The following is a 57671-nucleotide window of genomic DNA, read 5'->3' on the forward strand; positions in this document are numbered from 1 at the left end:
AGATGTCGCCATAGGCGCCGTCGGTCAGATAGTGAAAGGTCGAGGCCACGGCGGTGGCGGCATCCTGCGCACCAATGATGAAGGTTACGCCGCGCTTGCCGCTGACTTTAAATTTATCATTCAGCACGTTCACCAGCAGCATGGTCTCATCATCGATACCCACGCCTACTTGCGTCTGCGTAGTGGCTGCCAGGCGCATCAGACGGGCGTGACGGCCCTTGTCAGCAAACTCGGCGTCCAGGGTGGCGTACGGGAACAGGCCCAGGCCGCCCAGTGGATGATAGGTCAGGCTGTCGGGGTTTAAGTCGCGCGGGCAGCTGTCGTCCAGGTTACAGGCTGCGGTCGGTGGCTGCGCTGAACGTGCGCCCTCTTTCATGGCCATGCGGCTGGTGCCGTTGGTGATCAGCGGCCGGCCGGTCATGGCGATAGCAGCAGCATTTTCGCCGCCCACCACCAACTGGTTATCCAGCATGCGCCGGTAGATGGCGGTGAGCAGATCAGTCGGCTGGCTCAGCGGGTTCAAGAGCGCGTTGCGCAGGCGGTGCTGGTCACCGTCAGCGAAGAAAATCGCATCGGCTTCGGCGACCATTTTCACGCCGGCGTCAGGGCTTTTGCAGAACTCGAGTTGTTGCTGGTGGCGGTCGCTATGCACCCGGGCGCGGTTCCAGACACTATGGTGCTCGATGCGCAGCTCATCAAGCTTGTCGCAGCGCTTGCCGCGCTGCGCCGCATTCACGGCGGCGTCGATAGGTAACCAGGTGGTGTCAGCCCCCCCCTCTTTGAGTAAGCTTTCGTAGTAGTCGGCGGCGTTGAGCGCGTCACGGGCGGCGGCGGTTACTACCAGCACTCTGGGCTTGCCGTCGGCGACGTTGCGCACCTGGGCCATAAATTCATTCATCAGCTGGGGTGCTGATTTGTTTAGGCTCTCGTCCAGCTTTACGCCGATGCGGCGGTTTGGTTGTACTGGCATTTCCAGGTGGTCGATGATCATGTCCCATTCGCGGTTCGACAGGTTGTCGTATAGATCTTTGGTCACGCGCCGGGTGAATTCATCCTGAAATACCCGCTCAGGCAGCACGTCTTCTTTTACGCGGTTCTTAATGGTGTCCAGGGCGGCCGCCAGCTGATCGCGGGTTTCGCGGCGGTGCGTCGGCCACAGGTCGTCATGCAGTAGCGGGTTGATGTAGCGGTCGGTCAGATTCAGAAACCGGTCGGTGCGCATGGTGCTGGTATCGATCCAGCCGGTCTCATCGCACCGGTTCGAGGCCATGCTCGTGCAGGCTCGCAGCTCGCCGCCAATCAGCACCAGCTGATAGTTCTCAGCGGCTTCGGTTGTTGGTTGATCGTTTTGGGCGGCTGCCGGCCCGCTGACTGCCAGGCTCATTGCCGCTGCTAATATAGAGAAGAAAGGTGTCCGCATATCGTTACTCCTGATTTGAACGCGCCCCAACCTAATGCCAAAGCCGGTGGCAGTCAATGTTAGAGTGCGCTAATGCCATAAAGTTTAGCTGGTTTTTTTCACCCCGCGAGCTGTTATACTTAGCGCTCGTGAGGCATAGGTATCGCGCTTTGAAACAACTGCATTCGCTTACAGGCATAGTCACACTGGGTTTGTTACTGACGCTGTCAGTGACCTTCGCGCCAGTGCGCCCCGCTTTGGCCCAGCCGCCGCTGGATACCCCCGAGCAACTGGTGTTTCGGGCCCCCGAGCCCAGCCCTCTGGTCAATTACGTGACCGCCGTGCTGGAAGAAGCCTACGCCGAGTTGGGCATTCCGCTGAAGTATGTCGAGATGCCACGCCAGCGCAGCCTGGTAGAAGCTAACCATGGCCGCATCGCCGGCGAGCTCGGCCGCCTGCCGGGCCTGGAGCAAACCTTTAGCAACCTGCGCCGGGTGGATTTCCCGCTGTTTGCCTTCCAGCTCGTCCTGATCGCCGACCGTCGTGAGTGCGGGGTCTGCTCGCTGGATGATATCGAAAATCTGGCTTACATCCGCGGTATGCAGGGTATTGAGCGTTTGCTCGAACAGCAGGATTATCAGCGCCCGGTCGTGCAGGCGGTGGATCTTGAGCAGCTGTTTTTGCTATTCGACAACAAGCGTGTCAAAGCCATTATCCTGAATAACTTCGAGGCTCAGGAATTAGGTCTGAGAGAAAACCGCCATCTGATCGAGGTGCCTTTTCAGAGCGACATCGCCTACCACTATTTGCATAAAAACTACGCCGATCTGATCCCAAAGCTCGAAGTTATACTGCACCGTATGCATGATGAAGGGCGGGTGGTCGAGCTGATGCGCGAGCACCATGCGGCTTCTTTTATCCGTCGTACGTTCAGCCAGCCACCACAATTTGGGCAGGTTTCTGCTACCGCCGGCTACTGGCGCCGCTATACCAATCTTAACGGTACCGGTGCCTACTGGGAAATCGTCAAGCGTATCTTTGGTCCGGTGTCCGACTCCCTGGAGCTCAATGCCAATACCTATCAGCGTGCCATCCTCGGATTAACTGAACAGCGCTTTGATATTCTGGTTGGCTCCTACGCCGGCCATCAACCGTCCAACGCTATCGTCTCTGAAGTGCATTTTGACTATGACCGGCCGCTGTACGCCTTTACTCTTGATGATGAAGCCATGGCGCACGTCAAAGCCGGTACCCTGGCCCGTCCGGTGTGCCACGTTGCGGGTTATGGCTATCATGAGTTTCTGCCCAAAGGCTTGTCCTACTACCATGCCAATAACAGCCTCGACTGCTTTGCCATGCTCGATAAAGGTACCCGCATCGGCGCGGTAGTGAACTATCGCGAAAACATGCCCGACTGGATGGATTATCCCTATAAGCAGTGGCTGCTGCACGGCAGCCTGCCCATTCATATGGCCTTTCAGGATACCCCCCGCGGCCGGCGTCTCAAAGAGTGGTTTGATGTGCGTATGCGCGAGCTGGTGGCATCCGGCGAAATCGCTGAAATCTACAATACAACCGAACTTGAGCGTTCAAAGTTTTTGTTGAGCATCCCTCCCGAAGTTCGCGATGCACTGCAGCCTAACCCCTGATTTCCTTTACAATCGGTTAATTTACGATCATTAAATAAACAAAATTATATCGCATATGATATTTGCGCATAGGCTGCTATTTACATTATACAGGTAGCAACGGTAACTCAGGGATCGAGTACCCCCTACGTGATCATCGCGGCCGAGCTGTAATTCGTTCCGTTTTACGACCGCTTATTCATGCAGGTACACAAGCCCGTTACGGCCACAAAAACAAATAGCAACTGCTTAAAGGTACCAAGATGTTACATTCAATCAAATATCTGACCGCTGCACTCGCGATGGGAGCAACCCTCTCCGTAGCGCAAGCGAGCACAGTTTATACCAGCGACTCGTCGGTTACCGCTTATGACCCGATTTTACCTGCGTCAGCGCCGTCCGACTGGCCTTCTTCAGTCTGTACAGTTAACCCCGGTGTTACTCTTAATGATAACTGGGTTAATCCCCACCCCAGTTATGCGTTTGGCACAAACGCTCATCCCTGGCAATCAGGCGCTGGCCTGAATGCGCAATGGATTAATGCCTGGTCTAACCTGTATTCACAAGGTATCAATGGCCATAACTGGACCCGATACACCAAAGAGATTTCCGGTCAGGGCTCGTTCGTATTGAACCTGCTCGCCGATAACTGTTCGTGGATTTATATTGACGGCAACCTGGTGGGCTTCCAGCCTCCAGTCAGCTACCCGACCACTTATCCGGTGCAACTGAACGGCAATCACACCCTGGACTTCCTGATTTTTGACGGCGGTGGTTTAGCCGGTGGTATGTTCCGTCTGGAAACGAACGCGGGTACCGTTTTCGCCGATACTGACGACGATGGCCTGACCGATGCCGAGGAAGTGCTGACCCAAACGGATCCGCTTAATCCGGATTCAGACGGTGATGGCTTCCTTGATGGTGAAGAAGTCGCTGCCGGAAGTGATCCAAATGATCCGAACGATACCCCGGTACGCGATTCCGACGGTGACGGCATCTTTGACGATGTCGATCAGTGCACAGATACTGCCGACGGTGCTGTTGTTGACCAGTTCGGTTGCTCGGGCGAACAGAACGTGGCCAATGCTTGTCCATGTGCTGGCCCTGCCGAAAACACCGAATGGAAGAACCATGGCCAGTATGTCAGCTGTGTTGCCCATGCGAAAAACGATCAGGTGAACGCTGGACTGCTTACTGAAGCTGAAGGTGATGCCCTGACTTCCGCAGCCGGCCAAAGCCAGTGCGGTAAAAAAGCAAAAGGCGGCAACGGACGGGGTAACCGTTAAGCGTGATGCTTATGCAATAACCTAAAGATCTGTAACTAAAAATCGGGCTTCGGCCCGATTTTTTTATGCCTGTTCAGGCGCCGCCGGCAAAGCCTTGCTGATCCCAGGCATGGTAGGTCACTATCGCCACCGCGTTGGACAGATTCAACGAGCGGTTATTTGGCTGCATCGGAATGCGTAGCCGGTGTCGCGGTGCGATTTGCTCCATAACCTCAGGATCCAGACCGCCGGTTTCAGAACCAAACAACAGCACGTCGTCAGCCTGAAAGCTTATCTCTGTATACCGTGCCGTGCCTTTGGTAGTAATGGCATAGATGGCCCGCTTGCCCATTGCCTCTTTAAAGGTGCTAAAATCCGGATACCGCACCAGTTTGCTTAAATCATGGTAATCAAGCCCGGCCCGGCGCAGCTTTTTCTCTTCAAAGTCAAAGCCCAAGGGTTCAATCAGATGCAACTGGCAGCCATTATTGGCACAAAGGCGTATAATATTGCCGGTATTGGCGGGCATGACCGGATTAAACAGCGCAACATGGAACATTTGGACAGGTTTCCTTATCAAATAGAAGGCCTATTGTAGCGGTTCACATTTATCAGGAAAGAATTAATTCATGCGAAAAGTACTGGCAAAACTTAACAGCGAAAATTTCCAGAACCGCGACTACAGCTTCTGGGTCAAGCTGGCCACCCGCGCTTCGGTGTCGGTTGCCCTGACCCTGATCCTGGTGAAACTGGCCGCCTGGTTTATGACTGACTCAGCCAGTATGCTGGCGTCTCTGACCGATTCCATACTCGACAGTTTTGCCTCTTTCTTTACGTTCTTTGCGGTGCGTTACGCCGTGGTGCCTGCCGATAAAGAACATCGTTTCGGTCACGGTAAGGCCGAGTGTATGGCGGCACTGATGCAGTCGGCTCTTATCATCGGCTCAGCCACCTTGCTGCTGGTTCACAGCGTTGAACAGTGGGTGGAGGGCGACCCCGTGCAGCAGCCGGCGATCGGTGTGTACGTATCGCTCTTTGCCATCGTGCTGACCTTCGGCCTGGTGCTGGTGCAGCGAGCGGCTATTCGTAATACCCAGTCTTCGGCAATTTCAGCCGATGCCCTGCATTTTAAATCTGACCTGCTGCTGAATGCGTCGGTGATCGCGGCGTTGTTGCTGAGTGCTTATGGCTGGTACTGGGTGGACAGTTTATTTGCGGTGCTGATTGCACTCTATCTGGCCTTCGGAGCCATCCGCATTGGCTGGGATGCATTTCAGTCGCTGATGGATCGTGAGCTGCCCGATGACGAGAAGAAGCGTATTATAAAAACCATCAAAGACACCCCGGGCATTCTTGGCCTGCACAACCTGCGAACTCGTGGTGCCGGCCCCACCCGGTTTATTCAGTGCCATGTGGAGCTCGATGATGATCTGTCGCTGCGGGCTGCCCATGATATTGCCGATCATGCCGAGCGCCGGGTGCGCGATCTGTTCGAAGACACCGATGTGATTATCCACATGGACCCGGCCTCGGTGGTCACTAGCCCTTCTGAAACCACTCCAGCAGAGCCTGCAGCGCAGGCTGACGATAGCGGTCGGTCTCGATAAACAGTTCGTGTCTGGCCCCTTCAATGCGCAGCAACCGGCTTTCGGGATGCGGCAGCCGTTTCATGATGGTGTGTTGCGCCGCCTGACTCACAACGGTGTCAGCCCCCCCCTGGAGTAATAGCACCGGGATGGTGATTTTGGGGGCTTCGCGGAGGGCGCGGCGGGTGGCGTTCAGCGCCTGATTGACCCAGTTGTAGGTGGGGCCGCCGAGTTGTAGCTCGGGGTACTTGGCATACTGATCACGAAACAGCTGGTAGCGCGACGGGCTTTGGGTCAGTTGGTTTTCAGCGAAAGGCACTTCGCGGTAATCCGACATGCTCCAGAAATACCAGGGCCGGCTGGGCTGCAGCAGCCGGTTGAGCATGGTGCCGGTGCGGGCGATCAGGCTGACCAGCCAGTGCGGCCGGCCGGGGGTGTAGATGCCGAACATGGGCGCACTGAGCACGGCGCGCTGAATATTGTGAGGGTAACGTGCTAGGTAGAGTGCGCCGATAGCGCCGCCCATGGAATGGGCCAGCAGGTATTGCGGCAGCCCGGGACAGGCCTCGGCGGCGGCCTTCGCGAACTGCGCGAAGTCTTTCACGAAATCATCAAAATGATGCACATGGCCATGGTGACTATGCGTACTGAGACGATCAGACCGGCCCTGGCCGCGATGGTCGATGATCGCCACCGCATACCCCTGCTGAGCAAGCTGCCATAGCAGCTCCTGATATTTCAGGGCGGCTTCGAGCCGGCCGGGGCTGATCAGGATCAATCCGCGCGCCTTTGCCGGGGTATACAGGTACCACTGCACGCAGATATCGTCTTCGCATTGCATCTGCCTGGATTCGACTTGTTCGTGCCAGAATGGCGCTACTGTGGTCTCGTGAAACTGACGCCACTGGGCATCATCATCGCCGGGATACACCTTCAGCTCTCTCCTTCAGTCAATCGCTGTTTGGGCGGGAAGTTTAACACAGACTTCAAGGCCGCCATCAGGGTGATTGCGGGCTTCGACGCTGCCACCCAGCACTTTGGCGGCGCGCAGGCTGAGTGCCAGGCCCAGACCGACGCCGGCTTTATGGTGGCGCGACGGATCGGCGCGAAAAAAGGGCGTGAAGAGTTTATCCAGTTGCTCCTGCTTCACACCGTCACCATGGTCGCGGATGCTAATAATATACTCCTGTTCATCCCGGTGGCAGCTAATCTCGACCGGTCCACTGCTATATTGCAGGGCGTTGCGCACCAGGTTTTCGAGTACCAGCCGCAACAGCTCAGGATCCGATTCAATCACCGGCCAGTCGCCGTGCTCCGGCGCTTCCGGTAACACCTTCACCCGGCTGCCGTGGGTGGGGTCTACATAAGTCAGGTCCGCGACCAGCTGTTCGGCTACTTCGCGGGTATCGAGTTCAATTGTACTTAGTTCGACCAGGCCATTTTCCAATCGTGACAGCGACAAAATCCGTTCGATGATAGCACCCAGCCGATCCAGATCGCGGTTCAGCTGAGCCACATGGGGGTTATTGACCTGCTCGTCATCATCATGGCTGAGCATCAGCGCCACTTGCATACGCGCCAGCGGCGAGCGCAATTCATGGGACACATCACTCAGTAAACGCCGCTGGGCATCGCGGGATACCGCCAAATCATGAGCGGTGGTGCGCACCGCCCGTGCCAGTTCACCTAATTCGTCGCTACGCTGGGGCAGGCGCTTTAAATTGGGTGCGTCACTGCCGTGGGCGATATCACGCATGGCATTGGTCAGGCGCCGCAGCGGCCGCACCAGCCACACACCCAACAGAATCGCGATAAAGCCACTACCGAGCAGCAGTGCCAGGGTTTGGGCTTGCTGTGCCTGACGTTCCGACAGCACCTGTTCCAGTCGTTCGGCTTCATTGAGTGGGCGCGTCAGTAAAATGCTGGTTTCGCCCACCCGGAACGGACCCAGCAACATAAAGTTCGCGACCGGCAGCTGTTGGGCGCTTTCGGCTTCCAGCTGACTGATGAGTTTGCGCTGATGGCGAGAGGCCAGGCTCGCATCCATTTGCAGCCGCTCCGGCCCGCTCGGTGACACCATCGCTGCCACCCGATAGCTGCCGGCCAGCAGGCGGCCGGGGCTTAGCGAGCGAAAGGTGCTGACATCGGACAGCAAGGGCGTCAGGCTGTTGTAGACGTCTTCGGATACCGGCGTGGGTTCGGCGGGTTTACTGAACCACAAACCCAGCACGTAACTGGAACTGGCCACTGCAAAAAAGAGCGCCCAGAACAGCAATAATAAACGCAGGGAGAGTGACTGGTACCAGCGCGTGCCCATTATCGGTTTAAGCCAACTTCAGCAAACGGTAGCCCCGCCCGCGGACGGTCTGGATACGCTCAGGGTCGACCGGGATTTTTTTCCGGATATTGCTGATATGCACATCCAGGCTGCGATCAAATGGCGCCAGCTGACGGCCCAGCGCCGCGACCGATAACTGATTCTTACTGACGACATGGCCAGCTGCCTGCACCAGCGTGCGCAAAATATCGAATTCAGTTGGGGTTAAATCCAGCGGCGTTTCATCTACCCGTACTTCGTTATCAACCGGATTGATAAAAAAACCGGCATAATCGATGGATTCAGGCGTTACCGAGGTATTTGGCGTGCGCCGCAACAGCGCCTTGATCCGGGCCAGCAACTCTTTGGGGTTAAATGGCTTCGGCAGGTAGTCATCGGCACCGAGTTCGAGCCCGGCGACGCGATCATCGTCGTCACCACGCGCGGTCAGCATCAGCACCGGGGTGCTGCGCGACTGCTGCCGCAGGTGCTGGAGCAGTTGAAAACCATCAATTCCGGGTAACATCACATCCAGCAAAATTAAATCATAGGCACCACTGAGCGCCCGCCGCAGGCCAATTTCGCCGTCGGCAGCCAGGGTCAGCTGATAGCCTTCTTTGGTGAGTATCTGCTCTAACATCGAGCTCAGCTCAGCATCATCATCAACAAGTAATAGTTTGCTCATCCTGAAAATCCTGGTTTCTCTGCCTCTTACAGATTAAGCATTATGTAAAGGCTGTAGCGAATAGATAGCGGATTTACTTAACCTTTACGTACTCTTTGAGTTTCCTGGTCAGGGTATTGCGCCCCCAGCCGAGTAGTTGCGCGGCCTGTTGTTTGTGGCCGCCGGTGGCCTCCAGTGCCAGGTCCAGCGCCAGCCGCTCCACTTCAGGTACCAGCTCATGCAAAATGTCCTGCTCGCCGCTGGCCAGTTGCCGGCTCAGTTGCTGTTTCAGTGCCTGCTGCCAGTCAGGCAGCGCCCCGGTAGCGGCCGGCGAAGTGCCGAGCTCGTCGGGCAGGTCGCTGCTGTCCACCACTTCGCCCGGGGCCATCACGGTCAGCCAGCGACACATGTTTTCCAGCTGCCGTACGTTGCCGGGCCAGGGCGCAGCGCTGAGCTGCTGCTCGGCAGCGGGGCTCAGACGTTTGGGCGAACCACCCAGCTCATCGGCGGCGCGTTTGAGAAAATGTCGCGCCAGCTGCGGGATGTCACTACGCCGTTCCGCCAGGGTTGGCAACTGCAAGCGAATGACGTTCAGCCGGTGCAGCAGGTCTTCCCGGAACAGGCCCTGGGCCACGCGTTCGCTGAGATTCTGGTGGGTGGCAGCGATGATGCGCACATCCACTCTGACCGGCTCGTAACTGCCCACGGGGTAGAACTGCCCTTCTGCCAGCACCCGCAGCAGGCGGGTTTGCACTGCCAGCGGCATATCACCGATTTCATCAAGGAACAGCGTGCCACCATGGGCCTGTTCAAAGCGACCATGGCGCCGCTGGGTAGCTCCGGTAAAGGCGCCTTTTTCGTGACCGAAGAGTTCGGATTCAACCAGATCTGAGGGGATAGCCGCCATATTCAGGGCGATAAAAGGCTTGCGTGAACGCGGGCTGTGGTCGTGCAGGGCCCGTGCAACCAGCTCTTTACCCGTGCCCGATGCGCCATTGATAAGCACGGTTACACTGGAATGGGACAACCGTCCGATGGCGCGGAACACGTCCTGCATGGCCGGCGCGTTGCCGATAATACCACTGACCTGATCCACCGCGGCCGCTGTTTCGGTCGCCGGCTGCTGCTGGCGTTCGAGGGCGCGGCTGAGGGTGTGGATCACGTCGTCTAAATCGAAGGGCTTGGCCAGATACTCAAAGGCGCCGCCCTGAAAGGCGTTCACAGCTGAGTCGAGGTCTGAATGCGCGGTCATCACAATCACCGTCAGCTGCGGGTATTCGCGCTTCACAAACTCCAGCACTTTGAGGCCGTCATCGCCGGGCATGCGAATGTCGGTCAGCAGGACTTTAGGCTGGGCGGTTTTGAGCGCCTCATACAGTTCGGCGGCGCTGGCGAAGCTGCGGTTGCGCAGGCCGGCCCGTTGCAGCGCGCGCTCGAGTACCCAGCGGATGGAGCTGTCGTCATCGAGGATCCAGATGCTGGCGTCGGTGGTCGCATTAGTCGCCATTCGGCCCTCCTGAGCTTAAGGTTTCCGCGTACGGCAGATACAGCAAAAACTGGGTATGGCCGGGCTCAGACTGCACTTCGATTTTACCTGCATGCTGATGAATGATGTTCTGGGCGATTGACAAGCCCAGCCCGGTACCGCCGGCACGGCCGCTGACCATGGGGTAAAACAGGGTGTCGCGGATGGGCTCGGGGATGCCGCAGCCGGTATCTTCCACCACCACCAGTGCGCATTGCCGGTAGCGGTTACCATAGATTGTCTGCTGGTGAATAATGCGGGTACGGATGGTCAGGATGCCGGGCTTATCGGTGCGTTCTGCCATCGCTTCACAGGCATTCATCACAATATTCAGAAAGGCCTGTTCCAGGCCTTCACCGGCGGCGGTAAGATCCGGCAGGCTGGGGTCATAGTCGCGCTGCCAGCTAATGGTTTTACTGGTACTCAACTGAGCCACCTGCACCACCCGTTCCAGTATCGCATGCACGTTATGGGGCTTGCGCTCAGGTAACTGATGCGAGCCTAACATGCGGTCCACCAGGTTACGCAGCCGGTCGGCCTGACTGATAATAAGATCGGTATACTCATGCAGCCCGTCGTCGTGAAGCTCGCCGGCCAGCAGTTGTGCGGCGCCGCGTAAGCCGCCCAGCGGGTTTTTGATTTCATGGGCCAGGCCGCGGATCATGCTGTGGGCAGCGTGCAGTTGATGTTGCTGGGAGTTTTCCTGATTAATGCGCCGGATCTGATCCACCTGCCGCAGCTCCAGCAGAATGGCGATTTCGCCGTCGGGCTGGCGCAATGGCTGGGCCACAAACTCGATGGTGATGCGATGGCCGTGGTGGAAGATCAGGCTGACATCACTGTCTGACACGCTTTGCTCATCCTGCAGGGCGTGACGCAGAATATCCGGGTCCAGGCTGGTAAAACTGAATAGGCTAAAAAACGGTACGCCATTGAGGCGCCGCAGGCTACCGTCGAGAATACTTTCCGCGCTGGCGTTCATGTAGCTGATATGAAGTTGCTGGTCCAGCATCACGATGCCAGTCATCAGCTGATCCAGGCCGGGTTGGTCGCTGGTTAATTGCACCTTTTTGGTGCAATCTGTTGTGCGCGTCATCAGTTGGTACCACCAGAGCCCTGGTTGTTGCCGTTGTTTAAGGCCGGCGACAGAATCGAGGCGCGCAGCACATAGACTTCGATGGTATCGGTCTGCGCCAGCTCTTTACCAGTTGGCGCCAGCACCCGCACCTGCAGGCGCCGCTCGCCGCGGGCAACATCGCGCAGTATGACTTCCGTAGACGGGCCTTCGTACACGGGCTTGGCATCCAGCCGCAGCTGATAAACAGGATACCCGTCAAGATTACGCACGTCGGCTTCCCAGCTCACCCGGATTTCGCCGTCGTTGGCGCGGATGGCTGCCTGTGGATCAGGCGTTAGAATACGCACATTCACTTCAACGTCCTCATAGGAGGGCGCTTCTGCTTCGGCGTTCGCCGGTGGGGTCTGTAATAGCTGCGGAGGGGTATCGAATTCGGTCACCATGGGATCCACGGTGACCGCTTCGGCGCCTTCCGTCGGTTTGTCCGTGTAGACCACGGTGCCGTCGGCTTTGCGCTTTTTATAGACTTGCTGACTGTCGGCGGGTGCCGGCAACAGAACTGAGACTCCGGTCAGCAGCAGAGCTGACCAGAGCAAGACAGAATACCTAGCTGGCTTACTCATGGTCACTCCTTCATTCTGGTCTGTCGGTTATACCGGATTAGACACTGTAATAGAGATCAAATTCGATCGGATGGGTGGTCATCTTCAGTTTCATGACTTCCTTCATCTTCAGATTGATGTAGGCATCGATCATCTCATCACTCATTACGCCGCCGCGGGTCAGGAATTCACGGTCTTTATCCAGTGCTTCCAGCGCCATTTCCAGTGAATGACATACCGTTGGGATCTCTTTGGCTTCTTCCGCCGGCAGATCGTATAGGTCTTTGTCCATGGCATCGCCAGGGTGGATCTTGTTCTTGATACCGTCCAGGCCAGCCATCAGCAGCGCGGTAAAGCACAGGTACGGGTTAGCAGCCGGGTCCGGGAAGCGCACTTCAATACGACGACCTTTGGCACTGGCAACAATCGGGATACGGATTGACGCAGAGCGGTTACGCGCTGAGTAGGCCAGCATCACCGGGGCTTCAAAGCCGGGTACCAGACGCTTGTACGAGTTGGTGGCCGGGTTCGCAAAGGCGTTGATAGCACGGGCGTGCTTGATAATACCGCCAATATAGAACAGGGCCATTTCGCTCAGGCCACCATACTGGTCGCCGGCGAACAGGTTTTTGCCGTCTTTGATCAGTGACATATGTACGTGCATGCCTGAGCCGTTATCGCCAACCAGTGGCTTCGGCATAAAGGTTGCGGTCATACCGTATGAATGGGCAACGTTGTGCACCACATACTTGTACACCTGAATTTCGTCCGCTTTTTTCACCAGGGTGTTAAAGCGGGTCGCGACTTCGTTCTGACCGGCTGTTGCCACTTCGTGGTGATGGGCTTCAACCACCAGGCCCATGTCTTCCATTACAGTAGACATAGTGCTGCGGATGTCGTGCGCTGAATCAACCGGTGGTACCGGGAAGTAACCACCTTTCACGCTGGGGCGGTGGCCTAAGTTACCTTCGGCGTATTCTTTGCCGGAGCTCCACTTGGCTTCATCGGCTTCGATTTTGTAGAACGAGCCGCTCATGTCGGTGTGGAAGCGCACGTCGTTGAACATGAAGAATTCTGGCTCCGGGCCAAAGAAGGCTGCATCAGCGATATTCGCACTTTGCAGGTATTCTTCTGCACGGCGGGCAATCGAGCGCGGGTCGCGGTCATAACCTTGCATGGTGTCTGGCTCAAGGATATCGCAGCGCACGTTCAGGGTCATCTCGTCGGTGAACGGATCCAGTACGATTGAATCGCAGTCCGGCATCAGTACCATGTCGGATTCGTTGATGCCTTTCCAGCCGCTGATAGACGAGCCGTCAAACATTTTGCCTTCTTCGAAAAACTCTTCGTTTATCTGCGACAGTGGGATCGTCACGTGCTGCTCTTTACCCATGGTGTCGGTAAAGCGCAAATCAACGAATTTAACTTCATGTTCTTTAATGAATTCCATGACTTCTTGTGGTGTTGACATGTGATCCTCCGCGATCGGGCTGTCAGTAAATTTTAACTAAATATAGTTGCTGCACCGACTTAAAGCAAAGGCTGTGCCAGATCGCTAATACGCTTATTTTTTAAAGGCTTAGTTATTTTACCCCACCTGAAAGTGGTGTCAGCCCCCTATTCTTGCACCATTATAGCGCAAATTTCGCACCAATCTAGTGCGGACTGGTGATTGGCGGGTCCGAATGGATAGTTCTTTCTTATCTGCGCAATAACAAGTATAATGCGCCGCTATTTTGACCAATCTTGGTTCCCTCTCGCGTTTTACAGGCTTTTTAATTAATGACTATCCCAGCTACTGAACTTTCCAAGCTTCGCAACATTGCGATCATTGCTCACGTTGACCACGGTAAGACCACCCTGGTTGATAAACTTCTGCAACAATCCGGCACGCTGGAAAGTCGTGGTGCTGCGGAAGAACGCATCATGGATTCGAACGATATCGAAAAAGAACGTGGTATCACGATTCTGGCCAAGAACACCGCGCTGAATTACAAAGACTACCGCATCAACATCCTGGACACTCCGGGCCACGCCGATTTCGGTGGTGAAGTTGAGCGGGTTCTGTCGATGGCCGATTCGGTACTGCTGCTGGTTGACGCGGTTGACGGCCCGATGCCGCAAACGCGCTTCGTCACCCAGAAAGCGTTCTCGCACGGCCTGAAGCCGATTGTGGTTATCAACAAGATTGACCGTCCGGGCGCACGTCCTGACTGGGTTGTCGATCAGGTATTTGACCTGTTCGTTAACCTGAACGCCACCGATGAGCAGCTGGACTTCCCAATTGTGTTCGCTTCAGCGCTGAATGGTTTCGCGACTCTGGAACATGAAAACCAGGGCGGCGATATGACCCCGCTGTTCGACACTATTATCGAGAAAGTTGCTTCACCTGACGCTGACCGTGATGGTCCGTTGCAGATGCAGATCTCTCAGCTGGACTACTCCAGCTATGTAGGCATCATCGGTATCGGCCGCATCAAGCGTGGCTCGATTAAAGTTGGCCAGCAGGTCACTATCGTTGGTGCTGACGGCAGCAAGCGTAACGGTAAAGTGGCGCAGGTATTTGGTTACCTGGGTCTGGATCGGATTGAAACCGACAAAGCCAGCGCCGGCGACATCATCGCAGTTACCGGCTTAGGTGAACTGAAAATCTCTGACACCGTGTGTGCCACCACCGCGCCTGAAGCGCTGCCGCCACTGACTGTTGATGAGCCGACGGTAACTATGACCTTCCAGGTTAATACCTCGCCGTTCTCAGGTAAAGAAGGCAAGTTCGTGACTTCACGGCAGATCCTTGAGCGTCTGCAGAACGAACTGAAGCACAACGTGGCCCTGCGGGTTGAAGAAACGGACAACCCGGATCGCTTCCGGGTATCGGGCCGTGGTGAATTGCACTTAGGTATCCTGATTGAAAACATGCGTCGCGAAGGCTTCGAGTTAGCGGTATCACGCCCGGAAGTTATTCTGCGCGAAGAGGACGGCGTAACCTTAGAGCCGTTTGAAAACCTGACTGTGGACATTGAAGAGCAGCATCAGGGCGCGGTAATGGAGAAGCTTGGTCTGCGCAAAGCAGAAATGACCAACATGACTCCGGACGGCAAAGGCCGCGTGCGCGTTGACTTTACCGTACCAAGCCGTGGTTTGATTGGCTTCCAGACTGAGTTCATGACCCTGACTTCAGGTTCTGGCCTGATGTACAAAACCTTTGATCATTATGGCCCGCACAAAGGCGGCCGTATTGGCCAGCGCATGAACGGCGTATTGATTTCAAACGCGACCGGTAAGGCCCTGACCTACGCCCTGTTTAACCTGCAGGAGCGCGGCAAGCTGATGGCATCACATGGTGATGAAGTGTATGAAGGCCAGGTTATCGGTGTTCATAACCGCGGTAACGACCTGACCGTAAACTGTCTGAAAGGTAAGCAGCTGACCAACGTCCGTGCCTCTGGTACTGATGATGCGCTGACCCTGTCACCGCCGATTCGTCTGACGCTGGAACAGGCACTGGAATTTATCGATGACGACGAACTGGTAGAAGTAACGCCGAAGTCGATTCGTATCCGTAAGCGCCTGCTGACTGAAAACGACCGTAAGCGGGCCAGCCGCAGCTAAGCTGCAACTGGCTTTCGCCAAAGAAGATATTAGGCCGTAATCACCCGATTACGGCCTTTTTGTTTGGCTTCGTATAAGGCTGCGTCTGCCCGGGCGAAGGCTTTATCGATACGCTCGCCGACTTCCCATAGGGTCACCCCGATACTCAGGGTCACATTAAAACTTGCGCGATCCCGGCCGAAGTAAAGTTGCTCCATTCGCTGTAACAGGCGTTCCGCAACCATGACGGCACCAGCAACGGTGCTGTCTTCAAGCAATATAGTAAATTCTTCGCCGCCGGTACGGGCCGCGATGTCAATCTGCCGTACGGTGCTGGATAACAGCTGACCGACGCTCTCCAGTACTTCATCGCCCGCAGCATGACCGTACTCGTCGTTAATTCTCTTAAAGTGGTCCAGATCCAGCATCAGTACCGCTAATGGCATGTTTCTACGTGTTGCCCGCTCCATCATAGCGTCGGCAGCAGTGAGCAGGGCGCGCCGGTTGGCCAGCCGGGTCAGCGAGTCGGTGGTTGCCAGTTGCTCCAGTTGCGCGTTACTCGTACGCAGCTCTGCGGTGCGCTGGCGCACTTCACGCTCCAGCTTTTCATTGATATTCGCCAGCGGTCGGGCCATGCGATCGGCGCTGAACCAGCCTAGTATCGCCAATATCAGTGCTATGCCTGAGCCAATCCAGAGCGCCTGAATACGTAGCTCTTCTACCGGGTCAAACGCATTGCTGACCGGCACCCGCACCAGGATCTGCCAGTGCGGGCCCTGATACTCCCGGTATTCTGTCACTTCGGCATAACCGGTTAAGTAGCGGGTGCCATCGGGCCATTCCTGTACCACGTAATTGCTGGTCCTGAGTTGCTCACTGATGGTCACCGGCAGGGGGTTTTCGCGGAGTTCCGGCGGCCCCAATAGCACCAGGCCTTCAGAACTGACGATCAGCACCTCGGCCTGTTCATAGTTTTCCAGCGATGGGGTCATTGAGGCGCTTACCTCATTGGCCCAGGCCCAGTTCAGATGACTGCCGATCACGCCAATATAGTCACCCTGCGCGCTTTGCAGCGGCAGGGCCACATCGACAAAGCGCAGCGGCTCACCACTGTCCGGATTGAGTTTCTGCTCCAGTAACAGAGCAGCGTGAACATCACCAATAAAATAGTTTTCCCGCGCCTGCTGAAACCAGGGGCGGGCACTCACATCCTGGCCTTCCAGTAAGTTACCGGTACTCACCTGCACCACGCCTTTGGCATCAGTGATGCCAATCCAGGCGTAATAGGGATAGGTTTGCTGCAGCGTTGCCAGCATGGCCGCAGCTTCATCATGAAAGCTTTCGTCGCTGGACATTTCTTCAATCAGGGTCGCCGCCACCTGCATATCGCGATAGCGCTCGAACATACCGCGTTCGAGTTTGTCCGACATCTGATGAGCGACTTCAGCAAGGCCGGTACCCACCTGGTACTCAATACGATGGGTCGCGACCTGAGTCAGTATGCTGGTAATCATAATCGTCAGCACCACACCCACGCCTGCGTTGATTAAAAACCAGCGGAACTTGAGGTTGGCGGGAACGAGCATCAGAGTAAGTCCGGTTGCGGTAGTACATAAAAGAACACCGAAAAGAAATGCAGCACGCTGCCGGCCAGCACGAACAGATGCCAGATGGCGTGATGATATTTCAGCGAGGTCCAGACGTAAAAAATCACGCCGAAAGTATAGGCCAGTCCGCCCGCCAGCAACAACAGCAGACCAGACATATCAACGGTGTCGAGCATGGGTTTGATAACGACTATGGCCATCCAGCCCATGCCCAGGTATAGCGTTAACGACAACCACTCTTTACGCTTGCCACCGGTTATTTCGACGATTACGCCGACGATAGCGATAGTCCAGGCCACGGCCAGTAACGACCAGCCCCAGGCGCCGCGGAGATTGCCCAGCGCAAAAGGGGTATAGGTGCCAGCTATCAGCACGTAGATAGCGGCGTGGTCCATCTGCTGAAAGAAAGCTTTGACCCGCGGCCAGGGAAACGCATGATAAAGTGTTGACGCTAAATACAGTAAAATCAGGCTGCCACCATAAACGCAGACACTGATCAGGTGCCAGGTGTCGCCATACTGGTTTGCCCACAGGATCATAAATACCAGCCCCACAATACTGGCGATAGCGCCGACACCATGGGTCAGGGCGTGAGCGACCTCTTCCGCCACACTGTAAATTTTTATATGTTTCATTCGTTACGGCCGGGTTTATGATAATCCTTGCTGATATCTTCAAGCCGGCGCAAAAAGCGATCCAGATCATGTTCAGATTCATATTCCAGGTTATAGGAACTATGAAAATTGACGGTCAGCTTGACCTTGCAACCTTCCAGATAAACCCGGTAGCCATCGTGATCAGTAGAGGCAGTTATCTCGTTAAGTACATGTTTGCCCTGCTTGGCTTCGCCATGTTCATGAATTTTTTCGTAGGCATCAAGCACCATACGCTGGTCAATATCATGTGACATAAATTCTTCCTTCTTTGCTGTTTGACTGCTATTTGACGACTTGTCCTTTCGCTATACATACATACATACATGCATACATGCATGTTTATATGATTTGGTTTATAATCGTACGCGCTCATTATAACACGAGGTCGATTGTGGTTCGCCGTACCAAAGCAGATGCTCTGACAACCAAAGCCGCGTTACTCGATGCTGCCGAACGCCTGTTCAGCACCCTCGGCGTGGCGAATACGTCGATGATGCAGGTGGCTGAAGCTGCCGGGGTAACCCGCGGCGCCATTTATCACCATTTCGACAATAAGCTTGATCTCATCGACTCACTGGTCGAGCGGGTGCGCTTGCCCGTAGACGAAATGCGCGAGCAGCTGGCTCAAAGCTACGCCGATAACCCGCTTGAGCAATTGCGTTTGCGCTCACTGCGTATTGTGCATCAGGTAAAATACGATGACCACATGCAAGCCCTGCTTAATATCCTGTTCCACAAGTGTGAATATGTGGCCGATACCCAGCCCATTCATTTGCGTCACCTGCAGGGCCGTAACTCCTGTATTGAGGAATGTGTGCGGCTCATCGAGCAAGCCATGGCGCAAGCCCAGATCAAACCTGAGCTGAACGCGAAAGCGGTCGTGCTAGGCCTGTTTGGCCTCATCGACGGGCTGATTTACAACTGGCTGCTGGATACCGACTACTTTGACGTTGAGCAGGTTGCCGAGCAGTCACTCGACAGCTACCTGGCCGGTATTCGCCTGCAATAACCTTGCAGCTAGTCGCCCTGCTGCAAAAACCCATCAAGAAAATCGTTATCCAGCTCCGCGATAGTCTCGTCGCTGGCATGAGGGACGCTACCAAACAATGGCGCCACCCAGGCTTTTAAGTCGCTAAGGCTGATGCGCAGATGGTTCATCGACCGCATTGCGCCTAACCGGCCCGGCGAAGCGCCGGCCAATAACACGGTTTTCTTTTCCCAGGGAATCTGCTCTAAGCGCGAACTCCAGTCGACCGCATTCTTTAACAGTGGTGGCGGGCCACCATTATACTCGGGCGTGACCACAATGATTTTGTTGGCATCGCGAATCGCCGTTGCCAGTTTCTGTATACTGGCGGGCACGCCTTTTTCATCTTCGTCATCACCGTTGTAGATGGGCGCATCAAGGTCTTCCGGCGGGTATACATGGCAGTTCATGCCAAGCTCTTCGGCCCGCTGCGCCAGCCGCTTTTGTAGTTTCTTGTTTAGCGATTCCTTCCGACTACTGCCGGCTAAAATTAATATAGTCATGCTCATCCTCGCATTTTTTTGAGTTAATAAGGCAATCGGGAACCATCCCAGTGTAGCAGCTGCCCGCTTTGTTCAACCGTTAACTGGTCGGTTACCGCCAGAATGCGCTCCGCCGATACCTCTGGCGCAAATAATTTGCCCTTGGGCAAGCGCTGCTGGAACGGCTGGGATAAAGAGGTATCCGTGGTACCCGGGTGAATCGCAGCAATAATCAGCTGCTTGTGGGTGCGGGCCGTTTCAACAGAGGCGGTTTTCAGCAGCATATTCAGCGCTGCCTTACTGGCCCGGTAGCTGTACCAACCGCCCAGATAGTTATCCGTGATACTGCCAACTTTAGCGCTTAGCTGCACCCAGAAGCAGCGCTGTTTGACCGGCAGCAGCGGTAACGTGGTCTGCAATAGCAGTATTGGCAGCACGGCATTGACGTAAAAGCTCCCGTTAAGCTGGTCTTTGTTGACCTCATCCAGCCGCTTCTCTGGCATAAACTCATTGCTGTGCAGAATACCCAGGGCACTGATCACCCCGCTGATTTGCTGGCCCTCAAGTTGGTCTTTAAGCCCATGCAACTGATCGGATTCATAGCCGTCAACCTGCAACCATTTCGCCTGCGTGACTGCAGGCTTCGGCTGCCGGCTCACCGCCAGTACCGTCTCGCCGCGCTTAAGCAGTGCTGCGATGAGCGCTTGTCCTAAACCTCCGCCACCACCAAAGACCACAATCATGCTATATTCCTTACCAATTAGTTTTGCTAAAGTCGCTTACATAACAGACTACGTAACATTGCAGGTTAAAGATTACTCGGCGGAGACGGATCCATGAAGAAACTGACAGAGATTGAATGGCGGGAGACGGCGGCGTGCGCCTATGACTTTGTCCGTTACTTCGTGCAGCGCGTCGGTAAAGACCACATCTCGACTATTGCCGGCTACCTGACTTTCGTCAGCCTGCTGGCGCTGGTGCCCCTGCTGGTGGTCATGTTTTCGATTTTCTCGGCCTTCCCGATGTTTGATCAGATCCGCGAGCAAATTGAATCCTTTCTGTTTTCCAATCTGGTTCCCACCTCCAGCGAAGTCATCGAAGAGTATCTCAACCGGTTTATCGGCAATGTGTCAGAAATGACTGTAGTCGGTGCGATCTTTGTTATCGTGGTTGCCATTAACCTGATCTCGACTATCGACTCAACGATTAACCGTATCTGGCGCACCGACCAGCGCCGCCGGCTGGCCATCGCACTGGCGGTGTACTGGATGATCCTGACCTTAGGCCCGCTGCTGATCGGTTCGGGGGTAGCGGTCAGTTCCTACCTGATTTCGCTGACCGATTTTGCCGAACAATACGTGACGGGTATCCGCGGCTTTTTGTTTAATACCGTGCCTTTTGTGATGTCGGTACTGGCCTTTTTACTGCTGTATGTGATGATGCCCAACCGCGTTGTCCGCGTGCGCCATGCGGTATGGGGCGCGTTACTGGCGGCCTCGTTATTCGAACTCAGTAAGTTAGGCTTTGGCTATTACATCACCAGCTTTACCACCTATGAGGCCATTTACGGCGCGCTGGCCGCCCTGCCGATTCTGCTGATCTGGATTTTCCTGTTCTGGACTATTGTGCTGCTTGGCGCCGAATTTACCGTCAGCATTGAAGAGTTCTTCGACGACAAAGACCAGGATGACGAGCAGCTGCCGGACGAAGAGGTTGCTGAAGAAAAGTCGGAGAAAGACTCGGACAAGGGGTCAGATAAAGCGTGAAGGTTCTGTTGCAACGGGTCTCTGCCGCCCGGGTTGAAATTGATGGCGTTACCGCTGGTGCCATCGGGCAGGGGCTATTGTTGTTACTGGGCGTGGAACGCGACGATACGGCTAACGAGGCCCGCCAACTGGCAGCGCGGGTAGCTGGTTACCGGGTATTCAGCGACGCCGACGATAAAATGAACCTCAGCGTAAAAGATATTAACGGTGGTTGCCTGGTGGTCTCGCAATTTACCCTGGCGGCCGATACCCGCAGTGGTCGCCGGCCCAGTTTCTCCAGCGCGGCACCACCGGATCAGGCAGAACCCCTGTACGAGTTATTCGTGAAAGAATTAAAAGCCGCTGGTATTAACGTGGCAACCGGCTCCTTCGGGGCCGATATGGCTGTTACTCTGACGAATGATGGCCCGGTCACTTTTTTACTCACTTCAACAGGTAAAACCTAACTATGTTTCAGGTTATCACCCCGACTACCGACGATGAATTCAAGCGCTACTATGACCTGCGTTGGCGGGTATTGCGCGAGCCTTTTCAGCGGCCGCGTGGCTCTGAGCAGGATGAATATGATCAGGTGGGTTTTCACCGCATGGTGGTGAACGATGGCGGCGCTGCCATCGCTATTGGTCGTTTGCATTTTAACAGTCCCGATGAAGGCCAGATCCGCTTTATGGCGTCGGCACCGGAACATCGTGGCGGCGGCCATGGCGTCGCTATTGTTCATGAACTCGAAACCCTGGCGCGGCGCGAAGGCGCCAACCATATTATTATTAATTCACGCGACAATACCTTAGGGTTTTATCTGAAATGCGGTTACGACATTATCGAAGAAGCCGATACCCTGAAGAACCCGATGGCGGAGCATCAGCTGCGCAAAATACTGACCGACCACAACCGCATTATCTACCGGCCAGACTGGTGTCTGGAACTGCAGCACACCTGGCACAACGACATCCCCATCTCAGAAACCATGGGCATACGTATCAGCCAGTACACCGGGCGCGAGTTTGAAACTCAGGCCACACTGTCACGTAATATTAATGTGCATGGCACTATGTTTGCCGGCAGTATTTATTCGCTGGCCACCTTGACGTGCTGGGGGCTGTTGCATTTACAATTACGCGAGCGCGGGCTACAGGGTGCGGTGGTGCTGGCCGACGGGTCGATTCATTACCATAAACCTATCTCACGGGAACCACGGGCAGTCGCGCAGCTGGCCTCTCTGGTCGGTGACTTATCAGCACTGACCCAGGGCCGCAACGCCCGGGTTAATCTGAAGTCCCAGGTATTTGACGGGAACAAGCCCGTTGCTGAATTTTCTGGGCAGTTTGTTGTGTTAGCAGATAAATCGGACTAAAAGGACGCCATCATGAGTGAATCATTATCCGCCCCGCAATTATTGCGCATCCGCGGAAAACTGGAAACCATCGTGGCTGAACAGGCCGGCACCAGCAAAGCGGAACAGGCCACTGCTGCCCTGCAGCGCCTGCGTACCGGAGAATATGGTTACTGTGTGGAATGCGGCGACGAAATCTCCGCCGCTCGCCTGGCCGCCAAGCCTGAAGTTGCGCTTTGCGTAGATTGCCAGGCTTTAAAAGACGAAGAAGAGGACGCTTAAGCGTCCTCCAACCGGGCCCCTTCCTGAATTAGCTCCCCAAATTTACCGCTGCTGATCAAATCAGCCGCCGCTTTAATATCCGGCGCAAAATAACGATCCTGATCGTAGAACGACACCTCTTGACGCAGCCAGCTGTGGGCCTGCTCGATTGCCTCGGAGGCTTTTAGCGGGCGGCGGAAGTCCAGCCCCTGCGCCGCTTCGAGCAACTCGATGGCGACGATATCACGGATATTCTCTGCAATATCCGTAAGACGCCGGGCGGCAAAGGTTGCCATCGAAACATGGTCTTCCTGGTTGGCTGAGGTTGGCAGGCTGTCGATGGAAGCCGGATGCGCATAGGTTTTATTTTCAGAAGCCAGTGCCGCAGCTGTTACCTGCGCCAGCATAAAGCCTGAATTCACGCCGCCTTCGTTAACCAGAAAGGGTGGCAGGTTGCTCAGGTGATGGTCAATCAGCAGTGCACAGCGGCGCTCAGACAATGCGCCGATCTCGCTGGCGGCTATGGCAATGATATCTGCCGCCATCGCCACCGGCTCCGCATGGAAGTTACCGCCGGAAATAATATCGCCGTTATCGGTAAATACCAGCGGGTTATCGGTGACGCCGTTGGCTTCACGTACCAGAATCTTCGCCGCGTGCGCAAGCTGGTCGAACACCGCGCCCATAACCTGGGGCTGACACCGCAGTGAATAGGGATCCTGCACTTTCTCACATTCTGCATGGGCAGCGGCGATCTCGGAACTATCGCCAAGCAAGCAGCGGAAGCTCTGCGCGACCGCGATCTGACCCGGCTGACCACGCACGTCATGAATGCGGGCATCAAACGGAGCGCGTGAGCCCATGGCGGCTTCAACGGCCATTGCTCCACTGACCAGTGCGCTGTAGAAAACCCGCTCAATGGCGAACAGGCCGTGCAGGGCCAGCGCCGTTGATACCTGGGTGCCGTTCAGTAGTGCCAGCCCCTCCTTGGGGGCCAGTGCCAGCGGCTCCAGGCCGGCTTTGGCCAGGCCTTCGCTAGCCGGCATGCGGGTGCCCTTATAGCGCACTTCGCCTTCGCCCAGCAGTGGCAGCGCCATGTGTGCCAGCGGCGCCAGATCGCCTGAAGCACCGACCGAGCCTTTAGCCGGAATACAGGGATAGACTTCATGATTAAGCATGCTGGTCAGGTGATCGATAACCACCCGACGCACGCCCGAGAAGCCGCGACTGAGGGAGTTAATCTTGAGCAACAGGATCAACCTCACCACCGTGTCGGGCATCAGATCGCCGGTGCCCGCCGCGTGAGACAGCACGATGCGGCGCTGCAGATCTTCCAGTCGCTCTTTAGGGATGCGGGTGTTAGCCAGCAAACCAAAGCCGGTATTTATTCCATACACCACTTTACCTTTGGCCAGCACGTCGGCGACAGTGGCGGCTGAGCGGTCAATATTGGCACCGGCATCGTCGTGCAGCGCCAGGGTTGTGGCCTGTTGCCACCAGTTGCGTAAATCAGATAAGGCCAGCGCGCCTGGCGTCAGGGTGAAATTCTTAGCCATTATTTGGTCTCCACTAACATAGGTAGATCGAGTTGTTGCTCGCGCGCGCAGTCCTGCGCGATTTCGTAGCCCGCATCGGCGTGACGCATCACGCCGGTGGCCGGATCATTCCAGAGTACTCGGCTAACCCGCGCTTTCGCTTCGTCGGTGCCGTCGGCAACAATGACCACGCCACTGTGTTGCGAATAACCCATGCCGACGCCACCGCCGTGGTGCAGACTCACCCAGGTGGCGCCGCCAGCGGTATTTAACAGGGCATTCAGCAGCGGCCAGTCAGATACCGCATCCGAGCCATCCAGCATGCTTTCAGTTTCGCGGTTGGGGCTGGCGACCGAGCCGGAATCCAGATGGTCACGGCCAATTACGACCGGCGCCGACAGCTCACCGTTTTTCACCATGTCATTAAAGGCCAGCGCGATGCGCGCCCGGTCTTTCAGGCCAATCCAGCAGATCCGCGCCGGCAGGCCCTGGAAGCTAATGCGCTCACGCGCCATATCCAGCCAATTGTGCAGATGCTTGTCGTCGGGGATCAGCTCTTTGACTTTGGCATCGGTCTTGTAGATATCTTCCGGATTGCCCGACAGCGCCACCCAGCGAAACGGCCCTATGCCCTGGCAGAACAGTGGGCGAATATAAGCCGGTACAAAACCGGGGAAGTCAAAGGCATCGGCAACGCCCATATCCTGGGCCATCTGCCGAATATTATTGCCGTAGTCGAGCGTAGCAGCGCCCTGGCGCTGTAATTCCAGCATCGCCCGTACCTGTACCGCCATCGACTCTTTGGCGGCTCTGGTGGTGCCCTCAGGGTCGCTTTGCTGAGCCGCCAGGTACTCTGCAAGGGTCCAGCCCTGGGGTACATAGCCATGTAGCGGATCGTGAGCAGAGGTCTGATCGGTGACCACGTCCGGAACGATCTTACGGTCGGCCAGCTCAGCAAAAACGTCAGCAGCGTTACCCAGCAGGCCGACAGAAATGGCCCGGCCTTCGGCCCGCGCGGCATCAATCAGGCGGAGGGCTTCATCCAGTGAGGTGGCTTTGTGGTCAAGGTATTTGGTGCGCAGCCGGAAATCAATGCGCGATTCGTCCACTTCCACCGCTAACATCGAATAGCCGGCCATGGTGGCTGCCAGTGGTTGCGCGCCGCCCATACCACCCAGCCCGCCGGTTAAGATCCAGCGGCCTTTGGTTTCACCGGAAAAATGCTGTTTAGCCACCGATACGAAGGTTTCATAAGTGCCCTGCACAATGCCCTGCGAGCCAATGTAGATCCAGGAGCCGGCGGTCATCTGGCCGTACATCATCAGGCCTTTTTTATCGAGCTCATTAAAATGTTCCCAGTTGGCCCACTTTGGCACCAGGTTGGAGTTGGCAATCAGCACCCGCGGCGCGTCGGTATGCGTCTGAAATACCCCTACCGGCTTGCCCGACTGAATCAGTAACGTTTGATCAGCCTGTAAACGCTCCAGCACTTCAATGATTTTGTCGTAACTTTCCCAGCTGCGGGCCGCCCGGCCGATGCCGCCGTAAACCACCAGCGCGTGCGGGTGTTCGGCCACTTCGGCATCAAGGTTATTCATCAGCATGCGTTTGGCCGCTTCCACCTGCCAGTTACAGGTAGTCAGTTCACTGCCATGGTCAGCACGGATACTTCTGTTCTCGTCGAGTCTGGTAAACGTCATGGTACTTCCTTATTCGTTTTTGTTCGCTAGTTGGTCGTGATGATTTGCGGCTCAAGTCCGCGCCGAACCGAAATGTAAATGCCCGCCTAAACTGAAGCGCGAGCCCGGGTGCGTCAGCACCGCAAAAGTAACCACCCCGGCTTCACTCCAGGTGCGCCGGTTGATCCGTAAACAGGGTTCAGGTTTGCTCAGTTTCAGCCACTGACATAACTGGGGTGACGGCGTAATGGCCTCGATCTCATGGCTCGCTTCCGTCAGTGGTGATACCTCGCACAGGTATTCATGGGGCGTGATTTTCTCGTAATTCTGGCTCAGGTAGCCCTTCACTAACTCAGGATTCACATAGCGCTCTTCTACCTGCACTGGCAGGTCATTCTCAAAGTGAGCTATAACCGAGTGATAAACCGGCTTACCCGCTGGTAGCTGCAACAGCTCCGCAACGTGTGCGGTGGCTGTTTCTTTACGCAGCACATGCACATGAGCGCGGTAGTCGTGATTGCGACTACGAACTTCATCGGCGATATTGCGGATCGCCATAAACGAGGTCTGGGATTTAATCGGGGCCACATAGGTACCCGACCCTTTACTGCGGATCACCAGGCCTTCGTCTGCCAGCTCCTGCAACGCTCGCCGTGCGGTCATGCGGCTGACTTTAAATTGCTGCGCCAGTGCGTTTTCCGAACTGACCGGGTGATGTTCCGGCCATTCGCCCGACGCGATTTTGCTGTAAAGATGCTGTTTTATGGTCGAAAATTTAGCCACGAGTCCTCCTCGCACCGATGGAGTTCAGTGCATAATGTGTTAGAGTGTAAGAAACACTAATTGTATATACAAGAACATTTTTCGGAGAATCTATGTCGAAAGCCAATCAGCAGCGTATCGAAAACGTGACACTTGCCACTATGATGCCCGATGAGAGTAAGGGGCAGGCCCGCAACGACTGTGGCCTGGTTACCAATGGTGTGCTGATCTTCAGCGACGACGGAATTGCGTTCGCGGGCCCCGCCAGCGAGGCTCCACAGACCCCGGATGCAGAGGTTACAGATGGTCAGGGCGGCGTGGTTACGCCCGGCTTAATCGACTGCCACACTCACCTGGTATGGGCCGGCTCGCGTGCTGATGAATTTGCCCAGCGCCTGCATGGCGCCAGTTATGCCGACATCGCCGCGGCCGGCGGTGGTATCGCCGCCACGGTTCGCGCTACCCGCGCCGCCAGCGAAGATGAGCTGGTGACAGCGGCACAGCCACGACTGGATGCCTTAATGGGCGAAGGCGTGACGACTGTCGAAATTAAATCAGGTTATGGGTTGTCGCTTGAACACGAACGCAAGCAACTACAGGCTGCCCGTCGCCTTGGTGACGCCAACCCGGTGGCCGTACAGACCACCCTGCTGGCTGCCCATGCCATACCGCCGGAATATAAAGACCGTGGCGACGCCTATATTGACGAGATTGTGAGCCGCATTCTGCCCACGCTGGCCGATGAAGGTCTGGTTGATGCCGTGGATGCCTTCTGTGAGTCAGTGGGTTTCTCGCCAGCACAGACTGAACGCGTGTTTCAGGCCGCCCGCCGGCATAAGCTGCCAGTGAAGCTACACGCTGAACAGCTGACCAACCAACAGGGTAGCGCGTTGGCTGCCAGTTATCAGGCGCTGTCGTGCGACCATCTGGAATACCTGGATGAAGACGGCGTAAAAGCCATGGCGGCCAGCGGTACGGTGGCGGTGCTCCTACCCGGAGCCTTTTACTTTTTGCGCGAGACTAAGCTGCCGCCGCTGGAGTTATTGCGGGAGTACCAGGTACCCATCGCCATTGCCACCGACGCCAACCCGGGCACCTCACCGATTCTGAGTATGCAACTGATGCTGCACATGGCGGCGACCTTGTTCCGGATGACCCCGGAAGCCTGCTTGCGCGGAGCCACTGTCAATGCCGCCCGGGCACTGGGGCTTCAGGATCGCGGCCAACTGGTTGCCGGCCAACGAGCAGATATTTGTTTATGGAGTTGTAAGGAGATCGCCGAATTGAGCTACCAGTTCGGCACCAACCCTCTAGTGGCATGCTGGTATCAGGGCGTGCGCCGCTGATACCCGTGCAGGTAAGCAAGGACGAACTCACCGAGTAACTGTGCGCACACAGCGCTGCCTGTTTCGCGGCCGGCCGGGTGCAGGCCCGGAGCTGCTTCAGCCAGATGCAGATAGCGGGTAGCGGGTAGCGCTGCCAACCGCTCAATCAGGCTATAGCCATGGGCAACCGATAAGCCATTAAAGTTAATGGCACTGGCTGGAACCCCCTGCAGCGAATCCACATCAATTTCGATGCCCAGCGGTACCTGCCAGGATTCCGCCAGTACCCGAACGGCCGCCAGCTCGGCCGGCCACTCGTTGCGATACAGCTGGTGAATGCTGCGGTAGCTGAAGTTTGCCGCGGCCAGTTGTTGCAGGCTGGTGGCGTTGTTCTTGCCTTCGTGCAGGCCCACCACATGGTAATGGGCCAGCGCGCCATCCATGTAGGCATAGCTGAAACCATTGCCGCTATGACGGCCTTCGCGGGTGCGAAAGTCCGAATGCGGGTCCAGGTTTACGGCACCCACGGCTTTATCTGTGGCTTCGGCCAGACTCCGCAGCAGCGGATAAGCATTGTTATGCCCCCCGCCAATAAGAATGACATCAAACCCTGCCCGGAACACCGGTTTCAGAACCTGGCTTACCCGCTTATCCAACTCGCCACACAGCTCACGCAGGCGGGCCAGCTGGTCAGCGTCGCTGACATCCAGATCAGCCGCTTCGGCTTCGAGGTCATCGCAGTCGATTGCCCCCAGTACCAGCAGGATCTGATAGGGTACTACCGGGCTGGCTTGCAGGTTGAGCAGACCTTTGAGGGCGGCATCCCAGCCGTGCTCGGCACCACCCCGGCCCAGATTGGCTCGTGGCCCTATGGATTCAGGAACGCCCAGCAGCGCAATCCGACGGCCCTGTTGCCAGGCCTGGTCCAGTGCATCTGCAAGAGCGTTTTGATTGGCGATTTCATCAAGACAATCGAGGGCTTGTCCCAACCGGACTTCTCCGGCGCGCGGGCTAACCCAGGCGGCCGGATCAATCATATTCAGGTACATAGCGGGTTATTCTATATCAAGGGGTTCAGGCGACAGGATCACACCCGTGGCATCAGCGTAGATGTGATCTTCGGGCAGAAAGGTCACGCCACCGAAGTTCACCGCGACATCGGTTTCACCGACGCCCTCGGCACTGGCACCCACCGGAATTGAAGCCAGCGCCATGATACCGATTTCGAGTTCATCCAGGGCGTCGACATCACGCACCGAGCCATAACAGACAATGCCTTCCCAGCCATTATCCAGCGCCTGCTCGGCAATGCCTATATCAATCAGTGCCCGACGGGTGGAACCACCGCCGTCAACCAGCAGCACCTTGCCTACGCCGGGTTGCTGGAGCACTTCTTCAATCAGACCTTTATCTTCAAAACACTTGACCGTCACCAGCTGACCGCCAAAGGACACCTGCCCGCCATAATGGATAAACATGGGTTCAACCACGTCGACCATGTCGGGGTATAAATCGCAAAGTTCTGAAGTATTGTATTCCATTGCCGTTCCCCTGCCTGAAAGTTACCAGCAGAGTATAGCTGGTAACGGCTTAACGCAACAGCAAAGCCTTACATAGAGTCGCTTATAAAATAAAGCGACTCAGATCTTCGTTTTGCGCAAGCTTGCCTAAATGCCTGTCTACGTACTCTGCATCTATGGTGATGGTTTCACCCTGCAGGTCGCTGGCTTTAAACGACACGTCCTCCATCAGCCGCTCCAGCACGGTGTGCAGACGGCGCGCGCCGATGTTCTCGGTCGTCTCATTAACATGAAACGCGGTTTCGGCGATGCGCTTGATACCGTTCTCAGTAAACGCCACCGTGACCCCTTCAGTGGCCATCAATGCGATGTACTGTGTGGTCAGCGACGCGTTCGGCTCAGTCAGAATACGGACAAAGTCATTACTGGTCAGTGCATCCAGACTGACGCGGATCGGCAGCCGGCCCTGCAGCTCAGGGATCAGATCCGATGGCTTGGACATCTGGAAGGCGCCTGAGGCGATAAACAGAATATGGTCGGTTTTCACCATGCCATGTTTGGTCGACACCGTAGTGCCTTCCACCAGCGGCAACAAGTCGCGCTGTACACCTTCCCGGGATACATCCGGACCACTGACATCACCGCGCTTACAGATCTTGTCAATTTCATCCAGAAACACGATGCCATTTTGTTCGACCGCGTTCAGCGCTTTTTCTTTCACTTCTTCCGGGTTGAGCATCTTGGCAGCTTCTTCTTCCACCAGTTGCTTGAACGCATCCTTGATCTTCAGCTTACGCGGCTTACTTTTGCCACTGCCCATGTTCTGGAACATGCTCTGCAGCTGCGAGGTCATTTCTTCCATGCCTGGCGGGGCCATGATCTCCACGCCCATCTGCGGCATGCTGATATCAATCTCAATTTCTTTGTCGTCCAGCTGGCCTTCACGTAGTTTCTTACGGAACGCCTGGCGGGTATTACTCTGGTCGCGCTGCTCCGGCCGCTCCTGATCGGCCCAGCCGCCTTGGGCGGTTTTCGCCGGTGGTAATAAGGCATCCAGAATGCGATCTTCGGCCGCTTCTTCGGCGCGGAAACGCACTTTCTGCATCATCTGCTCACGGGTTTGCTTAAACGCCGTATCGGTCAGATCGCGGATGATCGATTCCACTTCCTTACCCACATAGCCCACTTCGGTGAACTTAGTCGCTTCGATTTTGATAAAAGGTGCATTCGCCAGCTTCGCCAGGCGCCGGGCGATTTCGGTTTTACCGACACCCGTGGGACCGATCATCAGAATGTTCTTCGGCGTGACTTCCTGGCGCAGGTCATTGTCCAGCTGCATGCGACGCCAGCGATTACGCAGGGCGACGGCGACCGCTTTTTTAGCATTGTCCTGACCAATAATATGGCGGTTCAGTTCATCAACGATTTCTCTGGGGGTCATATCAGACATCGGATACCGACTCCTGTTCTTCAATGGTTTGGTGGCCGTTGGTATACACGCAGATATTACCCGCAATGGTCAGGGCTTTTTGCACAATTTCGCGGGCGCTGAGTTCGGTATTTTCCAACAGGGCGGTGGCGGCTGACTGAGCGAAAGGTCCGCCCGAGCCGATGGCAATCAGGTCGTTTTCCGGCTGCACCACGTCGCCGTTGCCGGTAATAATCAGTGAGGTATGTTTGTCGGCCACTGCCAGCAGGGCTTCAAGCCGGCGTAGCGCACGGTCGGTACGCCAGTCTTTAGCCAGTTCCACCGCCGCGCGCATCAGGTTACCCTGATACTGTTCCAGCTTGGACTCAAACCGCTCAAACAGGGTAAAGGCATCAGCAGTACCGCCGGCGAAACCAGCCAGGACCTGATCATTGTATAAGCGGCGTACTTTGCGGGCATTGCCCTTCATCACGGTGTTACCCAGTGACACCTGGCCATCACCGCCAATGACGACTTTGTCGCCCCGGCGAACGGATACTATCGTAGTCACAGTTTTATCCTCTTAAGTTGCTATGCTGCAGTTATGAGGGCAAAAAATGTGAATTCAATGGGCGAGCTGAAGTGAACTACAGGTTCCAGTTCCAGATCTGGCAACCAAACACCTGGGTCCGCTGCAGTTTATGGCGGTCACGTTCAGCATCACGTTTGGTCTCGTAGGGTCCCAGAATTACCCGATACCAGACCCCGTTACTGCCGGTACTCGGGCGCACCTGCGATTCAAGGCCGGCCATGGCAATTCGGGCGCGTAAGGTTTCCGCGTCGCTTTCTTTGCGGAATGAACCACATTGCATCAGCTTCGGCGGACCTAATTCGCGTTCCGGTACGTCCACCTGGACTTCGCTGTTTTCCAGCTCTTCAATATACTGCCAGCGATCGCCGGGCTTTTCAGGGAGCGGCTCAACCTCTGGCTGCTGAGCGGTCGGCAGCACATCCTGGATTTGTGGAGACGCCCCGGCGTTATCCGCGTTGCCTGATATTGAACTTAAAAACCAGATCAGGCCAACCACCAGCACCACGGCTAAAGCAATCAGGCTCCAGGGTACGGATACCGCTGCCTTCGTCGGCCTGCGAGCACCTTTGCCGGGCGCTTTTTTGGCCGGTTTACGTGGTGGCCGCTTACGATTGGCGTAATCCATAGCTTACATTTTTTCCAGGGTTTCGATACCCAGTAGCTCAAGGCCCTGTTGCAGGGTTTTTGCCGTTAGCGCGGCCAGTTTCAGGCGACTGGTGCGCACGGCTTCATCGGGCTCCTGCAGAATTGGGCACGCTTCATAAAAACTTGAGAAGGCACCGGCCACATCGAACAGATAACCACACAGGTAGTGCGGAAGAGCTTTATCAGCCACAGCATGCACCACTTCATTGAAGCGTACCAGGATATTTGCCAGCGCCAGTTCTTTATCGTCCCGCAGTACAAAATCTCCAACAATAGCCTCGGGCTTAATACCAGCTTTGCCAAACACGCTGATCACCCGGGTGTAGGCGTACAGCAGATAAGGCGCAGTATTGCCTTCAAAGCTGAGCATTGAATCCCAGTCGAAAATGTAATCGCTGGTGCGGTTTTTCGACAGATCCGCATACTTCACCGAGCTGATCCCCACCACTTTGGCGATGTGTTTTTGTTCGTCACCGGTGAGCTGTGAGTTTTTGGCCTGCAGCAACTCGAGTGCCCGGCGCTCGGCTTCATCGAGCAGATCTGCCAGCTTGGTGACGCCACCTTCGCGACTCTTGTACGGTCGGCCGTCCTTGCCCATCACGGTACCAAAGCCGTAGTGGTCCATTTGCAGATCCGGACGGGCGAAACCCGCTTTGCGGGCCAGCGTAAAGATTTGCTGAAAGTGCAGGCCCTGACGCTGGTCAACAAAGTAAATCAGGTGATCGCCTTTAAGCACATTCTGGCGGTAGCGCACGGCGGCCAGATCCGTGGTGGCATAGAGATAGCCGCCGCCGGATTTCTGCACGATAACCGGCAGGGCTTCGCCTTCTTTGTTGCGGAATTCATCAAGGAATACGCACTGGGCGCCCTGATCTTCCACCAGCAAACCTTGCTCGCGTAATTCTTCCACTACTTGCGGCAGGTCATCATTATAGGCACTTTCAGCCATCACGTCGGCGCGGCGCAATAACACGCCCAGCCGGTCGTACACGTCCTGACAGTGGCTCAGGGATACATCAATAAATAGTTTCCAGAGCTTCAGGCAACGCTCGTCGCCGGACTGCAGGGCCACGACCAGTTCGCGGGCGCGGTTGGCAAATTCCGGGCTATCGTCAAAGCGGTTCTTGGATGCCTTATAGAAGGTTTCCAGGTTGCTCAGCTCCATGGCGATATCATCGCCGTCGAGCTCTTCCATATGCGCCAGCAGCATGCCGAACTGAGTGCCCCAGTCGCCCACATGGTTCTGGCGGACCACGTTGTGGCCCAGCACGCCCAGCACCCGCACTACGGCGTCACCGATAATTGCCGAGCGCAGGTGGCCAACATGCATCTCTTTGGCCAGATTAGGCGATGAGTAGTCAATGACCACAGTCTTTGGCTGTGCTGCCGGCTCGATGCCCGCATGGGGATGCTGATAGGCGTACTCCAGCTGCTGTAGCAGTTGCTGCTGGCTGACCTTAAAGTTAATGAAGCCCGGCCCGGCAATCGTCGCTTCGGCAATCAGGTCATTGTCTGGTAGGGCGGCGATCAGGGCTTCGGCCAGCGCACGCGGATTCATCCCCGCCGGCTTAGCCAGCATCATCGCCAGGTTGGTTGCGAAATCACCGTGACTTTTATCACGCGGGCGATCAAGTTGCAGACGCGGTTGCACATCAGCCGGCAAAGTACCTTGTTGCTGCAGGGTAGCCACGGCAGTGGCCAGTATTTGTTCCAACTGTTCCTTCATTGCACAACCTTCATCGCAAAAAAAACCTTAAATAGGACAACCAACGAATAAGCCCGCTAGTTTACTGCTTTGAGGCGGGAAAAAAAACCGCTATCTGCAGCCTCATTATCAGCTGAAATCCTGAGGATCCACATCCACCGACCAACGGACTCGTCGTAGCTCTGGGCAGGCTTCCAGTTGCGGCAATACGTGCCGCAGCAACTGAGCGCGCAGCCCGCGGTTGTTGCACTGCACCAGCAGCTGATAGCGGTAGCGGCCGGCGCGACGCTCCATCACGGCCGGCATTGGGCCGAGCACGGTGATGCCATCCAGTTGCGGGAAGTAACTGGCAATGCGCTCAAGCGCCGCCAGTGCCAGCCCGCCATCATTCGCATCGGCGCGGAATAAGGTCAGCTGCGTAAACGGCGGCAGCATGGTCAGTTCCCGTTCCCGCAGTGCGGTGCGGGCAAAGTGGTGGTAGCCATTGTTGACCAGATCCTGTACCAGTTCATGTTCCGGGTGATGGGTTTGCAGCACCACGGTGCCGGGCTTACTCGCCCGCCCGGCCCGACCGGCTACCTGGGTATAAAGCTGGCCCAGCCGTTCGGCGGCACGAAAATCGGCGCTGTAGAGAGCACCATCGACATCCAGCAGCGCCACCAGGGTTACTTCGGGAAAGTGATGACCCTTGGCCAGCATCTGGGTGCCGACCAGGATCGGAAACTTATTATCCCGCGCATCGCTTAAGTGTTGCTGCAGACTGCCCTTGCGCCGGGTACTGTCGCGGTCGATGCGCAATACCGGATAATCGGGGAATAACTTCGTCAGGGTCTGCTCCAGCTGTTCGGTGCCGGTGCCGCGCCCGACCAGCTGCGTAGAGCCGCAGTCGTGGCATTGATGGGGAATACGCTGCTGCGTGCCACAATGGTGGCATTGCAGCAGCCGGCTGTGCTGGTGCACGGTAAAATAGGCATCACAGCGGCGGCACTGGGCCAGCCAGCCACACTCATGGCACAGCAGCGCCGGCGCAAAGCCGCGCCGGTTCAGAAACAGCAGCACCTGCTGGCCATTTTTGAGCTCCTGCTCCATCAGTTTAATCAGCGGCGAGGACAAACCCGATTTCAGTGCCAGGTTTTTGATGTCCAGCACCACATGCCGCGCGGGCTTCGCTGCCCCGGCGCGTTTGGTCAGCCGCAGCCAGCCATAGCGTTTCTGCAAGGCATTGTTGAGGGTTTCCAGCGCTGGCGTGGCGGAGCCCAGAATCACCGGCACCCGCTCTTCATGCCCGCGCATCACCGCCAGATCACGGGCGTGATAACGAAAGCCTTCCTGTTGTTTTAAAGAATTGTCGTGCTCTTCATCGACGATGATCATGCCCAGCCGGGCACAGGGCGTGAAAATTGCCGAGCGGGTACCGATAATAATCGCGGCAGCGCCGTTCCGGGCATCCAGCCAGGCATCCAGCCGCTCACGGTCGGTAAGGGCAGAGTGCAGCATCACCACCGGCACCGTAAAGCGTTGCCGGAAGCGCCGCAGGGTTTGCGGGGTGAGACCAATTTCCGGCACCAACACCAGTACCTGCTGGCCACGGCGCAGTACTTCGGCCATCGATTGCAGATAGACTTCGGTTTTGCCGCTACCGGTTACGCCTTCGAGTAAATAGGTCTGCGGGGTCCCCGCCGCCGCCAGGGTGGCGACCGCCTGCGCCTGCTCCAGGTTCAGCTGCAATGGCTCGGCGTCCAGGCCAAAGGCCCAGTCCGTTTGCTGCGCAGGAATATGCCGCACCCGTTCAACCAGGCCTTTGTCCTGCAGGGTTTTTAGCGCGGAAACTGAGAATTCTTCGGTGCGGATATCGCGGCTGAGCAGGGGCTGACGGCGCAGGGCCGCGATCAGCCGCTGTTGCTGGGGCGCACGCTTGAGGCTGTCCAGTTCGATCGCCTTGCCATCAGCGCTCAGCTCATAGCGCTCAGTGGCCTGATAATCCTGAGCTTCGCCCTGGCGCAATAAGCCCGGCAAGGCATGGTGCAGCACTTCGCCCAAGGGGTGCTGGTAGTAATCCGCCGCCCAGTGCAATAGCCGCCACAACGGCGCCGGCCACACCGGGCTTTGATCCAGCACGGCCAGTACCGGCTTGCGGACCATAGCCGGATCCGGCTGGCTCGCCTCGCCGATACAGATGCCGATCATTTCGCGGCGGCCGAAAGGCACGCGCACGCGGGCACCCACCGCCGGCAGTTGGTTACAGTCATAGTCAAAAACCCGCTGTAACGGAACCGGCAGTGCTACCTGAATCACATAGGCTGTGGATGGCTTTGCTGAAGCTGTCATAGCCGTTTATTGTGCGGGTGCTGATGGTAATCCGCAAGCGCCAAAAGCACTGCATCAGGAGTGCTTGATCAGCAACCCTCATTGGGGTAGAATTCGCGCCCTTGTTAAACGAATCGATTAACTATTAACCACGTATGGTATTCGGCATGAGATCGGATGGCGATGCGGCCCAATTGAGGTAACCCTTATGAAAGACAGTATTCACCCAGATTACAAAGAAATGAACGTGACCTGCTCTTGTGGTCACAAATTCACCACCCGTTCTACCCGTGGCGGCGACCTGCACCTGGACGTATGTTCTGAGTGTCACCCGTTCTACACTGGTAAGCAGCGCATCATGGATACCGGTGGTCGTATTGACAAGTTCAACAAGCGTTTCAGCGTGTTGGGCGGTAAGAAGTCGTCGTAAAACAGACGCTTCTGTAGCGAATTCGAAAAAAGGCGCCAAAAGGCGCCTTTTTTTATGGGTACTTTCCCGCTAGCGCCTACAGCGTCTGAATGATTAGCTGGTGCCAAATTGTACTATCGCTAAATTAGTGACTCTTCCGTCAGTTTCGCTGCATCAGGTATGATTTGTTATTCTGCAGGAACCCTCTACAATGGCTCACACTGTCTTTGCTTCACTATTTAACTATAAAGGTAAGCCCGCATCATGACCGATTTTCGCCAGCAAGCGCTTGATTACCATGCTTTTCCAACCCCCGGAAAAATCAGTATTGAGCTCACCAAACCTGCGGAAACCAGTAAAGACCTGGCACTGGCATACAGCCCCGGCGTGGCTGAACCGGTCCGCGCCATTGCGGAGAATCCTGAAGACGTCTATCGCTATACCGCCAAGGGCAATATGGTTGCCGTTATCTCAAATGGCACCGCAATTCTGGGTCTGGGCAACCTCGGCCCGATGGCCTCCAAGCCGGTGATGGAAGGCAAGGCTTTGCTGTTTAAGCGCTTTGCCGGGCTCGACTCGATTGATATTGAAGTAACCCATCGCACCACCCAGGATTTTATTAATACCGTTGCCAATATCGCCGACAGCTTCGGCGGTATCAATCTTGAAGATATAAAAGCGCCAGAGTGTTTTGAAATCGAACAGGCGCTGATTGAACGCTGCGATGTACCGGTATTTCACGATGACCAGCACGGCACTGCTATTGTCACTGCAGCCGGCCTGCTGAACGCACTGGAAATTCAGGGCAAACAACTGGCCAAGGCGCAGATTGTCTGTCTGGGCGCCGGTGCCGCTGCCATCGCCTGCATGGAACTGCTGATTAAATGTGGTGCCCAGCGCGAGCACATTTATATGCTGGATTCAAAAGGCGTTATCCATACCCGTCGCGAGGACCTGAACGAATACAAGGCGCTGTTTGCCAACAATACCGACAAGCGCACACTGGAAGAAGTCATTAACGAAGCCGATGTCTTCGTTGGCGTATCCGGCCCCAATCTGCTGCCGGCCGACGCACTGAAGCTAATGGCCGATAAGCCGATCGTATTTGCCTGCTCCAATCCGGATCCTGAAATCAAGCCAGAACTTGCACTGGCAGTGCGCAAAGACCTGATCATGGCCACCGGCCGCTCGGATTATCCGAACCAGGTTAATAACGTGCTGTGTTTTCCGTTTATCTTCCGGGGGGCACTGGACGTGCGGGCACGGATGATTAATGACGAGATGAAGCTGGCAGCGGTTGAAGCCATCCGGCAGCTGGCCAAAGAGCCCGTATCTGCAGAAGTATTAAAAGCTGCAGGCGTTGATTCGCTGGAGTTCGGTCCGGATTATATTATTCCCAAACCGCTGGATCCGCGTCTGCGCACACGGGTGTCGCGCGCAGTTGCCGAGGCCGCGGTGAAATCCGGTGCGGCCCGCATTGAACTACCGAAGGATTATATGGCGGAGTAAGCTCCGCCGTCGCGCCTCACATGAAATCCTAATATTTATTCTTGTTTTTAGGATTTTTATTCACTATACTGCCTGAAACCTGGTGCTCTCCCAGGTATTTTTTTGTGAAGGCGGGTGTGAGTCAGTGCAAGCAAGTCCTACAACTTCTAAAATTCCGTGCGCTATTTTTGGCGCCAGCGGTTATAGCGGCGTTGAGCTGATCTGGCTGCTGCACAATCATCCTGACTTTGACGTTCGTTATGGTTTTTCCTCAGGCGCACGTAGGGCAGAGCCTGTCAGCCAGTTGTATCCGCAATTAACGGATCGGATCGACTTAACTCTGCAACCTTGGCACCCGGATCTGCTCGGCGAAGTTGCTGAGCAGGTTCAGGTGTGTTTTTTAGCGCTCCCTCACGAAGCCAGTGCCGAACTGGCGCCTAAGCTGACTGCTGCAGGCCTGATCGTCTTCGATTTGTCAGGAGCTTTTCGGCTACGCGATGAAACAGTGCATAAATCGGCCTATGGCTTTTCCCGGCCGCAGCCTGACCAGTCAATACCATATGGCCTGGCTGAATGGACGACACTGGCGGGTACTGAAGCCCTAATCGCGGTACCGGGTTGTTACCCGACCGCAGCGGCTCTGGCATTGCTTCCGGTATTGCCATTTATCACTGATGCCTGCACGCCGATCGTCAATGCCGTCAGCGGCGTCTCCGGTGCCGGCCGTAAAGCCGCTGCCCATACCAGCTTTTGTGAAGTCAGTTTGCAGGCCTACGGCGTGGGTACACATCGGCATCAACCGGAAATAGCGCAGGCTATCGGCCGGCCGGTACTTTTCGTGCCCCACCTGGCGAATTTCAGGCGGGGTATTCTGGCGACTATCTATGTAGAAGTTGCTGGTGAGATTACTTCGGCGCAGATCGACGATGCCTTCAACGAGGCTTATGCCCAGTGGCCACTTGTTCGGTTGCGGGCTGCTCCGCCGGCCATCAGTGACGTTGCCGGTACGCCGTTTTGTGATATTCACTGGCAGCTGCATGGCCGCCAACTGGTGCTTTGTGTCGCAATAGACAACCTGCTCAAGGGCGCCGCCGGGCAAGCAGTACAGTTGGCGAATCAGTACTTCGGTTTAGCGCCGGCTGCCGGTCTGACTAAAACCGGAGGCGTGCTATGACAACGCCGCTGGTCATTAAACTTGGCGGCCGGGCACTGGTGGATGTTGATGCTCTTGCTCAGCTGTTACCAACTATTGCCCGGCTGGCTGAATTGCGGGCACTGGTATTGGTCCACGGTGGTGGCGAACAAGTGCAGACGCAACTGGAGCAACTCGGATATACCAGCGTCAAAACCGCTGGTCAGCGGGTGACGCCAGCTGAACATATACCGGTGGTAGCCGGCGTGCTTGCCGGCGATGTCAATTCCCGCTTCTGTGCGCAGGCACAGCAGTACCAGCTGAACGCTGTCGGCCTGACCCTGTTTGCCGGCGATAGCATCCGCTGCACCGTAGATGCGGGGCGCGGCGCTGTAGGCGTGCCCGAGCCGGGTAATCCCAAACTGCTTGAATTGCTGATTGATCGTGGTTTTATTCCGGTGTTGTCTTCAATTGGCATCAGCGCCAGCGGCGAACGGCTGAATGTAAATGCTGATCTGGCCGCCGGTGCCGTCGCCCAGCTCCTGCATGCCGACCTGATTCTGCTCACCGATGTACCGGGAATTCTCGATGCCCGGGGCGATCTGATTGAACTCATCTATGCCGACCAGGCCGAGCAGCTGATTGCCGATGGCACCGTGCGCGACGGCATGCTGGTTAAACTCAACGCTGCTGTGCAGGCCGCCCGTGCTTCGCGACGAAGTATCGCGGTGGCCGGCTGGCAGGATGCCACCTCGCTTACCCGTCTGGCAAAGGGTGAAGCCGCCGGTACCCGCATTCGTCTTTAACTTGCCCCTATTTTCAAAAATCAGCTATACGGAATCATAACTAATGCAGGATTTTCTTATGCTGCGGGATCACAGCCCGCAACAGATCGCCGGGTTACTGGAGCTCAGCCACACCATTAAGCAGCGCCCGGGGCAATGGTCAAGCGCGCTGCAGGGAAAAAGCATTGCGCTGTTGTTCGAGAAGCCGTCACTGCGGACCCGTGCCAGCTTCGCCGCAGGCATTAACCGGCTGGGTGGCCACAGCATTTTTCTGGACGGTGCCGAGGTAATGGGTAAGCGCGAGCCAGTCAGCGATGTGGGTTCGAATCTGGCGCTCTGGCATGAAGCCATTGTGGCACGCGTATTTGCCCAGAACACGCTGACCGAACTGGCCAAGGCTTCAGACAAACCGGTGATTAATGCGCTGAGCGATCAATGCCATCCCTGTCAGGCGATGGCGGACCTGCTGACCCTGCAGGAATGCCTGGGCGACCTGGGCAAGGTACACCTGACCTGGATCGGCGATGGCAATAATGTCTGTCAGTCCCTGATGGCCGGCACCGCCCTTACCGGCATGCATTTTCAGGTAGTCACGCCTGAGGGGTACGCACCGGACGCCGCGCTGCTTGCTGAAGCGCAGGCTTTTGCGAAAGCCAGTGGCGGCAGCGTCACCCTCGAGCACCGCCTGAGCCAGTTGCAGGCCACCGATGCAGTTTATACCGATACCTGGCTGTCGATGGGCCAGCAACGTGATGCCGACCAATTGCTGCGCGACTTTGCGCCCTATCAGGTGAACAGCGCGTTAATGAGCCGACTTAAAGCACGTTATTTTATGCACTGCCTGCCCGCCTACCGGGGCCGCGAAGTGAGTGCCGAGGTGGTGGACGGTCCGCAGTCGTTAATTTTACAGCAGGCGGAAAACCGCATGCATGCACAGAACGCTATTTTAGTTACTTTATTGAACGGGGTTGAGGCATGAATACGTCAGTGAATAAGTCAGTAAAAAAAGTGGTTTTAGCCTATTCCGGTGGTCTGGATACCTCAGCGATCGTGCCCTGGCTGAAAGAAAACTACGACTGCGAAGTGGTCGCTTTTGTCGCCGATGTCGGCCAGGGCGATGAGGAACTCGAAGGGGTTGAAGCCAAAGCCATTGCCTCTGGCGCCAGCAGCTGCCGAATAGTGGATCTGAAGGAGAAATTCGCCCGCGAGGTGATTTATCCAACCCTGAAAACCGGCGCTATTTATGAAGGTCAGTACTTGCTGGGCACTGCCCTGGCGCGGCCTATTATCGCTGAAGCTCAGGTGATGGTCGCCCGGGAAGTTGGCGCCGATGCCCTGGCGCACGGCTGCACCGGCAAAGGCAACGATCAGGTCCGGTTTGAATCTGCCTTCGCGGCGCTGGCGCCTGAGCTCGCAGTTATTGCCCCCTGGCGGGAGTGGAGCATGCGCTCACGGCCGCAGTTGCTGGCTTACCTCGCCGAGCGCAACATACCATGTAGCGCCTCAGCAACCAAAATCTATAGCCGTGACGCCAATCTCTGGCATATCTCCACCGAAGGCGGTGAGCTGGAGGATCCATGGTGTGAGCCCTCCGAGCAGGTCTGGAGCTGGACCCGTTCACCCGAGCAGGCACCTGATCAGCCCCAGTATCTGGAGCTGCGCTTCGAAAAAGGCGAGCTGACCCACCTGGATCAGGTATCCGTGAGCCCGGTTGAAGCCATTCTTAAGCTCAATGTACTGGGTGGTGATCACGGTGTCGGCCGCCTGGATATGGTGGAAAACCGGCTGGTGGGGATGAAGTCGCGGGGCTGCTATGAAACCCCTGCCGGGACCATTTTATACGCAGCACTGCAAGGCCTCGAAAGCCTGGTGCTGGATCGTAGCGCGCTGGATTACCGCATCCGTATTGGTAATGAATTCGCTCAGCTGATGTATGACGGGCGCTGGTTTACACCATTACGTTCCGCCATGCTGGCGGCTGCAGCCACCATTGCCGAGCCGCTTAGCGGTGAAGTAGTGGTCAAGCTTTATAAAGGCCAGGCTACTGTGGTGCAACGGCGCTCGCCGAATAGCCTGTATTCCAGCGCGTTTGCAACTTTCGATGAAGATGAAGTGTACAACCAGAAGCACGCCGAAGGCTTTATCCGGCTTTATAGTCTGGCCAGCCGCATTCGTGCTTTGCATCAGGTTGAAGGGGGAGAATAACCATGAGCCTCTGGGGTGGACGTTTCAGTACGCCAAGTGCTGCTGAATTTAAACAATTTAATGACTCGCTGAGCTTTGACTACGTGCTGGCGCCTTTTGATATTCAGGCCTCGCAGGCCTGGGCAACGGCACTGCATCAGGCCCGGCTGCTGACGGCGACAGAAAACCAGCAACTGCAGCAGGCGCTAGGCGATCTGGCGCGTGCGGTGGCGGCCGATCCAAAGCTGCCGCTAAGCGCTGATGATGAAGATATCCACAGCTGGGTTGAAGCCCAGCTGATTGACAAAATCGGCGCAACGGCGAAAAAACTGCATACCGGCCGCAGCCGCAACGATCTGGTTGCCACTGACCTGCGCCTGTTCTGCAAGCAGTTGGCGCAGCAACTGATCACGGCCAATCTTGCCGCCATCAATGCCCTGCTGAGCTTCGCTGAAACCTATAGCGATACGCTCTTACCGGGCTACACGCACCTGCAACGGGCCCAGCCCATCGTTGCCGGGCACTGGGCGCTGGCTTATGTGCAGATGCTGCAACGTGATGTCAGCCGGCTGCGTGACGCGGTCAAACGCATGGACGTATGCCCGCTGGGCAGTGGTGCGCTGGCGGGTACGACCGCGCCGCTGGATCGCGAAAACCTGGCCCACGACCTGGGCTTCCGTCTGGCCAGTGAAAATAGTCTGGATGCGGTTTCGGATCGCGACTTCGCGCTGGATCTGCTCAATGCGGCCAGCAATGGCATGCTGCATTTGTCACGCCTGGCCGAAGACGTCATCTTCTATTGTTCCGGGGAGTCCGGCTGCTTTGCTATGAGCGATCGCATCAGCAGCGGCTCGTCACTGATGCCGCAAAAGAAGAATCCGGATTTGTTTGAGTTGCTGCGCGGTAAAACCGGGCGCGTGCTTGGCCATCAGCACGCATTGCAGATTACCCTCAAAGGCCTGCCTATGGCCTATAACAAAGATATGCAGGAAGACAAAACCGGCCTGTTTGACGCCCTGCTGACCTATCAGCAGTGCCTGCAAATGCTGGCCTTCGCTATACCTGAGTTGACGGTCAATAGTGAGCATGCTGCCCGCCAGGCGGCGCTGGGCTACAGCAACGCCACCGAACTGGCCGACTACCTGGTCAGTAAAGGCATGCCATTCCGGGACGCCCATCATGTTACCGGCGAAGTCGTCCTGCTGGCGCAACAACAGGGCCTCGCGCTGGAACAGTTATCAATCGCACAGTTTAATTCAGTAAGCGACCTGATCGGCGAGGATGTCTACCCAATCCTCGAAATTAGCTATGGACTGAACAAACGTAGCGCCCTTGGCGGCACCGCTCCGAAGGCTGTAAAGACCGGACTCAAACACGCGCAGGACTGGCTTCATGCCGCCGAGGCGGCGAGCAAACATGTGCGCCAGGCGCGCTTGAGTGATGTGGATAAAATCTGCGAACTGATCGCTTACTGGGCGGAACAGGGTGAGAACTTGCCGCGAAACAAAGCCGATATCATGCAGGCAATTCACGGCTTCGCGGTCGCGGAAATCAATGATGAGGTGGTCGGTTGTGCGGCTCTTTATGTGTATAGCACCGGGCTGGCTGAAATTCGCTCGCTGGGGCTGTTTCCGCAAGCCCAGGGCAAGGGTCTGGGCGCGGAGCTGGTGGCTTGGCTATTGTGGAAGGCCCGTGAGCTGGGCATCAGCCGGACCATAGTGCTGACCCGGGTACCTGAGTTTTTCGGCCGGCTGAACTTCCGGCTGACCGTAAAAGAAAAGCTACCCGAAAAAGTCATGAAAGACTGTGATATTTGTCCGCGCAAGGATAACTGCGACGAAATCGCTCTGGAATACTGGCTATAAAGTCTTGCGTGCCTTCAGATCGTGTCGTCCGGGGCATCTTCAGGGATCGGCAGGCCGCGGCGGGCCAGCTCGGCGCGCACTTCTGCCGGAACCTTATGCGGATTATCTTTGCGCAGATCAGCGTCGGTCGGCAGCGGCTGGCCGGTAAAGGCATGTAAAAAAGCTTCACATAGCAGCTCGCTGTTCGTCGCGTGACGCAAGTTTTTGCATTGCCGGCGGGTGCGTTCGTCAGTCAGTACTTTGAGTACGCGGGTGGGGATCGAAACCGTAATTTTCTTTACGTGTTCGCTCTTCTGCCCGTGCTCAACATACGGATATATATAGTTGCCATCCCATTCCATACTGTGCCCTCTGCGAAACCCCTGACTGAGAAACCCCAACTTTTGTGAGGATTGTACCGAGGTCGGCGCCGCAGTCAACTTTATACCTATAGCTGTCTATACGTCTTTATTTGCCAAGCCTGGTTTATGTTGCTTTAATGCACTGCAGGAGCGCCGTATAATCGGTTTTTTGTGCTTATTTTTCAACAGGGGAACGCACACGCATCATGGTGGTTGAGGTTCAGGTTAGTTCACAGCAGATAGACACTGTAGCCGAGCAGGTACAGGTACATAAATTTGGGGGTAGCAGCCTTGCTGATGCCTACTGTTACCGCCGTGTAGCTCGTATTGTTACCGAATATGCCGGCGCCAGTGATTTGGTGGTGGTATCAGCTGCGGGGGATACCACTAACCGCATTCTGGCCATTATCGATGCCCGCCAAAACGCCGATGAAGGCGTGGCCGAGGTGCTACTCAAGCAGCTGGAAAAATATCAGCAGGGTTTGATCGGTGATTTACTGAGCGCAGATCATAAAGCCCGCATGATGGACCTGTCGCGCAAGGACTTTAAACGCTGGTATGCCTGGCTGAACGGCGAAGAGACCATCGAAAACCGGGCTGAGCTGCTCTCTTATGGCGAGCTTTGGTCTGCCCGGCTGTTGGCGACTCTACTGCAACAGCAGGGTGGCCGGGCCGACTGGATTGATGCCCGCACCTTCCTGGTCGCGGATGATGCGCCTGAACCACTCATCCGCGTTGAGCCGTCCCGCGCTGGCTTGCTTAACCGCATCGCCCCACATCCTGGCACCCGCTTTATCGTCACCGGTTTTATCTGTGCGGACCCTGAAGGCAACTCGCTGATTCTGGGCCGCAACGGCAGTGACTATTCGGCGACCCTGGTCGGCAGCCTGATTGATTCAAAACAAGTGACGATCTGGAAAGACGTCGCCGGCGTTTACTCTGCGGATCCACGCAAAGTGGAACGCGTGGTCAGCTTGCCGATTCTGGACTGGCAGGAAGCCGAAGAACTGGCCCGCCTGGGCAGCCCGGTATTGCACCCGCGCACTTTCCAGCCGGTTAACCGCGACCGCATGGTTATTGCTGTGCGGTCCAGCCTGAAGGTTGAAAACCAGCAAACCCGTATTGGGCAGTACGAAGACACCGAACCCCGTGGCAAAGTACTGACGGCGCTGGCCGAGGTGGTGCTGTTCCGTGTCAGTTTGCGTGATGCCAAACTGGTGGAGAAATTTGAAGAACTGGAACTGACCCCGCTCATCAGCTGGAACGATCTCGATAGCCAGCATGCCTATTACGCTTACCATCAGAACCATTTGTATTTTATGGAAGGCTGGCTGGAAGAAATCGACGTCAGCAACCAGGTTGTGCAGATGCAGGGCTATTCGATGATCGCCCTGGTGGGTAACCGTATTCAGGAAACCGATCAGTACAAAACTTTCAAACAGGAACTCAGTGAGCAGAACCTCAAGCGCCTGAGCTTTACCCCCGACAATAATGCGGTGGTGGCCATCCTTGAGCAGAAAATGGATAACCGCCTGCTCAACCGGTTGCACAGCCAACTGTTTAATTACCGCCGTAGCCTGGGCGTACTGGTGGTTGGCCGCGGTAATATTGGTAGTGCCTGGCTGGCCCTGTATCGGCGGCTGCGCGAGCGCATCAACGAACAAATGGACGTGCGGATTATCGGCATTCTGAACTCCACTCGCATGTGGCTGGATTATAACGGCGTTGACTTGAATGACTGGGAAGCCAGCTTCGAGCAACTGGCGCGGCCATATGACCTCAGCCAGCTCATCCCGGAACTACCGAACGCGCCCTATGATGAGCTGGTGATGCTGGATCTAACCGACGCCGTGCCGGTGGCGCAACTGTATCCGAGCTTCTTTGCCAACGGTGTGCACATCATCAGTGCTAACAAACGCGCCGGCGCATCAAATGAATCGCAATACAACGAGATCCGCACCATTCAGCGCGAGTACGAGCGCGAGTGGTACTATAACACCACCGTGGGTGCTGGCCTGCCACTGAATTACGCCTTGAATGACTTGCGTAACTCAGGTGACTCGATCCGCAGCATTTCCGGTATTTTTTCGGGAACCATGTCGTGGTTGTTCGAGAACTTCAACAGCGAGGTTAAGTTCAGCGATCTGGTACGCGAAGCTAAAGAGCGCGGCCTGAGTGAGCCCGATCCGCGGGAAGATTTATCTTGTCAGGATATCGTCCGTAAACTGCTGATTCTGGCCCGTGAAATCGGTTTGCGGCTGGACTGGCAGGACATCGATGTGGAAAGCCTGCTGCCGGAGCAACTGGCTGATATTTCGCTAACCGAATTTATGGACAGGCTGCCAGAGCTGGATGACGAAATGCATGCACTCTATGCCGATGCCCAGAAGACCAGCAAAGTACCGCGCCTGTTGGCCAGCTTTGCGGTGCAGGATGACGACAGCGTGCGCGCCCGCGTTGGCATCGAATACATTCCTGAAGGCGATATGCTGGCGAACCTGATCCCGGGCGAGAATATTTTTGTGATTTATACCGACTGGTATCACGAAATGCCGCTGGTTATCAGCGGTCCGGGAGCCGGTAAAGAAGTGACTGCGGGCGGCGTACAGTCTGACTTAAATCAGCTGCTCAGCCGCCTCAGTAAAAAAGGGCTGAATTAATACCTTTAGTCAGAAAATTGAATCGTCATCGTCATCAAATACGTTTGGTGACGATTTCCCTTCGGTATATTCCTTTGGCGCTGTGCCCGGCAGGAAGTACTCAAAGCGCGTGGTATAGTCGCTATCACGGCTTAACTTGCCGGTTTTTAGATCGATGCGTGCAGAGACAATGCCCGGAGGAATATCAAAGGATTCAGCAGCGACATCTTCTACCGCTGTTTCCATAAAATCAATCCACATCGGCAGCGCCGTTTTAGCGCCACTTTCTGCACCGCTGACTTCCTGTTCATCGCTGCCCAGATTCGGATTAATACTGGTCGCGCCAAGCGCCCGCTCAGTGTTATCAAAACCAACCCAGCTGGTGGTTGCCAGACCGCTCACGAAGCCTGAAAACCAGGTATCCCGCACATCATTGGTGGTACCCGTTTTACCGGCAATATTACGGCCAACTGTATCGATCAGCTTATCGGACCGCTGAATACGCCAGGCCGTGCCGTTCCAGCCCGTTTTATGAGCCCAGCTACCGCCGCCCCATATCGCTGAATTCATACCCTGGGTCACCAGGAAAGCATTCTGCTCGCTAATCACCTGTGGAGCCTGTAACACCTCGCGTTCACCGTTCTCACACAGCATGCAGGCTACCGCCGGGCGCGCCGCAAAAATTTCTTCGTCAGCTGCGGTGGTAATGCGCTCAATGAAATAAGGCGTTACCAGGAAGCCACCGTTTGCGAATACGGCGTAACCGCGGGCAACTTCAAGTGGTGTCATCGACGCCGAACCCAGAGAGAGTGACTCGTTGCGGGGCAGCTCGTCGAAATCAAAACCAAAGCGCGTCAGATGATCGACCACCGTGTTTATGCCCATTGCCCGCAACAACCGCACCGACACCACGTTTTTTGATTTTGCCAGGGCTTCGCGCAGTGGAATGGGCCCCTCGTAAACATCCGGCGAGTTGCGCGGCCGCCAGGCAATTCCGCTACCAGGATTCCACTGATTGATTGGGGCATCGTTAACCAGCGTCGCCAGGGTAAAGTTGTTATCCAGCGCGGCAGAATAAATAAAGGGCTTAATGTTGGAGCCGATCTGACGTTCAGCCTGAATCGCGCGGTTGTATTGACTCAGGCGGAAACTATAGCCACCCACGGCGGCGGCGATGCCGCCGTCATGGGGTCGCAGCGCAACAATCGCGGCACCCGGCTCGGGTACCTGTGCCAGGCGCCAGCCACCCTCAGTCAACCGAATCCGTACCTGATCGCCAACTTTGAGGATATCGCTGGCCTGCTCTGGCGCGGCGCCCTGACGCTCAGCATGGATGTAGGGGCGGGCCCATTTCAGTCCATCCCAGTCGATCTCAATCAGGGAGCCCATCTGCGCCATGACTTGTGCCGAGCGCTCACCAACCGCGGTTACTGCAGCCGGATAAGTCAGCCCAACCTGATCAATATTACGCAGGTAGCTGATAATCTGCTCAGCTGTCCAGGGGTTGGCCGCGTCAAACAGCACGGCATCAGGACCACGATAACCGTGACGCTCATCATAAGCATGCAGATTCGCTTGCACCGCACGCTGTGCTGCCCGCTGCTGCTTAGCACTGGCAGTGGTATAAACTTTCATGCCCAGGTTGTAGGCATCATCTTCGCCATAACGGCTGACCATTTCTGCCCGTACCATTTCGGCCAGATAAGGCGCGGTCATGGTGACTTCCGGCCCGTGCAGGCGGGTTTCGATGGGCTCCGCCAGAGCCGCGCGATATTCCGGCAGGGTGATCATGCGTTCCGCCAATAACCGGCCCAGCACCACCGAACGACGTTCCCGGGCCCGCTCTGGATTAGAAATCGGGTTCATCGTTGACGGCGCTTTAGGTAAGCCGGCAATCATCGCCATCTGCGCCAGCGTCAGATCATTAACGTCCTTACCATAGTAAACCTGCGCGGCGGCGCCGACACCATGGGCACGGTGGCCGAAGGTGATCTTATTCAGATAGAGTTCCAGGATCTCGTCTTTGGTTAGCTGGCTTTCAATATGCAGCGCAATAAAAGCTTCGCGGACTTTACGCGACCAGGTTTGCTCAAAACTCAGGTAAAAGTTACGCGCCAGTTGCTGAGTAATGGTACTACCACCACTTTGAATCTCGCCGCTGGTAACCAACTGAAAGAACGCCCGACCGACACCGATCGGGTCAATCCCAAAATGCTCGTAAAAGCGTTGATCTTCAGTAGCCAGAAATGCATTGATCAATGGCTGAGGAATTTCTTCAAGTTTGAGAGGAATTCGGCGTATTTCACCGAACTGCGCGATCAGCTCTCCGTCAGATGAGTAGACCTGCATTGGCGTCTGTAAGCGGACATCTTTGAGTTCAGCGACACTGGGCAGATCGCTACGCAGGTATAGGTACAGTGAACCAACCACCAGCACACCCACGACCATAAGACCGAGTAAGCTATATAGGGACCACTTTACAAATTTCACTCAAGATTCCTTTGCCAGTTGCTATCTAGGGCTGCATATTATAGAAAGATAACTGAATAATCATAATAGTTATTAAAATAACATGAGGATTTTTTGCACTATACTTACGTTTGCGCGTACTATGATTATCGGCATATAGGCATTTTAATAATAAAATACAATCCGCGTGCCTGATGGGGAGAACCGTATTATGGGGCTGTTTGGTCTGGGTAAAACACCCGGTCTTGGCATTGATATTAACACCGACGCCGTTAAAGCGCTGGAACTGTTACCGCAAGGGGATTCCTACCAAATCACCCGAGTGGCGGAACTGCCGTTGCCGAAAAACCTCATCACCGATGATGAAATTACCGATATCGAGCAACTTAGTAAGACGCTTCAGCAACTCCGCAAAAAAACCGGCAGTAGCCAGCGCGACGTGGTGGCAGCGGTGTCGGGCAGCCAAGCCATTTCCAAGCAAATTGCCGTCGGCAACGAACTGGACGATGATGCCATCGCCGAAAAAATTGAATCTGAAGCCGAAGCGCTGATTCCTTTCCCTATTGCTGAAGTCCGCTACGATTTTGAGAGCCTTGGTGAACACCCGACTTTAACAAATCAACAGCGCATTCTGGTCACTGCCACCCGCACGGTAAGCGTCGACAGCCGCGTCGAAGCACTGGAACAGGCCGGCTTTAAAGTAAAAATTATGGATGTCGACAGCCAGGCAATTTTGCGCAGCTGTAATTACCTGTTGCCGCACATGGCTCCTGAAATGCTGGAAAACTCGTTACCGGTACTGGTGCTCGACATTAGCGTCACCGCCATCCACACCATTGTCATTGCCCAGGGTGAAGTGACCTTCTCGCGGTTTCAGTCAGGTGGTTTACAGCCCCTACTGAAGGCACTGGATGAAGAGGAAAATGGCGACGGAGAGGGTAGCGAAGCACATCGCGAAATACTGGCCCGCCTGCGGGCTGGTGAAATTGACGACAACACCAGCCTGGTGATTCATGATGCCCTAACTAATCTGTGGTCACAGGTTAACCGGGGTATCCAGATTTATCAGAGCAGCGCCCCGAAGAAAGGTTTTGCCGGCGTGGTACTGGTAAATACCGGTGGTATGCTGCCCGTGCTGAAGGATTTTATTGATCAGCAGATTGACCAACCGGTGCTGTCGCTTAACCCGTTCGACCACTTTGAATTAGCAGACAGTTACTCCCATTTGCGCGCTCATGGCCCGCGTTTCGTGGAAGTACTTGGCCTGGCTTTACGGAGCTTTACCCCATGGCACACGTAAACCTGCTGCCCTGGCGCGAATCCGCCCGCCAGCGCGCTAAAAACTTATTTGCGATTCATGCGGTACTGGCCATCGGCTGTGCGGCTATTATTTTATTTATTGCCTATACCATTATCGGCACCTATCAGGAACAACAGCAACGCCGGAACCAGTTCCTGCAAGGCCAGATCCAGGTGCTGGATGCACAGATCGCTGAGATTCAGGACATCAATAATCAAAAGGATGAAATTGTCAGCCGCATGAAGCTGATCCAGTCACTGCACCAGGATCGCAACACAGCGATTTTAATCTTTAACGAGCTGGCCCGGCGCACTCCCGAAGGCGTGCATCTGCTGACCGCCGAAAAGAACGGGATGCAACTGTCCATTAATGGCCGCACGGTTTCCAATAACCGCGTGGCGGAGTTTCTGCGTGAACTCAAGAACTCAGAAATATTTAGCCAGCCGGAGTTACGCGAAGTGGTGGCCGATCGGGTGCCTACTACCCGGGGTGCACAGCTGAGCGCCTTTTCGCTGGTCGTGTCCATTACCCCGCCCGCCGAACCTGAGGAGGTGAAACCATGAAGATCGACATGGATAGCCTGCGCGAGCTCGACATTAATGAGCTGCCCTGGTGGCCTCGTCCGTTCCGTATCGCGGTGCTGGTGATTCTGGCGCTGGTGGTGCTGGGTCTGGGTTACCATTTTTTGCTGGCCGACGAATGGGCGAGCTATAAGCGTGAACAAAGTAAAGAAGCGCAGCTTAAAACTGATTACCGGACCAAGTATCAGACGGCGGTCAATCTGCCGGCTTATCGCGAACAGCTGAAACAACTGAATGCCGATCTTGAAATCTTACTGGCGATGTTACCGAACGATGATGAGACACCGAAGTTGCTGGACGATATCACCATGGTCGGCACCCGCAGCGGCCTGAAATTTGACCGCATTGAATGGCTGGCGCCCGAATCCCGTCAGTTCTACACGGCTCTGCCGATGCGCATGGAGCTATCCGGTAGTTACCACCAGATTGGTGACTTTGTCGGTCAGTTAGCCGGTCTGCACCGAATCATCAGTGTTAAGGATTTCACCCTGCAGCGGCGGGATATGGATCAGGGCCTGCGATTATCCGTGCAGGCTGAGACCTATCGCCAGCAAACTCTGAGGACACAGCCATGAACGCCCGCCAAGTTGCCGTAACTGCAGCCCTGGCGAGCGTCTTGTTTGGCTGTGGACAAGCAAGCCATCAGGATCTGGAAGACTTTACCCAGCAGGTTCGCAATGAAGCTGTACCCGGCATCAAGCCCATTGAGCCCCTGCCCGAGTTGCAAAGTATTGCCTATACCGGCGATGACTACCGAAACCCCTTTATGGCAACCCCAATTCAGGCTGCAGCGCAGGTTGCCAGCGGTGCCAATTGCCCACAACCCGATTTACGCCGCCAACGCGGCGAGCTGGAGACGGTTGCGCTTGATCAGCTGTCATTGACTGGCACTTTGCGTAAAGGGGGCGATGATCTGACTGCTCTGGTGATTTCTAATCAGGGCCGACTCTACCGGGTCGAAGAAGGCGATTATATCGGACTCAACCATGGCAAAGTGGTTGCGGTCACCTCACAACATATAGCTATTCGCGAATGGCTGCCCACCGGGGAAGGCTGCTGGCAACAGCGGGATACCACCCTGTCGCTGGCCGGCTCGCAAAGGAGTTCTGACTCATGACGCACTTATTCCGTATCCTGTTGCTGTTGCTCATGATGCCACTGTCGGTGGCCGCTAATGAGTTGGTTCGGATAGAGCAGATCCCGCTGGCCAAAGATCGCTTCAATCTCGAAGCGCACTTTACCGGCCGTGTCGATTCTCCTATCGTCCGGCGTAGCCAAAATCCGCTGATCCATGAATTCTTGCTACTTGGCACTGAGTCTGATTACGCTGACGGCCCGCTTGGGGTAGCCAGCCACCCGCTGCTGAAGTCGGTTGAACTGGTAACCCAGCGGGACGACCTACTACTGCGGGTAACCACCACCAAACCCCTTGAGCACCTGATGAGCCGTACCGAAGATGTTATGGTGTTGGTATTTATTGCCGCAGCCAGCATCCCTGAGGCCCGCGAGGCCCCGGTGCAAAGCGAAGCAGAGCCGCGGGAACGCGCAGCTCCCGAGCCACAGGCGCGGGTGACAACGGCGACGGACAGCGCTCCCTCAGCAGCGGCAGTAACCAATATTGATTTCACCCGTTTGCCCGATGATGTTGGCTTACTACGGTTGTCAGTTAATAATGGTGATGCGGAACATGAAGTGCGCACTATCGGTAACCGGCTGGAACTCACTTTATTCGATACTTACTTGCCTGAAGACCTGCTGTACGTGCTCGATGTCAGTCAGTTTGGCTCACCGGTCGCGCACGTCGAGACCTTCCGCGAAAATGGCAACACACTGATCACAGTAACCGGCAAAGAGGCTTTCCGGCATCAGTTGGAGCATCTGGGTAACGACTTTAACCTGAAACTTTTTACTATTGATGACGACCGCAGTGAGGCCTTTGCTGATGGCAGCCGGCAGCCAATATCCCTGAACTTCCAGGACGTTCCCGTCCGTCAGTTACTGCAGATTCTGGCGGAAGAAAACGGTCTGAATCTGGTCGCCAGTGAGTCGGTTACCGGCAATATCACCCTGCGCCTGGAGAACGTCCCGTGGGAACGCGCTCTGGAAACTATCCTGCGGGTAAAGGGCCTGGCCAAACGTATTGACGGCAATATTCTGATTGTCGCGCCAGCAGCAGAACTGGCCCAACGCGAACAACAGGAACTGGAAGCGTCGCAGCGGATGTCAGAGCTGGCGCCACTGAGCAGCTCCTATATTCAGATAAACTACGCGAAGGCCAGCGAAATCGCCTCCATTCTGCGTACTGAAAGTTCCGACCTGTTATCAGCCCGTGGCGCAGTCACGGTAGATGACCGGACTAATACCCTGCTGGTGCGTGACACCGCGGAGCAAATTGCTAACGTGAAAGCCATGGTCGAAGTGCTTGATATACCCGTCAAGCAGGTCATCATTGAGGCACGCATGGTGACAGTACGGGACAACATCAGCGACGAACTGGGTATTGAATGGGGTTTATCGAATCCAAACATGTCTGAGCCTGATTTGTTCGGCTCCGACACTGACGTTTCCGGTGACTTCAACGTGAACCTGCCCGTTTCAAATCCGGCCGCGACCTTCGGCATGCAGATCGCGAAAATGGCTGACGGCCGTATTCTCGACCTGGAGCTGTCGGCGCTGGAGCGCGAGAACAAAGGCGAAATCATCGCCAGCCCGCGTATAACGACGGCTAACCAGAAGCCAGCCTACATTGAACAGGGTACGGAGATCCCTTACGTGGAAAGCGCCTCATCGGGCGCTACTTCGGTGCAGTTCAAAAAAGCGGTGCTTGGTTTGCGGGTAACACCGCAGATTACCCCGGACAACCGCGTGATTCTGGATCTGGTCATTACCCAGAATACCCGGGGTGATACAGTTTCCACGCCAACGGGCCCGGCGGTATCCATCGACACTCAGGAGATCGGCACCCAGGTCCTGGTCGAAAATGGCGAAACCATTGTATTGGGTGGTATTTATCAGCAGCAAATTCTGAATGACATTACCAAGGTGCCGCTACTGGGCGATATCCCATACGTTGGCGTGCTGTTCCGCAACGAGAGCCAGATTCATGAAAAGCGTGAACTGCTGATATTTGTGACACCGCGAATTGTCACTGATCTGCCTTAAACCTTGCTTAACTAGCTGTTACTTGCGATAATCCGCCCTCTTTTTGGATTGGGTTAAGGATGGTCTCGAGACACTCCGGATTCCGCGAGTCACAGCTAGTTAATGAGTGAAGTAAAGCAACAATATGGCTGAAAAACGTAATATTTTCCTGGTTGGCCCCATGGGGGCTGGTAAAAGCACAATAGGCCGGCAGTTAGCCCGCCAACTCCACCTTGAATTCTTCGATTCTGACGCAGAAATTGAACGCCGCACTGGCGCCGATATCGCGTGGGTCTTTGAACTTGAAGGCGAGGAAGGTTTCCGTGCGCGGGAAGAAAAAGTTATCGAAGAACTGACCGAGAATACCGGTATTGTACTGGCTACCGGCGGCGGCTCAATTCTGAGCAAAGAAAGCCGTAACCGTTTGTCTGCCCGCGGCATTGTTGTGTATTTACAGACCACTATCGATAAGCAACTGGCCCGCACCCAGCGCGATAAGCGCCGGCCGCTGATCTCTGAAGCTGAAAACCCGCGTGAAGTACTTGAAACCCTGGCTGATTCACGCAATGCGTTATATGAAGAAATTGCTGACGTGATTGTCCGTACCGACGATCAGAGTGCTAAGATTGTAATCGACGAAATTATCGAGAAAGTCGGCTTGTAACTTCCCGGAGGCGCACATGCAGACACCCGTGCAGCACGACATGCATCATTGCATTACGGTGGGGCTGGATGAGCGCAGCTATCCCATTTATATTGGCCGCGACCTGTTCGCCCAGCTTTCCCGACTGCTGCCGCAGTTACCCAAGCAAATCCTGATTGTTACCAATCAAATCGTTGCGCCTCTGTATCTGGCGGCCGTGCAGCAAGCCCTTGGCGAGCACCGACTGGTCACCCATGTGATCGGTGACGGCGAAGCCGAAAAAAGCCTGCACAACTACCAGCAAATCATGGATACCCTGATTGCCCATAACTTTAACCGCGACTGCGCTGTTATCGCCCTGGGCGGCGGCGTAGTCGGCGATCTCGCAGGCTTTGTGGCGGCGACATTCCAGCGTGGCGTCAGCTTTTATCAGATACCAACAACCTTATTGGCCCAGGTCGACTCGTCAGTGGGCGGCAAAACGGCGGTTAACCATCCTGGCGGGAAGAACCTGATTGGCGCCTTCTATCAGCCCCAGGCGGTAGTTATCGATACTGACTGTCTGGTCACCTTAACTGACCGTGACTACGCCTGCGGGCTTGCTGAGGTCATCAAATACGGCATTATTCACGATGCTGAGTTTTTTGGCTGGCTGGAAGCACACAGCCAGGACCTGGTCCATCGCGAGCCGCAGGCGGTCACATACGCCGTGCGCCGTAGCTGCGAAATTAAAGCTGAGATTGTGGCCGCCGATGAGCGCGAGCAGAATCAGCGCGCGCTGCTAAACCTGGGTCATACTTTCGGTCATGCCATCGAAGCAAGTCACTATGACAGCTGGCATCATGGCGAGGCCGTCGCCGCCGGAACCGTTATCGCCGCAGAGTTCATGCGCCAGCAAGGCGAACTGGCCGAGCCGGAAGCCCAGCGCATCAAGACTTTATTGCAGGCCTGTAACTTACCTGTGGTTGCCCCAAAAATGCCGCTCAGCCAGTGGCAGGACTACATGCAACGTGATAAAAAGGTCAAAGCCGGGCAACTGCGGCTGGTCTTGCCAACCGCTATCGGTGCCGCCTGCTTGCGGACGGTCACGGATTGGGATAGCGTCGCCAGGGCCATTGATCGTTGCAGCGAACACGACTGACCGGATACCAACATCATGCAAAAAAACCGGGCCTTTCTGAAATGGGCGGGCGGAAAATACAATCTGATCGAGCCAATTACCGCTTTGTTGCCAGAGGGGAATAAGCTCATTGAACCCTTCGTGGGTGCCGGTTCCGTATTTCTGAACTCGGATTACGACGCTTATCTGCTTAATGATGTAAATCCGGATCTGATCAATCTGTTCAAGACCGTTAAAAAGCGCCCCCAGCGCTTTATCACCGACGCGAAAAAGCTCTTTGCGCCGGCCTGTAACTCAGCCGCGGCCTACTATGCCATGCGCCGCCGGTTTAACGACAGCCGCGACATTTACGAACGCGCGCTATTGTTCCTGTACCTGAACCGGCATGGCTACAACGGTTTGTGCCGTTACAACAGCTCAGGCCAGTTTAACGTGCCCTTTGGCCGCTATCTGCGCCCCTATTTTCCTGAAGCTGAAATTGAATTCTTCGCCGCCAAAGCCAAGCGTGCGACTTTCACCTGCCTGAGCTTTGAGAAAGTATTCCGCCGCGCCCGCCAGGGTGATGTCATTTATTGTGACCCGCCCTATGCGCCGCTGACTACCACCGCCAGCTTTACCAGTTACGCCACCGGTGGCTTTAACCTCGAGCATCAGCACGAGCTGGCCCGGCGGGCCGCCCATGCAGCGCACAAACGGGGTATTCCGGTGCTGATCAGTAACCATGATACCGACCTCACCCGCCTACTGTATGAAGATGCCTCATTACAGAGCCTTCAGGTTGCGCGTTTTATCAGCCAGAATGGCGCTAAGCGCGGTAAAGTCGCCGAACTGCTGGCGTTGTATAGCCCCGAACCGAAGGGGGCTAACGTTATCAATCTTAAGCAACAATTACGGAAGGTCGGCCTATGATCTGGCAGATTAAGCACTTTTCGGAATTAACCACCACCGAATTATACGACCTGCTGCAACTGCGCCAGGACGTATTTGTGGTGGAACAGGACTGCCCGTATCTGGATGCCGACGGCAGCGATCCGCAGGCCTGGCATCTGTTCCGCTATGACGATAACAACCAGCTGGTGGCCTCCGCGCGGCTGTTTAAGCCCAGCGAAACCAACCCCTGGAGTCGTATTGGCCGGGTGGTCACCGCGCGTAGTGCGCGCCGCCAGGGCCTGGGCCGCGATTTAATGACAGAAGCCATCAAGTGGTGTCAGCGCGAAGCACCTGATGGCCCGATTCAGCTTGGCGCTCAGGTGTACCTGCGGGAGTTTTACCAAAGCTTCGGCTTTACCGAAATTGGTGCTGAGTATCT

Annotated in this window: 53 protein-coding genes (1 of these 53 running past the window's edge); 27 read left to right on the top strand and 26 right to left on the bottom strand. The window is 55.8% G+C overall.

Going from position 1 to position 57671, the window contains the following annotated elements; genetic code table 11:
* Positions 1-1420 (bottom strand): cyanophycinase (locus R3196_RS06020; RefSeq protein WP_318935803.1); only part of this gene is annotated, 1420 nt, incomplete at its 3' end.
* Between the two features lie 149 nt (positions 1421-1569).
* On the opposite strand from R3196_RS06020, the gene R3196_RS06025 reads away from it, so the two are divergent.
* Positions 1570-3048 carry a hypothetical protein gene (locus R3196_RS06025; RefSeq protein ID WP_318935804.1) on the top strand — a complete coding sequence of 493 codons (1479 nt, stop codon included), beginning with the start codon at positions 1570-1572 and terminating at the stop codon, positions 3046-3048.
* A 242-nt stretch (positions 3049-3290) separates the two neighbouring features.
* Entirely contained in the window at positions 3291-4313 is a 1023-nt protein-coding gene (locus R3196_RS06030) for a hypothetical protein (protein WP_318935806.1), read from the top strand.
* A gap of 73 nt (positions 4314-4386) precedes the next feature.
* On the opposite strand, the gene R3196_RS06035 is transcribed toward R3196_RS06030, so the two are convergent.
* Positions 4387-4851 carry a tRNA (cytidine(34)-2'-O)-methyltransferase gene (locus R3196_RS06035; RefSeq protein WP_318935807.1) on the bottom strand — a complete coding sequence of 155 codons (465 nt, stop codon included), beginning with the start codon at positions 4849-4851 and terminating at the stop codon, positions 4387-4389.
* A gap of 70 nt (positions 4852-4921) precedes the next feature.
* Between R3196_RS06035 and R3196_RS06040 the strand changes: the two genes are divergently transcribed.
* Positions 4922-5899 carry a cation diffusion facilitator family transporter gene (locus tag R3196_RS06040; RefSeq protein ID WP_318935808.1) on the top strand — a complete coding sequence of 326 codons (978 nt, stop codon included), beginning with the start codon at positions 4922-4924 and terminating at the stop codon, positions 5897-5899.
* Here the strand turns inward: R3196_RS06040 and R3196_RS06045 are convergent.
* The 7 genes from R3196_RS06045 to glnA all read right to left on the bottom strand — a co-directional run bounded on the left by R3196_RS06045 (position 5832) and on the right by glnA (position 13535).
* Complete coding sequence (locus R3196_RS06045; protein WP_318935810.1) at positions 5832-6809, bottom strand: alpha/beta fold hydrolase; 978 nt, start codon at positions 6807-6809, stop codon at positions 5832-5834. The two genes, R3196_RS06040 and R3196_RS06045, sit on opposite strands and share 68 nt — an antisense overlap.
* A gap of 15 nt (positions 6810-6824) precedes the next feature.
* Positions 6825-8195: a HAMP domain-containing sensor histidine kinase gene (locus R3196_RS06050; RefSeq protein ID WP_318935811.1), complete on the bottom strand. Its 1371-nt coding sequence runs from the start codon at positions 8193-8195 to the stop codon at positions 6825-6827.
* 7 nt (positions 8196-8202) lie between these two features.
* Complete coding sequence (locus R3196_RS06055) at positions 8203-8880, bottom strand: response regulator transcription factor (RefSeq protein ID WP_318935812.1); 678 nt, start codon at positions 8878-8880, stop codon at positions 8203-8205.
* A gap of 73 nt (positions 8881-8953) precedes the next feature.
* Positions 8954-10366 (bottom strand): nitrogen regulation protein NR(I), encoded by a 1413-nt coding sequence (gene ntrC, locus R3196_RS06060; RefSeq protein WP_318935813.1) that lies wholly within the window; start codon positions 10364-10366, stop codon positions 8954-8956.
* A complete protein-coding gene (gene glnL, locus R3196_RS06065) occupies positions 10356-11480 on the bottom strand; it encodes a nitrogen regulation protein NR(II) (protein ID WP_318935815.1) in 1125 nt (374 codons plus the stop codon). The genes ntrC and glnL overlap by 11 nt, the downstream gene beginning before the upstream one ends.
* Complete coding sequence (locus tag R3196_RS06070; protein WP_318935816.1) at positions 11480-12085, bottom strand: DUF4124 domain-containing protein; 606 nt, start codon at positions 12083-12085, stop codon at positions 11480-11482. Before R3196_RS06070 ends, glnL begins: the two co-directional genes overlap by 1 nt.
* Before the next feature lie 37 nt (positions 12086-12122).
* Positions 12123-13535 (bottom strand): glutamate--ammonia ligase, encoded by a 1413-nt coding sequence (glnA, locus tag R3196_RS06075; protein WP_318935817.1) that lies wholly within the window; start codon positions 13533-13535, stop codon positions 12123-12125.
* A gap of 311 nt (positions 13536-13846) precedes the next feature.
* On the opposite strand from glnA, the gene typA reads away from it, so the two are divergent.
* Positions 13847-15676: a translational GTPase TypA gene (typA, locus tag R3196_RS06080; RefSeq protein ID WP_318935819.1), complete on the top strand. Its 1830-nt coding sequence runs from the start codon at positions 13847-13849 to the stop codon at positions 15674-15676.
* Positions 15677-15705: 29 nt separating this feature from the next.
* On the opposite strand, the gene R3196_RS06085 is transcribed toward typA, so the two are convergent.
* Genes R3196_RS06085 through R3196_RS06095 form a run of 3 tightly spaced genes read right to left on the bottom strand, consistent with a single transcriptional unit; the run spans position 15706 to position 18172 of the window.
* A complete protein-coding gene (locus R3196_RS06085) occupies positions 15706-17241 on the bottom strand; it encodes a diguanylate cyclase (protein ID WP_318935820.1) in 1536 nt (511 codons plus the stop codon).
* On the bottom strand, positions 17241-17897 hold the full coding sequence (gene trhA, locus R3196_RS06090) for a PAQR family membrane homeostasis protein TrhA (RefSeq protein ID WP_318935822.1): 657 nt from the start codon (positions 17895-17897) through the stop codon (positions 17241-17243). The genes R3196_RS06085 and trhA overlap by 1 nt, the downstream gene beginning before the upstream one ends.
* Entirely contained in the window at positions 17894-18172 is a 279-nt protein-coding gene (locus R3196_RS06095; protein ID WP_318935823.1) for a DUF3081 family protein, read from the bottom strand. The genes trhA and R3196_RS06095 overlap by 4 nt, the downstream gene beginning before the upstream one ends.
* A gap of 137 nt (positions 18173-18309) precedes the next feature.
* On the opposite strand from R3196_RS06095, the gene R3196_RS06100 reads away from it, so the two are divergent.
* Positions 18310-18927, top strand: a complete 618-nt coding sequence (locus R3196_RS06100; RefSeq protein WP_318935824.1) for a TetR family transcriptional regulator — start codon at positions 18310-18312, stop codon at positions 18925-18927.
* A gap of 8 nt (positions 18928-18935) precedes the next feature.
* Here R3196_RS06100 and R3196_RS06105 read toward each other — a convergent pair whose 3' ends face one another.
* Entirely contained in the window at positions 18936-19448 is a 513-nt protein-coding gene (locus tag R3196_RS06105; protein ID WP_318935825.1) for an NAD(P)H-dependent oxidoreductase, read from the bottom strand.
* A gap of 23 nt (positions 19449-19471) precedes the next feature.
* Positions 19472-20170 (bottom strand): SDR family NAD(P)-dependent oxidoreductase, encoded by a 699-nt coding sequence (locus R3196_RS06110; protein ID WP_318935827.1) that lies wholly within the window; start codon positions 20168-20170, stop codon positions 19472-19474.
* Positions 20171-20272: 102 nt separating this feature from the next.
* Between R3196_RS06110 and R3196_RS06115 the strand changes: the two genes are divergently transcribed.
* The 4 genes from R3196_RS06115 to R3196_RS06130 are packed head-to-tail and all read left to right on the top strand — an operon-like array spanning position 20273 to position 22808.
* Positions 20273-21193: a virulence factor BrkB family protein gene (locus R3196_RS06115; RefSeq protein WP_413242907.1), complete on the top strand. Its 921-nt coding sequence runs from the start codon at positions 20273-20275 to the stop codon at positions 21191-21193.
* Entirely contained in the window at positions 21190-21639 is a 450-nt protein-coding gene (gene dtd / locus R3196_RS06120; protein ID WP_318935830.1) for a D-aminoacyl-tRNA deacylase, read from the top strand. The genes R3196_RS06115 and dtd overlap by 4 nt, the downstream gene beginning before the upstream one ends.
* A gap of 2 nt (positions 21640-21641) precedes the next feature.
* Positions 21642-22547, top strand: coding sequence for a bifunctional GNAT family N-acetyltransferase/hotdog fold thioesterase (locus tag R3196_RS06125; protein WP_318935832.1), 906 nt, complete (start codon positions 21642-21644; stop codon positions 22545-22547).
* Between the two features lie 12 nt (positions 22548-22559).
* The gene (locus tag R3196_RS06130) at positions 22560-22808 is read left to right on the top strand and encodes a TraR/DksA family transcriptional regulator (protein WP_318935834.1); all 249 of its coding nucleotides are present in this window, start codon (positions 22560-22562) and stop codon (positions 22806-22808) included.
* Here the strand turns inward: R3196_RS06130 and hutH are convergent.
* Genes hutH through hutC form a run of 3 tightly spaced genes read right to left on the bottom strand, consistent with a single transcriptional unit; the run spans position 22805 to position 26784 of the window.
* Positions 22805-24343 (bottom strand): histidine ammonia-lyase, encoded by a 1539-nt coding sequence (gene hutH, locus R3196_RS06135; protein WP_318935835.1) that lies wholly within the window; start codon positions 24341-24343, stop codon positions 22805-22807. The two genes, R3196_RS06130 and hutH, sit on opposite strands and share 4 nt — an antisense overlap.
* Positions 24343-26022 (bottom strand): urocanate hydratase, encoded by a 1680-nt coding sequence (gene hutU / locus R3196_RS06140; RefSeq protein ID WP_318935837.1) that lies wholly within the window; start codon positions 26020-26022, stop codon positions 24343-24345. The genes hutH and hutU overlap by 1 nt, the downstream gene beginning before the upstream one ends.
* A 51-nt stretch (positions 26023-26073) precedes the next feature.
* Complete coding sequence (gene hutC / locus R3196_RS06145) at positions 26074-26784, bottom strand: histidine utilization repressor (RefSeq protein WP_318935838.1); 711 nt, start codon at positions 26782-26784, stop codon at positions 26074-26076.
* A gap of 92 nt (positions 26785-26876) precedes the next feature.
* On the opposite strand from hutC, the gene hutI reads away from it, so the two are divergent.
* Positions 26877-28109, top strand: coding sequence for an imidazolonepropionase (hutI, locus tag R3196_RS06150; RefSeq protein WP_318935840.1), 1233 nt, complete (start codon positions 26877-26879; stop codon positions 28107-28109).
* Here the strand turns inward: hutI and R3196_RS06155 are convergent.
* The 7 genes from R3196_RS06155 to priA form a co-directional block, all read right to left on the bottom strand.
* On the bottom strand, positions 28091-29137 hold the full coding sequence (locus R3196_RS06155; protein ID WP_318935842.1) for a formimidoylglutamase: 1047 nt from the start codon (positions 29135-29137) through the stop codon (positions 28091-28093). The genes hutI and R3196_RS06155 overlap by 19 nt on opposite strands.
* 6 nt (positions 29138-29143) lie before the next feature.
* A complete protein-coding gene (gene rraA / locus R3196_RS06160; protein ID WP_318935844.1) occupies positions 29144-29629 on the bottom strand; it encodes a ribonuclease E activity regulator RraA in 486 nt (161 codons plus the stop codon).
* A gap of 82 nt (positions 29630-29711) precedes the next feature.
* The gene (gene hslU / locus R3196_RS06165; RefSeq protein WP_318935845.1) at positions 29712-31058 is read right to left on the bottom strand and encodes an HslU--HslV peptidase ATPase subunit; all 1347 of its coding nucleotides are present in this window, start codon (positions 31056-31058) and stop codon (positions 29712-29714) included.
* On the bottom strand, positions 31051-31587 hold the full coding sequence (gene hslV / locus R3196_RS06170) for an ATP-dependent protease subunit HslV (protein ID WP_318935847.1): 537 nt from the start codon (positions 31585-31587) through the stop codon (positions 31051-31053). The genes hslU and hslV overlap by 8 nt, the downstream gene beginning before the upstream one ends.
* A 76-nt stretch (positions 31588-31663) precedes the next feature.
* On the bottom strand, positions 31664-32233 hold the full coding sequence (locus tag R3196_RS06175) for an SPOR domain-containing protein (RefSeq protein ID WP_318935848.1): 570 nt from the start codon (positions 32231-32233) through the stop codon (positions 31664-31666).
* A gap of 3 nt (positions 32234-32236) precedes the next feature.
* The gene (argS, locus tag R3196_RS06180) at positions 32237-33979 is read right to left on the bottom strand and encodes an arginine--tRNA ligase (RefSeq protein WP_318935850.1); all 1743 of its coding nucleotides are present in this window, start codon (positions 33977-33979) and stop codon (positions 32237-32239) included.
* A gap of 108 nt (positions 33980-34087) precedes the next feature.
* Positions 34088-36286 (bottom strand): primosomal protein N', encoded by a 2199-nt coding sequence (gene priA / locus R3196_RS06185; RefSeq protein ID WP_318935851.1) that lies wholly within the window; start codon positions 36284-36286, stop codon positions 34088-34090.
* A gap of 187 nt (positions 36287-36473) precedes the next feature.
* Between priA and rpmE the strand changes: the two genes are divergently transcribed.
* The 7 genes from rpmE (at position 36474) to argH (ending at position 44128) form a co-directional block, all read left to right on the top strand.
* The gene (gene rpmE, locus R3196_RS06190) at positions 36474-36695 is read left to right on the top strand and encodes a 50S ribosomal protein L31 (RefSeq protein WP_318935852.1); all 222 of its coding nucleotides are present in this window, start codon (positions 36474-36476) and stop codon (positions 36693-36695) included.
* Positions 36696-36938: 243 nt separating this feature from the next.
* Entirely contained in the window at positions 36939-38183 is a 1245-nt protein-coding gene (locus R3196_RS06195; RefSeq protein WP_318935853.1) for a malic enzyme-like NAD(P)-binding protein, read from the top strand.
* Between the two features lie 124 nt (positions 38184-38307).
* The gene (gene argC, locus R3196_RS06200; RefSeq protein ID WP_318935854.1) at positions 38308-39336 is read left to right on the top strand and encodes an N-acetyl-gamma-glutamyl-phosphate reductase; all 1029 of its coding nucleotides are present in this window, start codon (positions 38308-38310) and stop codon (positions 39334-39336) included.
* The gene (argB, locus tag R3196_RS06205) at positions 39333-40100 is read left to right on the top strand and encodes an acetylglutamate kinase (protein WP_318935855.1); all 768 of its coding nucleotides are present in this window, start codon (positions 39333-39335) and stop codon (positions 40098-40100) included. The genes argC and argB overlap by 4 nt, the downstream gene beginning before the upstream one ends.
* 43 nt (positions 40101-40143) lie before the next feature.
* Positions 40144-41058 (top strand): ornithine carbamoyltransferase, encoded by a 915-nt coding sequence (argF, locus tag R3196_RS06210; protein ID WP_318935856.1) that lies wholly within the window; start codon positions 40144-40146, stop codon positions 41056-41058.
* The gene (locus tag R3196_RS06215) at positions 41055-42284 is read left to right on the top strand and encodes an argininosuccinate synthase (RefSeq protein WP_318935858.1); all 1230 of its coding nucleotides are present in this window, start codon (positions 41055-41057) and stop codon (positions 42282-42284) included. Before argF ends, R3196_RS06215 begins: the two co-directional genes overlap by 4 nt.
* 2 nt (positions 42285-42286) lie before the next feature.
* On the top strand, positions 42287-44128 hold the full coding sequence (gene argH, locus R3196_RS06220; RefSeq protein WP_318935860.1) for an argininosuccinate lyase: 1842 nt from the start codon (positions 42287-42289) through the stop codon (positions 44126-44128).
* Between the two features lie 14 nt (positions 44129-44142).
* Here argH and metJ read toward each other — a convergent pair whose 3' ends face one another.
* Entirely contained in the window at positions 44143-44469 is a 327-nt protein-coding gene (gene metJ / locus R3196_RS06225; RefSeq protein ID WP_318935861.1) for a met regulon transcriptional regulator MetJ, read from the bottom strand.
* A 206-nt stretch (positions 44470-44675) separates the two neighbouring features.
* On the opposite strand from metJ, the gene metL reads away from it, so the two are divergent.
* Positions 44676-47129 (top strand): bifunctional aspartate kinase/homoserine dehydrogenase II, encoded by a 2454-nt coding sequence (gene metL, locus R3196_RS06230; protein WP_318935862.1) that lies wholly within the window; start codon positions 44676-44678, stop codon positions 47127-47129.
* Positions 47130-47138: 9 nt separating this feature from the next.
* Here metL and R3196_RS06235 read toward each other — a convergent pair whose 3' ends face one another.
* A complete protein-coding gene (locus tag R3196_RS06235) occupies positions 47139-49598 on the bottom strand; it encodes a penicillin-binding protein 1A (protein ID WP_318935863.1) in 2460 nt (819 codons plus the stop codon).
* Between the two features lie 190 nt (positions 49599-49788).
* On the opposite strand from R3196_RS06235, the gene pilM reads away from it, so the two are divergent.
* From pilM to R3196_RS06280, 9 genes are all read left to right on the top strand, one after another.
* The gene (gene pilM / locus R3196_RS06240; RefSeq protein WP_318935864.1) at positions 49789-50877 is read left to right on the top strand and encodes a type IV pilus assembly protein PilM; all 1089 of its coding nucleotides are present in this window, start codon (positions 49789-49791) and stop codon (positions 50875-50877) included.
* Positions 50865-51440 carry a PilN domain-containing protein gene (locus R3196_RS06245; protein ID WP_318935866.1) on the top strand — a complete coding sequence of 192 codons (576 nt, stop codon included), beginning with the start codon at positions 50865-50867 and terminating at the stop codon, positions 51438-51440. The genes pilM and R3196_RS06245 overlap by 13 nt, the downstream gene beginning before the upstream one ends.
* On the top strand, positions 51437-52033 hold the full coding sequence (locus R3196_RS06250) for a type 4a pilus biogenesis protein PilO (RefSeq protein ID WP_318935867.1): 597 nt from the start codon (positions 51437-51439) through the stop codon (positions 52031-52033). Before R3196_RS06245 ends, R3196_RS06250 begins: the two co-directional genes overlap by 4 nt.
* The gene (locus R3196_RS06255) at positions 52030-52575 is read left to right on the top strand and encodes a pilus assembly protein PilP (protein WP_318935868.1); all 546 of its coding nucleotides are present in this window, start codon (positions 52030-52032) and stop codon (positions 52573-52575) included. Before R3196_RS06250 ends, R3196_RS06255 begins: the two co-directional genes overlap by 4 nt.
* Positions 52572-54620: a type IV pilus secretin PilQ family protein gene (locus tag R3196_RS06260; RefSeq protein ID WP_318935869.1), complete on the top strand. Its 2049-nt coding sequence runs from the start codon at positions 52572-52574 to the stop codon at positions 54618-54620. The genes R3196_RS06255 and R3196_RS06260 overlap by 4 nt, the downstream gene beginning before the upstream one ends.
* 124 nt (positions 54621-54744) lie before the next feature.
* Positions 54745-55263: a shikimate kinase AroK gene (aroK, locus tag R3196_RS06265; protein ID WP_318935870.1), complete on the top strand. Its 519-nt coding sequence runs from the start codon at positions 54745-54747 to the stop codon at positions 55261-55263.
* Between the two features lie 40 nt (positions 55264-55303).
* Entirely contained in the window at positions 55304-56383 is a 1080-nt protein-coding gene (gene aroB / locus R3196_RS06270) for a 3-dehydroquinate synthase (RefSeq protein ID WP_318935885.1), read from the top strand.
* 15 nt (positions 56384-56398) lie between these two features.
* Positions 56399-57271: a Dam family site-specific DNA-(adenine-N6)-methyltransferase gene (locus tag R3196_RS06275; RefSeq protein WP_318935872.1), complete on the top strand. Its 873-nt coding sequence runs from the start codon at positions 56399-56401 to the stop codon at positions 57269-57271.
* Positions 57268-57671, top strand: partial view of a GNAT family N-acetyltransferase gene (locus R3196_RS06280; RefSeq protein WP_318935873.1) — the 5' portion only. 43 nt of this gene lie beyond the right edge of the window; the window shows 404 of its 447 coding nt (coding positions 1-404); its start codon is at positions 57268-57270; its stop codon lies off the right edge, out of view. Before R3196_RS06275 ends, R3196_RS06280 begins: the two co-directional genes overlap by 4 nt.

It is taken from the genome of Pseudidiomarina sp. (genome assembly GCF_033722695.1).
GTDB lineage: Bacteria > Pseudomonadota > Gammaproteobacteria > Enterobacterales > Alteromonadaceae > Pseudidiomarina.

Bases quoted from the DNA above. Each gene is read 5' to 3' on its own strand.
- R3196_RS06030 (WP_318935806.1), top strand. From the start codon at position 3,291: ATGTTACATTCAATCAAATATCTGACCGCTGCACTCGCGATGGGAGCA.
- R3196_RS06155 (WP_318935842.1), bottom strand. From the start codon at position 29,137: ATGTACCTGAATATGATTGATCCGGCCGCCTGGGTTAGCCCGCGCGCC.
- argH (WP_318935860.1), top strand. From the start codon at position 42,287: ATGAGCCTCTGGGGTGGACGTTTCAGTACGCCAAGTGCTGCTGAATTT.
- rraA (WP_318935844.1), bottom strand. From the start codon at position 29,629: ATGGAATACAATACTTCAGAACTTTGCGATTTATACCCCGACATGGTC.
- hslU (WP_318935845.1), bottom strand. From the start codon at position 31,058: ATGTCTGATATGACCCCCAGAGAAATCGTTGATGAACTGAACCGCCAT.
- aroB (WP_318935885.1), top strand. From the start codon at position 55,304: ATGCATCATTGCATTACGGTGGGGCTGGATGAGCGCAGCTATCCCATT.
- hutH (WP_318935835.1), bottom strand. From the start codon at position 24,343: ATGGCTAAGAATTTCACCCTGACGCCAGGCGCGCTGGCCTTATCTGAT.
- R3196_RS06175 (WP_318935848.1), bottom strand. From the start codon at position 32,233: ATGGATTACGCCAATCGTAAGCGGCCACCACGTAAACCGGCCAAAAAA.
- R3196_RS06260 (WP_318935869.1), top strand. From the start codon at position 52,572: ATGACGCACTTATTCCGTATCCTGTTGCTGTTGCTCATGATGCCACTG.
- argS (WP_318935850.1), bottom strand. From the start codon at position 33,979: ATGAAGGAACAGTTGGAACAAATACTGGCCACTGCCGTGGCTACCCTG.
- argF (WP_318935856.1), top strand. From the start codon at position 40,144: ATGCAGGATTTTCTTATGCTGCGGGATCACAGCCCGCAACAGATCGCC.
- R3196_RS06105 (WP_318935825.1), bottom strand. From the start codon at position 19,448: ATGACTATATTAATTTTAGCCGGCAGTAGTCGGAAGGAATCGCTAAAC.
- metL (WP_318935862.1), top strand. From the start codon at position 44,676: ATGGTGGTTGAGGTTCAGGTTAGTTCACAGCAGATAGACACTGTAGCC.
- priA (WP_318935851.1), bottom strand. From the start codon at position 36,286: ATGACAGCTTCAGCAAAGCCATCCACAGCCTATGTGATTCAGGTAGCA.
- aroK (WP_318935870.1), top strand. From the start codon at position 54,745: ATGGCTGAAAAACGTAATATTTTCCTGGTTGGCCCCATGGGGGCTGGT.
- R3196_RS06070 (WP_318935816.1), bottom strand. From the start codon at position 12,085: ATGAGTAAGCCAGCTAGGTATTCTGTCTTGCTCTGGTCAGCTCTGCTG.
- trhA (WP_318935822.1), bottom strand. From the start codon at position 17,897: ATGAAACATATAAAAATTTACAGTGTGGCGGAAGAGGTCGCTCACGCC.
- R3196_RS06095 (WP_318935823.1), bottom strand. From the start codon at position 18,172: ATGTCACATGATATTGACCAGCGTATGGTGCTTGATGCCTACGAAAAA.
- hutI (WP_318935840.1), top strand. From the start codon at position 26,877: ATGTCGAAAGCCAATCAGCAGCGTATCGAAAACGTGACACTTGCCACT.
- R3196_RS06195 (WP_318935853.1), top strand. From the start codon at position 36,939: ATGACCGATTTTCGCCAGCAAGCGCTTGATTACCATGCTTTTCCAACC.
- hutU (WP_318935837.1), bottom strand. From the start codon at position 26,022: ATGACGTTTACCAGACTCGACGAGAACAGAAGTATCCGTGCTGACCAT.
- R3196_RS06035 (WP_318935807.1), bottom strand. From the start codon at position 4,851: ATGTTCCATGTTGCGCTGTTTAATCCGGTCATGCCCGCCAATACCGGC.
- glnL (WP_318935815.1), bottom strand. From the start codon at position 11,480: ATGACGCGCACAACAGATTGCACCAAAAAGGTGCAATTAACCAGCGAC.
- R3196_RS06130 (WP_318935834.1), top strand. From the start codon at position 22,560: ATGAGTGAATCATTATCCGCCCCGCAATTATTGCGCATCCGCGGAAAA.
- R3196_RS06245 (WP_318935866.1), top strand. From the start codon at position 50,865: ATGGCACACGTAAACCTGCTGCCCTGGCGCGAATCCGCCCGCCAGCGC.
- R3196_RS06125 (WP_318935832.1), top strand. From the start codon at position 21,642: ATGTTTCAGGTTATCACCCCGACTACCGACGATGAATTCAAGCGCTAC.
- glnA (WP_318935817.1), bottom strand. From the start codon at position 13,535: ATGTCAACACCACAAGAAGTCATGGAATTCATTAAAGAACATGAAGTT.
- ntrC (WP_318935813.1), bottom strand. From the start codon at position 10,366: ATGGCGACTAATGCGACCACCGACGCCAGCATCTGGATCCTCGATGAC.
- R3196_RS06255 (WP_318935868.1), top strand. From the start codon at position 52,030: ATGAACGCCCGCCAAGTTGCCGTAACTGCAGCCCTGGCGAGCGTCTTG.
- metJ (WP_318935861.1), bottom strand. From the start codon at position 44,469: ATGGAATGGGATGGCAACTATATATATCCGTATGTTGAGCACGGGCAG.
- R3196_RS06085 (WP_318935820.1), bottom strand. From the start codon at position 17,241: ATGCTCGTTCCCGCCAACCTCAAGTTCCGCTGGTTTTTAATCAACGCA.
- R3196_RS06040 (WP_318935808.1), top strand. From the start codon at position 4,922: ATGCGAAAAGTACTGGCAAAACTTAACAGCGAAAATTTCCAGAACCGC.
- R3196_RS06050 (WP_318935811.1), bottom strand. From the start codon at position 8,195: ATGGGCACGCGCTGGTACCAGTCACTCTCCCTGCGTTTATTATTGCTG.
- R3196_RS06250 (WP_318935867.1), top strand. From the start codon at position 51,437: ATGAAGATCGACATGGATAGCCTGCGCGAGCTCGACATTAATGAGCTG.
- R3196_RS06215 (WP_318935858.1), top strand. From the start codon at position 41,055: ATGAATACGTCAGTGAATAAGTCAGTAAAAAAAGTGGTTTTAGCCTAT.
- argB (WP_318935855.1), top strand. From the start codon at position 39,333: ATGACAACGCCGCTGGTCATTAAACTTGGCGGCCGGGCACTGGTGGAT.
- typA (WP_318935819.1), top strand. From the start codon at position 13,847: ATGACTATCCCAGCTACTGAACTTTCCAAGCTTCGCAACATTGCGATC.
- R3196_RS06055 (WP_318935812.1), bottom strand. From the start codon at position 8,880: ATGAGCAAACTATTACTTGTTGATGATGATGCTGAGCTGAGCTCGATG.
- pilM (WP_318935864.1), top strand. From the start codon at position 49,789: ATGGGGCTGTTTGGTCTGGGTAAAACACCCGGTCTTGGCATTGATATT.
- R3196_RS06275 (WP_318935872.1), top strand. From the start codon at position 56,399: ATGCAAAAAAACCGGGCCTTTCTGAAATGGGCGGGCGGAAAATACAAT.
- rpmE (WP_318935852.1), top strand. From the start codon at position 36,474: ATGAAAGACAGTATTCACCCAGATTACAAAGAAATGAACGTGACCTGC.
- R3196_RS06110 (WP_318935827.1), bottom strand. From the start codon at position 20,170: ATGATTGTGGTCTTTGGTGGTGGCGGAGGTTTAGGACAAGCGCTCATC.